Genomic DNA, 46,066 nt, shown 5'->3' on the forward strand with positions numbered 1-46,066 from the left:
TACACCTACGGCCCGGGCACCCGGCTCGTCGCGCACGGGCAGGCGGCGCGCGAGGTCGCCCGCACCCTCGCCGACGATCTGCGCGCGGCGAGCGAGGGCCGGGTGCCGGTCACCGGCGGCGCCCCGCGCGACGGCGACATCGTGATCGACGTCGCTCCCGCACGCGAACCCCTCGGCGCCGAAGGGTACGAACTCCGCGCGGGCGAACGCCTGGAGATCACCGGCGCGACGGGGACCGGTGCCTTCTACGGCACCCGCACCCTGCTCCAGCTCCTGGCCCAGAGCGACCGCGTACCTGCCGGACGCACGGTCGACGTGCCCCGGTACAAGGAGCGCGGGGTGGGCGTCTGCGCCTGCTACATCCACATCTCGACGCCCTGGCTGGAGAACCTCGTACGCGAGATGGCGTACAACAAGCAGAACCAGCTGCTCCTCGAACTCAAGGTGAAGAGCGACAAGCACCCCGAGGCCAACAGCTGGGGCTACTACACCAAGAGCGAGATACGCCGCCTCGTCGCCCTCGGCGAGAAGTACCACGTCACGATCATCCCGGAGATCAACTCCCCGGGCCACATGGACCCTTGGCTCGAGAAGCGCACCGACCTCCAGCTCACCGACTCCGACGGCAAGCCGCAGCCGTCGCGCCTCGACATCACCAAGGACGAGGCCTTCGCGTACTACACGAGCCTCATCGACGAGTACGCCGAGGTGTTCCCCGCGAAGTCCTGGCACATGGGCGCCGACGAGTACATGCTCGGCTCCGACTTCGCCAAGTACCCCCACATCCTCGAATACGCGAAGAAGAAGTACGGCGAGAACGCGACCCCGCAGGACGCCTTCGTCGACTTCGTGAACCGGGTGCACGCGTACGCGAAAGGCAAGGGCAAGCAGCTGCGCATCTGGAACGACGGCTTGACCGGCGCGAACACGGTGCCCGTCGCGGCGGGGACGAGCGTGGAGCACTGGCTCGACGTGAAGACGAAGCCGAGCCAACTCATCGCCCAGGGCTACCCGTTGCAGAACGCCGCCTACGCCCTCTACCTCGTACGCGGCGGCTTCCACACCGACACCAAGGCGCTGTACGACAAGGCCTGGGACCCGCGCAGCTTCGAGGGCGAGAAGCTCGCTTCGCGGGACGGCATCACCGGGGCGAAGATCAGCCTGTGGCCGGACAACGGCCGGGGCGAGACCGAGAACGAGGTCGCGGCCTCCATGGCGATGCCGCTCAGTCATGTCGCCCAGGTCACGTGGGGCTCCGCACACCCGGACCCGACGTACGCCGACTTCACCGCGCGCGCCAAGTCCGCCGGACACGCGCCCGGTTGGCGGGACCTGACGAAGGTGCCGGTGGCGGACGGTACGTACACCCTGCGGGACACCAAGGGGCATGCGGAGCCCGCCGCCCACGAGATCAAGCGCACCGCCGACGGCTACGTCACTCTGAAGTCCGCGGCGGACGGCACCTGCCTGGAGACGCGCAGCGGGAAGCTCACGCTCAACGTGCCGCTGGAGCCGGGCAGTTCGGTCACGCGGGAGACATGCGACGCGGCGAACACCCTGCAGCGGTGGCAGCTGGTGAAGGCGGCGGACGGCTACCGGCTGACGAACGCGATCACGCAGATGTCCGTGCACGTGGCCGAGGACGGGCGGCTTCAGCAGTACCCGTCGGATCAGAAGACCCCGGCGGCCTGGACCTTGACCACCCGCTGATCCCATCGCCCCGACATCCGACAGGGAGACCCGCCCACCCATGACTGTCAGCAGACGTCTCTTCGTGACCGCCGCCGTCACCACGGCGGTCGCCGCGTCGAGCAGTTCCCTCGCCCTGGCGGCACCCGGCCCCGCGGGCACGGCCACTGCCCGCCGCTCCGGAACCGCCCTTCCGCATCCCGATCAGCTCCGACGACTCCCCGGACGATGTCGTCGCCAAGGCATCCCAAGTCCGGCCCACGGAACGGCAGATCGCCTGGCAGCGCCTTGAGCAGACCGCGTTCCTGCACTTCGGGGTCAACACCTTCACCGGCCTCGAATGGGGCACGGGCGACGAGGACCCCGACGTCTTCCAGCCCTCGGGCCTCGACACCGACCAGTGGGCACGGGCCCTTCGCGACGGCGGCTTCAAGCTCGCCATCCTCACGGTCAAGCACCACGACGGCTTCGTCCTCTACCCCTCGCGCTACACCAAGCACAGTGTGGTGAGCAGCAGTTGGCAGGGCGGACAGGGCGACGTGCTGCGTTCGTTCGCCGACTCGCTGCGCCGCCACGAGATCAAGGTGGGCGTCTACATCTCGCCCGCCGACGAGAACCAGTACCTGCACGGCGTCTACGCCAACGGCAGCGCACGCTCACGGCGCGCCATCCCCACGCCGGTCGAAGGAGACGACAGGGCGGGCGACGCCGCCGTGCGCTCGTTCACCCTCGACGCGACCGACTACGGCGCGCACATGCTCAACCAGCTCTACGAGGTGCTCACCGAGTACGGGCCCATCGACGAGGTGTGGTTCGACGGGGCGCAGGGGCGCATCCCGCCGGAGAAGGTCGAGACGTACGACTGGGACAGCTGGTACGCCGTCATCCGCGCCCTGGCCCCGAACGCGACGGTCGCGGTGCGCGGCCCCGACGTCCGGTGGGTCGGCAACGAGGGCGGGCTCGCGCGCGAGAACGAGTGGAGCGTCGTCCCCGTCAAGGACTCGGGGAACGGGAGCATCGACTATGCGTTGAAGTACGACGCGCCCGACCAGGGGAGCCGGGAGGCGCTGGCCGAGGCGAGGGCGGTCGCCCAGTACGTGCAGTGGTGGCCTGCGGAGTGCGACGTCTCGATCAGGCCGGGCTGGTTCTACCACGAGGACGAACAGCCCAAGTCCGTCGAGCAGTTGACGGACATCTGGTTCCGCTCGGTGGGCCGGAACTCCGTTCTGCTCCTGAACATCCCGCCGGACAAGCGGGGTCTGCTCCCGGAGGCGGACGTGGCGCGGCTGCGGGAGTTCCGCGAGCGCATCGGGCTCGAGCTGCCGGAGGACTTCGCGCGGGGTGTGCGGGTCCGCGCTGACGGCCGCCGACCGGCGTACGCGGTCGACGGCGACCCGGACACGGCATGGGCGTGCCCGGCGCCCTCCCGGGGGACGCTCACGGTCGACCTGGGCAAGGCGCGCGAGGCCGACCGGATCCGGCTCGGCGAGGACATCCGGCGGGGTCAGCAGCTGGAGCACGCGGTGATCGAGGCGCGGGTGCCCGGCAGCTCCGGATGGTCCCTCGTGGCCGAGGTGGACACGGTCGGGGCGAGCCGGGTCCTGACGCTGCCCGCGCCGGTGCGGGCGCGTGAGTGGCGGCTTCGGGTGACGGGGTCGCGCGGGGCGGTACGCCTCGCGGAGTTCGGCCTGTATCGGTCGCGGATGTAGGAGGCTCAGCACGAGCGGACGGACGGATTGCGGCCTCGTCCGTCCGCCCGCCCCCGCCCCCACGTCCGCGACAGCCGAAGTCCCGTCCCACATCCCGGTGTTACCGTCACGGCCATGTCCAAGAGCGAGATCGACACCCTGACCGCCGAGTTCTTCGGCGCCTTCGACAACGTGGGCGGCAAGGCCGCCGACGTGTCCCGTCTTCGCCGGCTGATGCTCCCGGGCGGCGTGATCGTCACGACAGGACCGGAGTTCAAGGCGTACACGGTGGACGAGTTCATCGAACCGCGTCAACGGCTCCTGGCAGAGGGGCGGTTGGTGGAGTTCTCCGAGTGGGAGACATCCGAACGGACCGAGATCGAGGGCGGCATCGCCTCGCGGTTCGGCACATACAGCAAGTCCGGGATCTTGGACGGCGCCCCCTTCGAGGGAGGCGGAACAAAGACCATCCAGTTCGTCCGCACCCCGGAGGGCTGGCGTATCGCGGCGTTCTCCTGGCACGACAAGGACTGACCACCGCTCACGAGGGCCACTCGACCCCGCCGTCCCGCACCGCCAAGGGGTGGAGCTGCTCCTCCTCGTAGAACCTGAACCATCCGACGCGGACGGAGCCGTCGAACCGCTCATGGTGACCACAGGCCTTGGCCGCCAGCCAGGTGAGCAGTTCGCCGACGCGGTCGAAGTCGTCCGGGTGGATCTCCTGCCGGGCGGTCAGCGCCCAGCCCACCTTCCTCCGGAGCAGCACGGAGGTGAGTGCTCCACCCACCTTCAAGGCAGTGTCATGGCACCCCAGGAGCGGCACGGGGACGTCTTCCGTGACGAGCTCGCCCTGGTCGTCCTCCATCACGACCGGGAACTCGCGCACCACGGTCAGTCTCACCGGCTGGGGGCCCAGGCCGAGATGCCACCGGAGTTCGGCGATCTCCTCCTCGGAGATGTCGTCACGCAGGTCCATCGCCATCGAGAATTCGTACATGTCGGCCATACCGGCACCGTACTTGTGGGGTACGACAGCCCCGCGCCGCCAGGTCAGGGGGCGGCTCAGCCCTCGGCCACCCGCCCCGTGCTCTCCCGTTCGATGAGCGTTGGCAGTGGCACCTGGACCGTGGCCGCGGGGCCGTCGTCCAGGAGTGACAGGAGTTCGCGCGCCGCCGTCCGGCCGAAGGACACCGTGTCGCGCGACAGTGCCGTCAGCCATGGGTGCACCATCCGGCACAGGGCCGAGTCCTCCCACGCGATCACCGATACGTCCCCCGGCACGGCGAAGCCGAGCGAGGCCGCCGCGGCGACGCCGGCCACGGCCATCACGTCGTTGTCGTACACGAGAGCCGTCGGTGGGGACGCGGCACGAAGCACACGGCGTGTCACTGCGGCTCCCTGCGCGTCCGAGTAGTCCGTGGTCACCGAGCGGACCTCGGACAGGTCGCGCCGCTGCGCCTCGGCCCGCAGCGTACGGATCCGCCGCTCCGTGTGGGCGAGGCCGGGCAGCCCCGCGATGTGCACGATGCGGCGGTGGCCGAGGGCGTACAGGTGGTCCACGATCGATGCCATCGCGCCCGCGTCGTCCGCCCAGACGGTGGAGAGCCCGGTGTGGTGCGCGTCCGGGTCCGGCACGCCGCCCGTCACCACCGCGGGCAGCCCGAGATCGTCGAGGAGCGCGGGTCGGGGGTCGGCCGTGCGCGGGTCCACGACCAGGACTCCGTCCACCCGGTGCTCGGCCCACCACCGCTGGTAGACCGCGCACTCGGCGGCCACGTCCTCCACCACCTGGAAGAGCAGGCCCAGTTGACGCTCCGCCAGGACCTCCTGGATGCCCGAGATCAACTGCAGGAAGAACGAGTCCACGCCCAGCGTCCCCGCGGGCCTGGCCACCACGAGGCCCACCGTCGCCGAGCCCTCGCCGGACAGTGCGCGCGCCGCCGTGCTCGGGTGCCAGCCCAGCTGCTCGGCGACCCTGCGGACCCGGTCGCGGGTGACGTCGGAGACCCCGGGCCGGTCGTTGAGCGCGAAGGACACGGCGCTCTCGGAGACTCCGGCGCGGCGCGCGATGTCCTTCATGGTCGGCCGGCGTGCCGGGGACCGCTTGCCTTGCACCGGTGTTGCCCCTTTCCTGTGGAGCGCATACTAATGCGCTTGAGCCAGCCCACTCTAAAGCGCATTAGTCGATCCCCGCAAGAAGTTCAACGCACCGAGCTGACCTGCACAGTTGGCGCGCTGGACAGGATTATTCAACGAATCCATTGACTTTTTACCGGAGTTCCATGCAAGGTCTGCCTCACGCTGGGCCGAGCAAAGGAGCCGTTTCACCGTGCGCATCTCCCACCACCCCCGCATCCCCAGAAGGGCAGCCGCCGCTGCCGCCGTCCTCGCAGTGCTCCTGCCGCTGAGCGCCTGCGGCGACGGGGGTGACAGCGGCGGCTCGACCGACGCGTCCGGCAAGATCGAGGGCGAGATCACCTTCCAGACCTGGAACCTGAAGGCCAACTTCAAGTCGTACTTCGAGGGCGTCGTCGACGGCTTCGAGGAGAAGTACCCGGGCACGAAGGTGAACTGGGTCGACCAGCCCGGCGAGGGCTACGCCGACAAGATCAGCGCCGACGCCGCGGCCGGCACCCTCCCCGACGTCGTCAACGTCTCGCCCGACCTGGTGGCGCCGCTGGCCAAGGCCGGGCTCGCGCTCGACCTCGACAAGGCCGCCGGGAAGTACGAGAAGGAGTACCTGCCCGGGGCGTGGAAGAGCCACCAGATACCGGGGACGGAGGGGACGTACGCCTTCCCCTGGTACTTGAACACCGGGCCGCTCTTCTACAACAAGCGGATCTTCAAGGACGCGGGGCTCGACGCCGACAAGCCCCCGAAGACGTACGGCCAACTCTTCGACAGCGCGCTGCAGTTGTCGAAGAAGAGCAAGGGCAAGACCGCCACGCTCGCCAACATCCCCACCATCGAGGACTTCGGGCGCTACGGCGTCCCGCTGATGGACAAGGACGGGACCAAGTTCACCTTCAACGGCGCCAAGGGCGTCGAACTCCTCACCGAGTACAAGAAGTTGTACGACGCGAAGGCCCTGGACGGGCAGGCGCTCAACGCCACGCCCGAATCGACGGGGAAGAAGTTCCTCACCGAGGCCGTCGCCATGAACCCCGGAAGCGCCCTGGACCTCGGCAAGTTCAAGAAGGAGGCGCCCGGCCTCTACAAGAACATCGGGATCACCCCGCAGATCACCAACACCGGCAAGGACAACATGTACGTGATGGGGGTGATGGTGAACACCCGCACCAAGCAGACGCCCGCCGCAGTGGCCTTCGCCCACTACGTGACGGACGCGCAGCGGCAGATGTCCTTCGCCAAGAAGGTGGCGATCTTCCCCAGCACGGAGGGTTCGCTCGACGAGCCGTACTTCACCAAGCAGGACGGCACCGATGACACCCGCGTGCGGGTCGCCGCCGCCAAGTCCATCAAGACCGCGGTGAATTACACGCCGGTGCTGTTCAGCGAGCAGATGAAGATCGAGCTGCGCAACGCGGTCGCCCGGGCGCTGCAAGGCAAGGAGAGCCCAGAGGAAGCGCTTGACAACGCTGTCAAGCGCTGCGACCGGCTGCTGAAGCAGAGCTGAGACGACGACACGGGACCACCACCATGAAAAGCTCCAGCGCCGCCACCGTTCCCCGTGCCGCCGCCGACCGCGGCCCCCGTCGCCGCATCAGGCGTCAACTGCCCTCCAGCCCTTGGCTGTTCGCCGCCCCCGGGCTGCTGATCGTCGGCGTCTTCATCCTCTATCCGTTCGTCAGCACGCTCATCAACTCCTTCACCGACAAGCGGACCCTGATCCCGGGGGAGTACGTCGGCCTGGACAACTTCCGGGAGCTGCTGCACGACGACATGTTCTGGATCGGGCTTCGCAACTCGACGCTGTACATCGTGGGGGTCGTCCCCGCGCTCGTCCTGCTGCCGCTGCTGCTCGCGATGCTCGTCCAGAAGCACATACCCGGCATCACCTTCTTCCGGTCCGCCTTCTACACGCCGGTGGTCGCGTCCATCGTCGTGGTGGGCCTGATCTGGGTGTGGATGCTGGATGAACGGGGCCTGGTCAACGCGGTGCTCGAAGCGGTGGGCGTCGGCTCGGTCGGCTTCCTCAGCGACCAGTGGCTGCTCCTGCTGAGCGCCATGGCCGTCACGGTCTGGAAGGGTCTCGGCTACTACATGATCATTTATCTGGCGGCGCTCGCCAACGTGCCGCGCGAGCTGCACGAGGCCGCATCGGTGGACGGCGCAGGCGCGGTGCGCCGCTTCTTCACGGTCACCGTGCCCGCCGTGCGCTCCACGATGGTCCTGGTCGCCGCGCTGTCCTCGGTCGCCGCCTTCAAGGTGTTCTCCGAGGTCTATCTGATGGCCGGACCCAACGGCGGTCCGGCGGGCGAGGACACCACGCTCGTGATGCTGGTGCAACGCGTCGGCACCGGCCTGACCGGCCGTGTCGGGTACGCGTCGGCCATCTCGGTCGTCGTCTTCGTCGTCACCGTCGCGCTGATGCTGCTCGTGCTGCGCGCGGACCGGAAGGAGGACGCGTGAGCATCGCGACGGACACGCGGAAGACCGAGCAGGCGCAGCGGAAGGCGCAGCGGAAGGCGGAGGGGAAGGTCCGCAAGGCCGGTGCCCGCAAGCGCGGGCGGATCACCGACGAGAACGGCCGCCGGATGCCGGTGTGGGAGATCGTCCTGCGCTACGGGCTCCTGCTCGCCGTACTGGCGTTGATGATCGGGCCCTTCCTGTGGCAGCTGTCCACCTCCCTGAAGGGCCCGCACGAGAACATCTTCAGCTCCCCGCCCAAGTTCCTGCCGAGCAGCCCGACCCTGCACAACTACGAGCGGGTCGCCGACACCATCCCCGTCTGGGACTACGCGCTCAACTCCCTGAAGGTGGCCGCCGCCAACGTGGTGACCAACTGCGTGGGCGCCACGCTCGCCGGCTACGCCCTCGCGCGCCTGCGCTACCGGGGCCGCAAGGCGGCCACGGTCGTCTTCATCCTGGCCATGCTGGTGCCCGTGGAGGGCATCATCATCGCCCAGTTCACGACCATGCGGGAGCTGGGCCTGAACAACACCCTCATCGGAGTGCTGCTGCCCGGCTGCGTCTCCGCGCTCAACGTCCTGCTGATGCGCAACGCCTTCCTGAACCTGCCCTACGAGATCGAGGAAGCCGCGTACGTCGACGGCGCCAACGTCTGGCAGCGATTCCTGCGGATCGCCCTGCCCGCGGTCAAGGGAACCCTCGCCGTGGTCGCGATCTTCGCCTTCATGGGCGCCTGGGACGACTTCCTCTGGCCGCTGATCGTGCTGAGCGACCCGGACAGGTTCACCCTGACCATCGGCCTGAACTATCTGCACGGCACCTTCGCCAACGACGAACGGCTCGTCGCCGCGGGCACGGTCATCGCCGTCCTTCCGCTGATCGTGCTCTTCGCCTGTCTCCAGCGGTACTTCTTCCGCGGGGTGGGCGAGGGAGCGGTCAAGGGCTGAGGCGCAGCCGCGCCCCGCATCCCCCTCGCACCCTGTGTATCCCCCGCACTCCCTGCATCCCGGGCCCCGCACCGGCCCCACCCCCCGCACCCCCGAGAACCAGGACTCGCATGCCTCGTATGACTCGTGTGCCTTCCGACGCGCCGCGCTTCGGCGCGAACTACACCCCCAGCCAAGGGTGGTTCCACCACTGGCTCGACTTCGACATCGACGCCGTGCGCACCGATCTCGACTCGATCGCCTCGCTCGGCCTCGACCACATCCGGGTCTTCCCGATCTGGCCGTACTTCCAGCCCAACCGCACCCTGATCCGGCCGCGCGCCGTCGAGCAGCTCGTCGCCCTCGCGGACGCGGCGGCCGAGCGCGGGCTCGACGTCAACGTCGACGGACTGCAGGGGCACCTGTCGAGCTTCGACTTCCTGCCCGCGTGGACGCAGACGTGGCACCGGCGGAACATCTTCACCGACCCCGACGTGGTGGAGGGCGAGGTCGCCTACCTGCGTACGCTCGCCGCCGCTCTCGCCGACCGGCCGAACTTCATCGGCATGACCATCGGCAACGAGGTCAACCAGTTCTCCGCGGGCCCGCATCCCGACCCCGACCGGATCACCGAGGACCAGGCGGGGGAGTGGCTGCGCCGGGTGCTCGCCGCCTGTGAGGAGGGTGCCCCCGGCAAGCTGCATCTGCATGCCGAGTACGACGCCGCCTGGTACCAGGACGACCAGCCCTTCACCCCGGCCCAGGCCGCGCGGCTCGGCGGCGCGACCGCCGTGCACTCCTGGGTGTTCAACGGCACGGCCCAGCGGCACGGGCGGGAGGGGGTCGCCACCGCGCACCACGCCGCGTACATGATCGAGCTGTCCAAGGCCTGGGCCGACGATCCGCACCGCCCTGTCTGGCTCCAGGAGGTGGGCGCGCCCGCTCCCCTCATCCCCGCCGAGCATGCCGCTTCGTTCACCGAGGCGACGGTGGCGGCGGCGCTGGACTGTGCGGATGTGTGGGGGGTGACGTGGTGGTGCTCGCACGATGTGTCGCGTTCGCTGGCGGATTTCCCTGAACTTGAGTACAGCCTGGGGCTGTTGACCAACGAGGGACGGGTCAAGCCGGGGGGTGAGGTGCTGGCTCGGCTCGCGAAGGAGTGGCGGGGGCGGGAGTACGCGCCCGCGGTGCGGGGCACTGCCGTGGTGGTCGACGACTCCACCTCGGCGCGGTCCGCGTGTGCCCCTGGGGGAGCGGTGTTCGAGGCGTTCATGGGCCTCGTCGCGGACGGGGCCCGGCCCACCACTGTTCTGGCCAGCAGGGTTGGTGACTCGGCGCATTTGGCTGCGCGGGGCATCACGGAGGTCGTGCGGCCAGGGGAGGTCGGCTAGGCCCCAAGATCGCTCCCCAACCCCGCCCCTTCCCGAAAACCCGCTCTGGCGCGGGGGCCTTGCGCGCCGTTGATCACCGGCTTCGCCGAGTTCGTCCTCAAACGCCGGACGGGCTGATAGTTCAGCCCGTCCGGCGATTGAGGACATCTTGTACGGGGTCTGGGGCGGAGCCCCAGGTAGGCCCTCGCGCCCAGCGAGTTTTCGGGAAGGGGCGGGGTTGGGGAAATTGAATCCGTCCACCCCACCCGCACTCAACACCCAAACGGAGAGCACCATGCACGACGACCGCACCCTCATCGAAGCCCGCCTCAAGCGCGTCCTCGACGAGCGCGTCCGCCCTGCGATATACCCCGAGTCCGTCCCTCTCGACGTCGCGGTGTGGACCGCCCCGGGTGAGCCGGTTCCTGTTGAGGAAGGCCTCGCAGCGATCCCCGAGCCCACCGAGGTCGGCGCAGCCTGGGGCGCCCCCTGGGCCACCAGCTGGTTCCAGGTGACCGGCACCGTGCCCACGGAATGGGCGGGGAAGACCGTCGAGGCCGTCCTCGACCTCGGCTTCGACGAGAACATGCCCGGCTTCCAGTGCGAGGGCCTGGTCTACCGCCCCGACGGGACGCCGGTGAAGGGCCTCAACCCCCGTAACCAGTGGGTACGGATCGCCGCCCCCGCGACCGGCGGCGAAGACGTCCACCTGCACATCGAGGCCGCCTCCAACCCCGTCATCCTCGATTACCACCCCTTCCTGCCCACCCAGCTCGGCGACAGGGAGACGGCCGGCAGCGAGCCCCAGTACAAGCTCGCCCGCATGGACCTCGCCGTCTTCGACGAGACCGTGTGGCAGCTCGTCATCGATCTGGAGGTGCTCGGCGAGCTCATGCAGGAGTTGCCGGAGGACTCCGGGCGCCGCTATGCCGTCGTGCGGGCCATCGGCCGCGCCCTGGACGCCGTCGACCTCCAGGACGTGAACGGCTCGGCGCCCGCGGCCCGCGCCGAGCTCGAAGGTGTCCTCAGCACCCCCGCCGAGCCCTCGGCCCACCGCATCAGCGCCGTCGGCCACGCGCACATCGACTCGGCGTGGCTGTGGCCGCTGCGCGAGACGGTGCGCAAGGTCGCGCGTACGACGTCGAACATGACCGCGCTCATCGAGGACGAGCCGGACTTCGTCTTCGCCATGTCCCAGGCGCAGCAGTGGGCGTGGGTCAAGGAGCACAGGCCCGAGGTGTGGGCGAAGGTCAAGAAGGCTGTCGCGGATGGGCGGTTCGTGCCCGCCGGCGGTATGTGGGTCGAGTCGGACACGAACATGCCGGGCTCGGAGGCGATGGCCCGTCAGTTCGTGCACGGAAAGCGGTTCTTCCTCGACGAGTTCGGCGTCGAGAACGACGAGGCGTGGCTGCCCGACACCTTCGGCTTCGCCGCAGGACTGCCGCAGATCATCAAGGCGGCGGGGTCGAAGTGGCTGCTTACCCAGAAGATCTCGTGGTCGCAGACCAACCGTTTCCCGCACCACACCTTCAACTGGGAAGGCATCGACGGCACCCGCATTTTCACGCACTTCCCGCCCGTCGACACCTACAACTGCTCGATGAAGGGCAGCGAGATCGCCCACGCGGCGAAGAACTTCAAGGACAAGGGGGTCGCCCGGCACTCTCTCGCGCCGACCGGCTGGGGTGACGGAGGCGGCGGCACCACCCGCGAGATGATCGCGAAGGCGGGACGCCTGCGGAACCTGGAGGGCTCGGCCACCGTCGAGTGGGAGACCCCCGCCGCCTTCTTCGAGAAGGCCGAGGCGGAGTACCCGAACGCCCCTGTCTGGGTGGGCGAGTTGTACCTGGAGCTCCACCGCGCCACCCTCACCAGCCAGGCGGGCACCAAGCAGGGCAACCGCCGCAGCGAGCACCTGCTCCGTGAGGCGGAGCTGTGGGCGGCCACGGCTGCCGTGCGGGCGCCCGAATTCGCGTACCCCTACGAGGAGTTGGACCGTATCTGGAAGACGGTCCTGCTCCACCAGTTCCACGACATCCTGCCCGGCTCGTCCATCGCCTGGGTGCACCGGGAGGCGCGCGCGACGTACGCGGCGGTCGCCGATGAGCTGAACGGCATCATCGCCGCGGCCCAGCGTGCGCTGGCGGGCGATGGCGGCACGGGCACCCTCGTCTTCAACTCCACCCCGCACACCCGCGACGGCGTCCCCGCGGGCGGCGCGAGCCCCGCCGCCATCGACGGCGAGTCGGCGATCGCCTCGCGCGCCGACGGCGGCTACGTCCTCGACAACGGCCTCCTGCGGGTCGAGATCGACGCGCGCGGTCTTGTCGTCTCGGCGTACGACATCGCGGCCGACCGGGAGACCGTCGCACCCGGTCAGGCGGCGAACCTGCCGCAGATCCACGCCGACTTCCCGAACATGTGGGACGCGTGGGACGTCGACGAGTTCTACCGGAACACGGTCACCGATCTCACGGAGGCGGACACGGTCGAGCCCGGAGATGACGCTGTCTCGGTCCGTGTCGTGCGGACCTTCGGCGGTTCGCGGCTCACGCAGGTGCTGTCCCTGGCCCCCGGCTCCATGCGCCTGGACATCGACACGGAGGTCGACTGGCACGAGACGGAGAAGTTCCTGAAGCTGGCGTTCCCGCTGGACATCCACGCGGAGCGGTACGCGTCGGAGACGCAGTTCGGCCATTTCTACCGGGCCACGCACACCAACACGAGCTGGGAGGCCGCCAAGTTCGAGGCGTGCAACCACCGCTTCGTGCACATGGAGGAGCCGGGCTGGGGTGTCGCCCTGGTCAACGACTCGACGTACGGCCATGACGTGACGCGCACGGTGCGCGCGTCGGACTCGGGCACGACCACGACGGTACGCGCCTCGCTCCTGCGCGCCCCGCGCTTCCCCGACCCCGAGACGGACCAGGGCGTCCACCGCTTCCGGCACGCGCTGGTGCCGGGGGCGGGGATCGGCGACGCGGTGCGGGAGGGGTACCGGATCAACCTTCCCGAGCGCCGTGTGACCGGCGGGGCCGAGGTGCCCCCGCTGGTGACGGTCGACAACGACGCCATCGTCGTCACGGCGGTCAAGCTCGCCGACGACGGCAGCGGTGACGTGGTCGTCCGCTTCCACGAGTCGCGCGGCGGTCGCGCGAAGGCGACGCTGGCCGCGGGCTTCCCGGTCGGCTCCGTCGAGGTGACGGACCTGCTGGAGCGCCCCCTCGCCGACGCCGCGGCGCCGGAACGCTCGGGCGACGGTGTCACGCTGACGCTGCGACCGTTCGAGCTGGTGACGTTGCGGCTGACGCGGGCGTGACGGCTCGCTGAGCAGACTTCGAGCGGGGGCATCGAGCAGATGCTCGGACGCCGGACGGGCTGGTCCATCAGCCTGTCCGGCCGCTTCGCCCGCGCCGGGAAACACGCCCCGTCCTACGATGCCCGAATGACCGACCCGAGACCGGCGACCGAAGAACTGCGGACCGTCCGGCTGTCGTTGAGGCGCCCGGTCGAAGCCGACATCGACGCGATCTTCGCGATCCACAGTGATCCCGGAACCTGTCTGCACAATCCCTCGGACGCGCTGGTCCGTCCCGAAGAGGCAGCGGCGCTCTATCAACGCTGGAACGACCAGTGGCAGAGCTGCGGATACGGCTACTGGGTCGTCCGGCGCCACGACTCTGCCCGGCAGCTTGGCTTCTGCGGGATCAAGCCCGTGGACCTGCACGGCATGCGGACCCTCAACCTCTTCTACCGCTTCGCCACGTCCGCGTGGGGCCGGGGCTACGCCGCCGAGTCCGCCACCGCGGTGACCACTTGGGCCTCTCGCCATGTTCCTGATCTCCCGCTCATCGCCCGCGTCCGCCCGGCCAATGCCGCCTCCCGACGCGTGGCGGTCGCGGCAGGCCTGACCCGGGCGGAGCACCTCGACGCACCTGGCTACGACGGGTTGGACTGGATCTACGCGGCGACGCCGACTGCCGGGCACACTGACCGGCATGCCTATCTCCCTGCATCACATCATCATCGACGCCCATGATCTGCCCGCCTTGGCCCGGTTCTGGGCCGAGGCGCTGCGCTGGCGGATCCTGTCCGAGCGGGAGCGCCACCCTGTGGTGGAACGCCCGCCGGACGGCAGGGAAACGCTTGCCGTCGCGGCGCGGATGGACCCGGTTGGCGAGCAGGACGTGGACGCGTCCGGCGTGGCCCGCGATGCCGCCGAGGGCGACGGCGTTCTCGTCGTGCACCTCGCCCGTCACCACGTGATCACGCCAGTGGCAGTGCTCCGTCGACACGGCGTGTGCACGGGCCTCGCCGCGCGGTGTGAACGTCAGGCCGGTCAACCCCAGGGGTTCGGCGATGAGTTGGGCGACGAGTACGCCACGGCCGTGCCCGGCCGGGTCGTGAGGGGAAGCGCGCGCAGGCCGTCCAGGAGCGCACGACGTGTGGGGGTACTGCGGTAGAACGGCACGCCGCCTGGTAGGCCCGTGGTGTGCGCGAGGAGCTGGCCGACCGTGATCCTGGCCTTGTTCGTGCCGCGGTGAGCGGGCAGCAGTTCCTCGATCGATCGGGTCCGTGAGGGCCGGCGCGCCCCGCTCGGCCAGGGCTGCCCTATCCGTCCAGCTGCGCCCGCATCCACTCCTCCACCTCTCCCACGTGCGCCGCCGCCGCGGCCCTCGCCGCCTCCGGGTCACGGGCCACCAGGGCGCAGTGGATCCGCGCGTGCTCCCGGCGCGTGCGCTCGAAGGCGCCTTCCTCCTGGTAGCCGCGCCATACGCGCGCACGGAACGTGCGCGAGGAGAGGCCCTCCAGGATCGCCGCCATCGTGTCGTTGCCCGCCGCCAAGGCGATCGTGCGGTGGAACGCCAGGTCGTGGGAGAGGATCTCCTCCGGGTCCTCCGTGGCGTTCATCGCCTCCAAGTGCTTCTCCACATCGGCCAGTTGGTCCGCGGAGATGCGGGCCGCCGCCAGCGCCGTGGCCGTCGACTCGAGAACCCTCCGCACCTCGAGCAGCTCCACGAGCCGCCGCCCGCGTGACAGATCGGCCACGACTCCGAAGGTTTCCAGGAGATCCCCGGCCTCCAGCTGGGTGACGTAGATGCCCGAGCCGTGTCGGGCCTCCAGGACCCCCATCACCGTGAGCGCGCGAATCGCCTCCCGCATCGAACTGCGCGAGATGCCCAGCTGTGTGGCCAAGTCCCGTTCCGTCGGCAGGCGTTCGCCCGGTTCGAGCCTGCCCTCGCCGATCATCGCCTTGAGCTGCTCTATGGCCCGCCCGGTCACGGTGCCCTTCTGCGGGGCGGTCTGGTCCACGTGGCGCTCCTCCACTAGCCGAGTGCGCCGCAGTCTAACCAGAGATGTGGTCCGACCACTACGGCTCAAAACCAGGAAAACTTGGCGTCGAGGGGTGTTGTGAGCGCCAAGTGGTCTGATAAATATTCGCCCAGCAGTCGCTGGGACTCGCCAGGACTTCGTCCGATCCCGATCGATCCACACCTGATCCACACCCCGATCCACACTCGATTCACGCTCGATGAGGAGCCGTCAGATGGCCGGCAGAAATGTGCGCAACAGGTCCAGCAGGGCGGGGATTTCGCGGGCGGCGCGGATCGCCGCCGCGGCGGCCTGCGCGTCCCTCGTGCTCACGGCATGTGGCAGTACGAAGGACAGCGCGGCGCCCGCGGGCGGCGAAGGCGGCGGAGAGGGCAAGGTCGGGGTGATCCTGCCCCTGCTGACCTCGCCGTTCTGGCAGTCGTACAACGACTACGTGCCGAAGATGGCGAAGTCCGAGGACGTCGACGCCATGAAGACGGTCAACTCCAACAGTGACCCCTCGCAGCAGATCACCGACATCAACAACCAGCTCAACCAGGGTGTGAAGGGGCTTGTGGTCGCGCCGCTCGACAGTGCGGCGATCTCCGCCGGGCTCGACCAGGCCGAGCGCAAGGGCGTGCCCGTGGTCGCCGTCGACGTCGCCCCCGAGAAGGGCAAGGTCGCGATGGTGGTGCGGGCCAACAACAAGGCGTATGGCGAGAAGGCCTGTGAGTACCTCGGGGGGCAGGTCAAGACCGGCAAGGTCGTCCAGATCATGGGAGACCTCGCATCCGTCAACGGCCGCGAGCGCTCCGAGGCCTTCCGCACCTGCGTGAAGAAGAAGTACCCCAAGCTCAAGGTCCTGGAGATCCCCGCCAAGTGGGAGTCCGACACGGCCGCGTCCAAGCTGGACACGCTGCTCAACTCCAACCCCGACATCAAGGGCATCTACATGCAGGCGGGCGGCGTCTATCTCGCGCCCACCCTGCAGACGCTGAAGTCCAAGGGAATGCTGAAGAAGACGGGCGAGAAGGGGCACATCACCGTCATCTCGAACGACGGCATCCCGCAGGAGTTCGACGCCATCCGCAAGGGCCAGATCGACGCCACGGTGTCGCAGCCCGCCGACGCGTACGCCAAGTACGGGATGTACTACATCAAGGCCGCGATGAACGGGAAGAAGTTCAAGCCGGGCCCGACCGATCACGACTCCACCATCGTGAAGCTGCCCAGCGGCATTCTCGAGGACCAGCTGCCCGCTCCGCTGGTCACCAAGGAGAACGTGGACGACTCCAAGCTGTGGGGCAACACGGTCAAATGAGTACGCCGATGACCAAGACCCCGGCTCCGGGGCCGAAGGAGCCGACAGCGCTCGTCGAAGCGACCGGCATAGTCAAGCGGTACGGACCCACCGTCGCGCTGCAGGACGGTCAGCTGACCGTCCTGCCCGGTGAGTCCCACGCCCTCGTCGGCCGCAACGGCGCGGGCAAGTCCACCCTCGTCACCATCCTCACCGGACTCCAGGCCCCGGACGCGGGCACCGTCCTCTTCGACGGCGAGCCCGCGCCGCCGCTCAGCGACCGCGACGCCTGGCGCCGCAAGGTGGCCTGCGTCTATCAGAAGCCAACGGTCGTACCCGATCTGACCGTTGCCGAGAACCTCTTCATCAACCGGCAGCCCGAAGGGCGCGGCGGCTTCATCAGCTGGCGCAAGCTGCGTGCCCAGGCCGCGGAGGTGCTCGACACCTGGGACGTGCGGGTCGACCCGGACGCGCGTACCGCCGATCTCAAGGTCGAGGACCGCCAAATGGTGGAGATCGCACGGGCGTTGAGCTTCGGAGCGCGGTTCATCGTCCTGGACGAGCCCACCGCGCAGCTCGACAACCGTGAGATCGAGCGGCTCTTCACGCGCATGCGGGCGCTCCAGGAGTCAGGCGTCACCTTCCTCTTCATCTCGCACCATCTCCAAGAGGTGTACGAGGTGTGCCAGACCGTCACCGTCCTGCGCGACGCCCGCTGGATCACCACCGCGCCCGTGGCCGACCTGCCGCGCGCCGCCCTGGTCGAGGCGATGGCGGGCGAGGCCCTGCGGGAGAAGGAGGCCGCCGAGGAGTCCGTCGCCCGGACCGAGGTCCCCGCCGACGCCACGGTGATGCTCGACGTCACGGGCCTCACCAGCGAGTCGTACGCGGACATCGACCTGACCGTCCGCAAGGGCGAGGTCGTCGGGCTCGCCGGATCCAGCGGCAGCGGCAAGATCAACCTCGCCGAGACCATCGCTGGGCTGCACACGCCTACCGGCGGCAGCGCCCGGCTCGACGGCGAGCGGCTGCCGTTCGGTGATGTGACCGCCGCGCTGCGGGCCGGCGTCGGCTGTGTCCCGCGCGACCGGCACGACCAGGGCCTGGTCTTCGGGATGACGATCGGCGACAACGCCACGATGACCGTGCTCGACCGGCTCGGGAAGTACGGCTTCGTCGGAACCGAGCGCAAGCGCGGCTTCGCCGATGAGCTGATCGAGCGCCTCGACATCCATGCCGAGGGGCCCGACCAGCTCGTGTCCGACCTCTCCGGCGGCAATGCCCAGAAGGTCGTCATGGCACGCGCCCTCGCCTCCGACCCGCGGCTCCTCGTCCTCATCAACCCCACCGCGGGCGTGGACGTGAAGTCCAAGGAGTCACTGCTCGCCCGGATGGACAACGCCCGCGATGACGGCACCGCCGTCCTCGTCGTCTCCGACGAACTGGACGACCTGCGGCGCTGCGACCGCGTGCTCGTCCTCTTCCACGGCCGGATCGTCGCGGAACACGAGGCCGGTTTCGCCGACCACGACCTGATCGCGTCGATCGAAGGGGTGGGCGGCCCCGCGGGCGCGACCAGCCCCCACCGGCCCGCAGCCAAAGAACAAGGAGACAGCCGTGGCTGACACGAAGGCCCCGTCGGCCTCGACCGCGCCGAACCTGACGGCGAAGACGGACACCGCCCGCAAGCAGGCACGCTCGGTGCTGCTGCGAAGGGCCAGGGAACTAGCCCTGGTCCCGGCCCTGTTGCTGCTCATGCTGCTCGGCGCACTGGTCAACGACTCGTTCCTCACCGAGCGGAACCTCATCTCCATCCTCGGCGCATCCGCGGCCCTCGCGATGGTCGTGCTCGCCGAGTCGCTCGTCCTCATCACCGGCAAGTTCGACCTGTCCCTCGAATCGGTCGTCGGCATCGCGCCCGCCGTCGGCGCGCTCCTCGTGCTGCCCGCCGCTCAGGCCGGATTCGGCACCGAGATGCCCGCCGTGGTGGCGCTGCTCGCGATCGTCGTCGTCGGCGCGGTCATCGGCGCCTTCAACGGCATCCTCGTGGTGAAGCTCAAGCTCAACGCATTCATCGTCACGCTCGCCATGCTGATCGTGCTGCGCGGACTGCTCGTCGGCGCGACCGAGGGCAAGACGCTCTTCGGTATGCCCGACGCCTTCTACACCCTCGCCACCTCGACGTTCCTGACCATCCCGCTCTCGGTGTGGCTGGCCGCCGTCTCCTTCGGCGTCGCGGGCTTCGTCCTCAAGTACCACCGCGTGGGGCGCGCGCTGTACGCGATCGGCGGCAACGCCGACGCGGCACGCGCCGCCGGCATCCGCGTCGAGCGCGTGATGCTCGGCGTGTTCATCGTCGCAGGATGCCTCGCCGCCGTCGGCGGACTCATGCAGACCGGCTACGTCGGCGCGATCAACGCCAACCAGGGCCAGAACATGATCTTCACCGTGTTCGCGGCCGCGGTCATCGGCGGCATCAGCCTCGACGGCGGCAAGGGCACCATGTTCGGCGCCCTCACCGGCGTCCTGCTCCTCGGCGTCGTACAGAACCTGCTCACTCTCGCCCAGGTGCCGTCCTTCTGGATCCAGGCCATCTACGGCGGAATCATCCTGGTCGCCCTGATGATCGCGCGCGTCACCACCGGCCGCGCACAGGACTGACCCCGCTCCGGGTTCCCCGTCTCCTTGTCCCTTTCCGGAAAGGCCTCCTGTGTCCCCGACCTCAGCCCGCATCACCGCGGTCGACACCTTCGACGTACGGTTCCCGACCTCAAGGGAGCTGGACGGATCCGACGCGATGAACCCGGACCCCGACTACTCCGCCGCCTATGTGGTGCTTCGCACCGACGCGGACGACGGCCTGGAGGGGCACGGCTTCACCTTCACCATCGGGCGCGGCAACGACGTGCAGGTCGCCGCGATCGAGGCGCTGCGCCACCACGTGCTCGGCCGGTCCGTCGATGAACTCTGCGCCGATCCGGGGACGTTGAACCGCGACCTCATCGGGGACAGTCAGCTGCGCTGGCTCGGGCCCGAGAAGGGCGTGATGCACATGGCCATCGGCGCCGTCGTCAACGCGCTGTGGGACCTAGCGGCCAAGCGTGCGCGCAAGCCGCTCTGGCGGTTCCTGGCGGACGCCGAACCCCAGTGGCTGGTCTCCCAGATCGACTTCCGCTACATCGCGGACGCCCTCACCCCACAAGAAGCCCTGGAACTCCTCCAGTTGGGCCGTCACGGAGCCACCGAGCGCGAAGCCTTGCTGCGAACCAACGGCTACCCCGGCTACACGACGTCACCGGGCTGGCTCGGATACAGCGACGAGAAGCTGACCCGCCTGGCGCGCCAGGCCGTGGCGGACGGCTTCACCCAGATCAAGCTGAAGGTCGGCGCGGACCTGGCGGACGACGTACGCCGCTGCCGTACCGCCCGTGAGGCCATCGGGCCCGGCATCCGGATGGCGATCGACGCCAACCAGCGCTGGAACGTCGGCGAAGCCGTCGAGTGGACGCGCGCCCTTGCGGAGTTCGACCCTTACTGGGTCGAGGAGCCCACAAGCCCCGACGACGTCCTCGGCCACGCCGCCATCCGCAAGGCGGTCGCACCGGTCAAGGTCGCCACCGGCGAGCACGTGCAGAACCGCATCGTCTTCAAACAGCTCCTCCAGGCGGGCGCCATCGACGTGCTGCAGATCGACGCGGCCCGCGTCGGCGGCGTCAACGAGAACCTCGCGATCCTGCTGCTCGCCGCCAAGTTCGGCGTCCCCGTCTGCCCGCACGCCGGTGGCGTGGGCCTGTGCGAACTCGTCCAGCATCTATCGATGTTCGACTACGTGGCACTCTCCGGCACCACCGAGAACCGCGTCATCGAGTACGTCGACCATCTCCACGACCACTTCATCGACCCGGTCGTGCTGCGCGAGGGCCACTACATGGCGCCCACCGCACCGGGGTTCTCGGCCATGATGCGGGCCGAGTCCCTCGCCGAATTCACCTATCCGGACGGCGCCTTCTGGGCCGCCGACCTCGCTCAGGGCAAAGGAGCAGCCGCATGACTGACTTCGAGGGGCTCAAGGCCCTGGTCACGGGGGGAGCCTCCGGCATCGGGCGCGCCACCGCCGAGCTGCTCGCCGCGCGCGGCGCCCAGGTCGCGGTGCTCGACCTGAACCCGGACAGCGTGGAGAAGCCGCTCACCGGATACCGCGCCGACGTCTCGGACGACGCCTCGGTGCGCGAGGCCGTCGCCGCCGCCGTGGCCGGGCTCGGCGGACTCGACGTACTGATCAACAACGCGGGGATCGGCGCGCAGGGCACAGTCGAGGACAACGACGACGCCCAGTGGCATACGGTGCTCGACGTGAACGTCCTCGGGATCGTGCGCACCACCCGCGCCGCCCTTCCGCACCTGCGCGCATCCGGCCATGGGGCGATCGTCAACACCTGCTCGATCGCCGCGACCGCGGGCCTCCCGCAGCGCGCCCTGTACTCGGCGTCGAAGGGCGCGGTGCTCTCGCTGACGCTCGCCATGGCCGCCGACCATGTACGCGAAGGGGTGCGCGTCAACTGCGTCAACCCCGGCACCGTGGACACCCCGTGGGTCGGCCGCCTCCTGGATGCCGCGCCCGACCCGGCGGATGATGGAGCCGCGCTCGCGGCCCGGCGGCCGACAGGGCGCCTCGTATCGGCGGACGAAGTCGCGGGCGCCATCGCGTACTTGGCGAGCCCGCTCTCCGGCGCCACCACCGGCACCGCGCTCGCCGTCGACGGCGGCATGCAGGGCCTGCGGCTCCGCCCGGCGGGCCAGTGAGCGGCATGGCCCGGCGCATCCTAGGACCCGGCGGCGTCGAGGTGACCGAGCTGTCCTTCGGCGCCGCCGGACTCGGCAACCTCTACACCCCGATCACCGACGAGGAGGCGGCCGGGGCGATCGACGCCGCATGGGACGCGGGCATCCGCTGCTTCGACACCGCGCCGCACTACGGCCTCGGCCTGTCCGAGCGCAGGCTTGGCGAGGCGCTGCGGGCACGCCCACGCGACGCGTACACGCTCTCGACCAAGGCGGGCCGCGTCCTCGAAGCGGTGGAGCGGCCCGTGGGCGACGACCTCGCCCACGGCTTCGCCGTGCCCGCCACGCACCGCCGTGTCTGGGACTTCAGCGCGGACGGTGTCCGGCGCTCCCTGGAGGCGAGCCTCACCCGCCTCGGCCTCGACCGCGTCGACATCGTGTACCTGCACGACCCGGACGACCACGCGGAACAGGCCTTCCGCGAGGGGTATCCGGCCCTGGAGCGGCTGCGTTCCGAGGGCGTCGTCGGCGCGATCGGAGCGGGCATGAACCAGACGGCGATGCTCACCCGATTCGTCCGTGACACGGACGTCGACGCCGTCCTGTGCGCGGGCCGCTACACACTCCTCGATCAGAGCGCCCTGGCCGAGCTGCTCCCGGCGGCGCACGAGCGCGGCAAGGCTGTGGTCATCGGCGGCGTCTTCAACTCGGGCCTGCTCGCCGACCCCAGGCCGGGTGCGACCTACGACTACACGACGGCGCCCCGCTCCCTCCTGGACCGCGCCCGGCGTCTGAAGGCGATGGCGGAGCGGCACGGCACCACGCTGCGGGCGGCGGCCCTGGCCTTCCCCCTGGCCCACCCGGCGGTGGCCACCGTCCTCGTCGGCGCCCGCTCGGCGTACGAAGTCCAGGACGCGGCAGCGCAGTTCGCGTCCACCGTCCCGGCCGGCTTCTGGAAGGAAGCCCGAGCCGAAGGGCTGCTGCCCGTCGGCGTTCCCGTGCCCGGAGAAGAGCGAGAGGACCCCGCGTGAGAATCGCCCTGCACACCAAGGTCCGCGCCGACCGCGTCGCGGAGTACGACGCCGCGCACCGCGAGGTGCCCGCCGAGCTCGCCGCCGCCATCCGCGCCGCGGGCGCCACCTCCTGGACGATCTGGCGCAGCGGAACCGATCTCTTCCACGTCCTGGAGTGCGAGGACTACGCCCGTATGCTCGCCGAGCTGGACAAGCTGCCGGTCAACATCGCCTGGCAGGCGCGCATGGCCGAGCTCCTGGACGTCGTCCACGACTACTCGGCCGAGGGCGCGGACGCGGGGCTGCCCGCTGTGTGGGAGCTGCCGTGACACCGCACATCGTCGACGCCCATCACCACGTGTGGGACCTCTCCGTACGCGACCAGGAATGGATCACCGGCGACGCGCTCGCCCCGATCCGCAGGGACTTCTCCCTCGGCGACCTCCTGCCCGAGGCGCGCGCCGCGGGCGTTGCGGCGACCGTGCTCGTCCAGACGGTCACCGTCGCCGAGGAAACCCCCGAGTTCCTCGCCCTGGCGGCGGACAGCGACCTCGTGGCGGGTGTGGTCGGGTGGATCGATCTCACCCGCCCGGATGCCTGTGACACGCTCGCGCACCTGCGTCAACTCCGGGGCGGGCAGCGCCTCGTGGGCATCCGGCACCAGGTCCAGGGCGAGTCGGACCCGCAGTGGCTGCTGCGGCCCGACGTGCGCCGTGGCCTGGCCGCGGTCGGCGCGGCGGGTCTCGCCTACGACCTCGTGGTCCTGCCCCACCAGCTCCCCGCCTGCGTCAAGGCCGCCCAGGAGCACCCCGAACTCACCTTCGTGCTGGACCACTTGGGCAAGCCGCCCATCGCGTCCGGCGCCATCGAACCCTGGGCCGCGGCCGTCCGCTCGCTCGCCGCGCTGCCCAACACCGTCTGCAAACTCTCAGGTCTGGTGACCGAGGCCGACCCGAAGACCTGGACGGTCGACGACCTGCGTCCGTACGCGGACACCGTCCTGGACGCCTTCGGCCCTGACCGGCTGATGTTCGGATCGGACTGGCCCGTCTGCATCCTGGCCGCCATGTACGGCGAAGTCGTCGACACCGCACGGCAGTTGACCCACACGCTGAGCGACAGCGAACGCGCCGCCCTCTTCGCCGGGACCGCGACCCGCGTCTACAGCCTCTGACCCGGACGCCCGCGACTCAGCGCGGCGAGTCGACCCGCGTAGGGGGCAGGAACTCCCGTACGTACGTCCGCTCCCAGCAGGCACCCGTCTCGCGCAGCTCACGCCAGGTCGTGTAGCGGTAGCGGTACAGGCGGGCGCGGATGTACGCGGGAGGCGCGTCCGGCGGGAACGGGACATGGCGCAGCAGCCGCAGCGTGTCCCGGTCGCCGTCCAGGAGCCGCTCCACCAGCGGGCCGAACCACGTCCGCGCGTACGCGGGGGAGAGCGCGGCGAACCACATCATCCAGTCGAGCCGCAGGTGGTACGGCGCGAACTGCCGCGGCCAGCGGCGCACATCGCCCGGCTTGCCCTTGAACTCGTACTCCCGCCACTCCGATTCCTTGCGGGGTGTCGCGTCCGCCGTGCCCTCGATGACCACCTCCTGGCGGACGCGGCTGACGCTGCCGAACGCGCCGTAGGCGTTGACGAGGTGGAGCGGGTCGAAGGAGTAGTTCATGATCTGCCGCCGCGAGAACAGATTGCGCGCGGGCCGGTAACTCAGCCCCAGGAGCAGGGCCGTCACCGCGATGACCACCACCTCGTACCAGAGCGGGGGAGCGGGCGACCGCGACGGCGCTCCCGCGCTCCCGAAGTCCACGACGGACACGGCGACCACGATCGTCATCCAGTTCAGCCAGGAGAAGTTCCCCGAAAGGACCAGCCACAGCTGGGTGGCGATCATCAGGCAGGCCGCGGCCGTCGCGATCGGCTGCGGCGTGAACAGCAGGACAGGGACGACGAGTTGGGTGAAGTGGTTCGCCGCCACCTCCATCCGGTGGACCCGCTTGGGCAGATGGTGGAAGAACCAGCTCAGCGGGCCCGGCATCGGCTGCGTCTCGTGGTGGAAGTACAGGCAGGTGAGCTCCCGCCAGCACGCGTCGCCGCGCATTTTGATCAGCCCCGCCCCGAACTCGACACGGAACAGCACCCAGCGCAGCAGGAAGAGCACGAGCACCGGCGGCGCCGTCTCGTCATTGCCGAGGAAGACGGCGAGGAAGCCCACCTCCAGGAGCAGCGACTCCCAGCCGAAGCCGTACCAGGTCTGCCCCACGTTCACGATCGAGAGATACAGGCCCCACGGCACGGCCCACAGCAGCATGCCGCCCCACAGGGGGAGGAGTCCGTCGGCGCCCGCGAGCAGCGCGAGGGCGCAGGCGCAGCCCGTCCACGCGACGAGGGCGAAGAAGCGGTCCGAGTAGTGGAGCTGGAAGAGGCTCGGCGCCCGGCGGAAGGGCACGCCCTCGACGTAGCGCGGCACGGGCAGCATGCCGCGCTCCCCGATCAGGGCACGGAACTGCAGCGCCGCTCCCAGGAACGCGACGAGATAGACCGCGGCGAGCGCCCGCTGGAAGACGAGGCGGCCGAGCCAGTACTGATCTGCGGTGAACCACTCCACAAGGCCATCTTGCGCCCAAACCGGCCCCGGCCCCCTCCCGGCTTGCGCCGACGCTCCGGCTGCCTCAGAGAATGGGGGCAAAGTGCCCGATAACAGGCGGGAGAGCACGGTGCGTGTGCCCACCAGGCCCACCAAAACCTTTGCGACGGCCTTCGCGATATCCGCGGCCATCGCCGTCGCAGGCTGCTCCGGCGGAGGCGACAAGAACTCCGCCGACGGCGGGCCGGAACTGTTCATGCAGCCGGTCGCCGCCCAGGGCCCAGATCCGTTCACCGACTCCACCGCGACGTCCACGGCGCCCCCCTCGCCCGTCACCCGTTCGCCGCAGCCGTCGCCGACCGGAACCTCCTCGCCCACCGCCCAGGGCGTGCGCTCCCTGTCGGGCGGTACGCCGGGTCTGTACGGCGGCACGGAGAACGTGGGCAGCTGCGACGTCGACGCCCAGGTCCGCTTCCTCACCGCCGACCAGGGCAAGGGCCGCGCCTTCGCCCAGGCGTCGGGCATCTCCCAGGCCGACATCCCGGGCTTCCTGCGCGGTCTCACACCGGTCGTGCTGCGGGCCGACACCCGCGTCACCAACCACGGCTACCGCGACGGCGGTGCCACCAGCTACCAGTCCGTGCTGCAGACGGGCACCGCGGTCCTGGTCGACAACCGGGGACTGCCGCGCGTGCGGTGCGCCTGCGGGAACCCGCTGAAGCCGCCGGTCGCGTTCAAGGGCACCCCGAGCCACCAGGGCAAGCCGTGGTCCGGCTACCGCCCGGCGCAGGTGATCGTCGTGACACCGGCGCCGAAGATCATCGTGAACATCACCATCGTGAACATCGTGAACAACACGTGGATCGAGCGGAAGACGGGCGACCACGACGGCGACAAGGACCGCGTGGTGCCCACGCCGCGCCCCACACCCACACCTACGCCCACACCCACCACACCTACGCCCACGCCGACAACCCCCAGTCCGAGCGAATCTGAATCGGACGAGGACAGCGGCACCCCCACCGAACCGGGCACCACCTCACCGGACTGCCCGACGGAGCCCCCCGACGCGGGCGCGGAGCCGCCCATCGGCACCCCCTCCGAGATCCCTCCGGGCTGCCCCACGCCCACGCCCACGTCGAGCGAGCCCAGCACGCCGGACGAGCCAAGCACGCCGGAGGACGACACGGTGGAGCCGCCGTCCCAGGAGGACCCCGGCGACGAGACCGTCCCTGAGGTCCCGGAAGACCCCTCCCTGTCCGACAACCCTCTGACCAGCGATCCCGGCACTTTCCAGAGCTGAGCGTGCGCGCTCGGGCCCGACAGCGAAGAATCATGAAGTGTCATGACGCCCACGTCACTGCCGGACGACTGGCCAGCGGAACCACGGTCGGTCCTGGCGCTCAACCGCACAGGCTGCTTCGACTGGGACCTCGACAGCGGCCTGATGCATCTGGACGCCGCAGGCCACGAGGTCTTCGACGTGCGGGCAGACGAGTACGACGGCCACCCGACGAGCCTGGCCGTACGGGTTCCGCCGGTCGAGGCACACCGCCTGGACGCCTACGTCTCGCACGCGCTCAAGGACGGCAGCCGGACCTATGGCATCTACTTCCGCATCCGGCTGCGCGAAGGCGGGCTGCGCTGGACCCACACCCAGGGGTACATCCACCGTGACGGGACGGGCCGCCCGCACCGCATCGTGGGCATCGTCCGCGACGCCACGCAGGAACTGGGCGACAGCACGGCCCGGCACCAGCGCGCCGACGAGGAGGAGGACCGGCGCCGGCGCACGAGCATCGTGCAGGGCACCACGGCGGCCCTCGCGCACGCCCGTACCGTCCGGGACGTCATCGACGTACTCAAGGACACCCACGGCCTCGCCCACCTGGGCGCGTCGAATCTGGTCATGGCCCTGGTCGAGGCCGGGCGGATCCGCCTGGTCGCGGAGGGGCCCGAGGGCAGCTTCGTGCCGGGCACCAAGTTCACGCGGATCGACGAGCGGTATCCGATGAGCGACGCCGTGCGCACGCTCTCGCCGCGCTTCATCGAGACGGAGGCGGAGTTCGCCGCCTCGTACCCGGAGCTGTGGCCGCACATCGACAAGCTCGGCATCTCGTCGGCCGCGTATCTGCCGCTGATCGCGCAGGCCAAGCCGATCGGCGTGCTCGGCCTGCTCTACCAGGACAAGACCGGCTTCACCGAGGAGGAGCGCAACGTCCTGGTCGCGCTGAGCAGCGGCATCGCGCAGAGCCTGCAGCGCGCCATGTTCTACGAGCAGGAGAAGGACCTCGCCCAGGGCCTCCAGCAGGCGATGCTGCCGCGCACCATCCCGGGTGTGCCCGGCGCCGACATCGCGGTCCGCTACCGCTCGGCCGCGCTCGGCCGGGACATCGGCGGCGACTGGTACGACGTGATCCCGCTGCCCGGCGGCCGGGTCGGGGCGGTCATCGGCGACGTACAGGGCCACGACACGCACGCGGCGGCCGTCATGGGCCAACTGCGCATCGTGCTGCGCGCCTACGCCGCCGAGGGCCACCCGCCCGCCACCGTCATGGCCCGCGCCTCGGGGTTCCTGCACGAGCTGGACACCGACCGCTTCGCCACCTGCCTCTACGCGGAGGCCGATCTGTCGACGGGTGTGGTCCAGCTGGTGCGGGCGGGCCACATCGACCCGCTCGTCCAGCAGGCCGACGGCAGCTGCCGCAGGGTGCCGGTCGACGGCGGTCTCCCGCTGGGCCTCTCGGCCGAGTTCGGCCGTCTCGAATACCCGGTCACCACCTTCGAACTCGACGCGGGCCAGACCCTGTTGCTCTTCACCGACGGCCTCATCGAGGAGCCGGGCGCCGACCTCGACGACGGGTTGCGGGCCCTGGGCGAGCTCGCCTGCTCGGGCCCGCGCGACCTCCAGCAGCTGGCCGACCGGCTCTGCGAGATCGTGGACGAGCGGGGCGGCGAGGACGACGCGGCGCTGCTGCTCCTGCGCCGCCGCCTGATCGACGCGCCGCGGGCCGGCGGCCGTCTCCAGCAGCATGTCGGCCCCGGCGATCCCGAGGCGTTGGCCGAGGCCCGGCACATGATCCGGGCCGCGGTGCGCGCCTGGGGAGCCGGGGAGGGCGCTGACGAGATCGAGCTGGTGGCGGACGAGGTGATCACCAACGCCCTGATGCACACCGACGGCGCGGCGATCGTGACCCTGCGGGTCGTCAGCGGCGGCGACCGGCGGCTGCGCATCGAGGTCGAGGACTCCTCGAGCGCACTGCCGCGCCGCAGAGAGGCGGGGGAATCGGGGGTGTCGGGACGGGGGTTGCTGTTGGTGGACATGCTCACGGATGTGTGGGGCGTCGAGTCGAGAGGCACCGGCAAGTGCGTGTGGTGCGAGTTCATCGTGCCCGCGCGGGAAGGCCAGGATCAGGGCGAGCGGACGGCGCCGCCGGAACAGGATCAGGAGTGAGCGGATGCCGGAACTCCCCGAGGTCGAGGCGCTGCGCGCCTTCCTCACCGACCACTTGGTCGGCCACGAGATCGTCCGGGTGCTGCCCGTGGCGGTCAGCGTCCTCAAGACGTACGAACCGCCGCTCACCGCCCTCGACGGCCGCACCGTCACGGCCGTGGCGCGGCACGGCAAGTTCCTCGACCTCGACGTGGACGGCCTGCATCTGGTCACCCACCTCGCCCGCGCGGGCTGGCTGCAGTGGAAGGACCGCCTTCCCGACGGCCCGCCCCGCCCCGGCAAGGGCCCCCTGGCGCTGCGTGTCGCCCTGGAGACGGGGGAGGGCTTCGACCTGACGGAGGCGGGGACGCAAAAACGCCTCGCGGTGTACGTGACCGACGCCCCGTCACAGATCCCGGGCATCGCCCGTCTCGGCCCCGACCCGCTGGCCCCGGACTTCGACGAGGAGCGCTTCGCGGCTCTCCTGTCGGGCGAACGCCGCCAGATCAAGGGCGCGTTGCGGGACCAGACACTGATCGCGGGCGTCGGGAACGCGTACAGCGACGAGATCCTGCACGCGGCCCGCATGTCACCGTTCAAGCTCACGTCGAGCCTCACGAAGGAGGAAGTCCATGGGCTGCATGTGGCGTTGCGGACCACGCTGACCGAGGCGGTGGAGCGCTCGCGCGGAGTCGCGGCGGGCCGCCTCAAGGCGGAGAAGAAGAGCGGCCTGCGCGTCCACGGCCGCACCGGCGAGCCGTGCCCCGTGTGCGGCGACACCATCCGCGAGGTCTCCTTCAGCGACTCCTCGCTGCAGTACTGCCCCACGTGCCAGACGGGCGGGAAGCCGTTGGCGGACCGGAGGATGTCGAAGTTCCTGAAGTAGCCGCGTGCGAGGGCGAGTTCAGGGACGCCGCAAGGTCAGCAGGTGCTGCCCGTCCGTGGTGCGCACCTCGTAGCGGGCGATGTCCTCGCGGGCCAGGGCCGCGCCGCCACGTGTCGAGAGATCGCCCGACGACCCGCCCGCGGACTCGCCGACGGGCACCTTCCATGTCGTCACCGTCTGCTCGGAGCCGTCGGCGGCGACGGCGATCAGCTCGCAGACACGGGCGCCGCCGTGCGGATCGCGGACACGGAGCCCGATGTCCGTGCCCCAGTCGCGGCCCCGCGCGGTCAGGGTCGCCGAGACGCCGGTGCGGCCGTCGCGGGCCGTGATCTGTTCCGGGCCGGGCCCGTCGGCCCGCAGCCCCGCCGTCGCGGGGGCCGCGACGGCCAGTACGACGCTCGCCGCGACCGCGCACAGCCACCGCCTGCGCCGGGCCCTGTGCAGCCGTCCGGACTCGGTGAGCAGCCGGTCGATGAGGCCGGGTCCTGGCACGGCCAGTGGTTCGACGTGCGGCGGGGTGAGCCGGTCGTAGGCCGCCAACTGCCGGGCGGCCGGGCCGAGTTCCTCCAGCAGGGCCCGGCACGTGGGGCAGTCCATGAGGTGGTCGTCGAAGCGGAAGGTGTCCGCCGCGTCGAGCACACCGAGCGCGTAGGCGCCGGCGTCGCGATGCCGCTCCAGGGGCCTCATGGCGTTCCTTGCGTGACGAGTCGGACAGGGGGTGTTTTCTGCCCTCCCGTACGCAGCGGACCGCCGAATCACTCAAGACGTGGGACGGGAACACTCGCACGTGGCGTCAGAACAGATGGATCGCCAGGTGTCCGAGCGGCAGCCCCAGGCGCCACGCCGCCGTCCACACCTTGGGTCCGTCGTCCTCGCCGCCCGGCGAACCACCTCCCGGCACCGCGTCCAGATCGGGCGCGAGCAGCTCCGTCTCCTCGAGCCAGCGCCACGCCAGATCGGCGAGCTCCAGGTCCGGCGCGGGCTCACCGGAGGCGACCGCGTCCGCCGAGAGCACGGCCATCCGTTCGCCGACCCAGTCCTGCCACGGCTGGTCGTGGGCCGTCAGGGCCAGCCAGGTCTCCAGCTGGGAGACCACCCGGATGCCCGACAGTTCGCCATTCGTGTCGGAGAGGAAAATAGTCAGGGCCAGAGCATCACGCCCCGCGCGGTATTCGAAAGATGTCGGCGGCATCAAATCGCCGGTACGCAGTAATTCGTCCGCGATGTACTCGGCGTACAACCACGCCATCGGCACGGCCAGTTCGCCGCCACTCGGGCCCTCCGTGTTTCCTCGGCTCTCGTGCAGCATCCCGTCTCGCCTTCCTCCGATCCGTGCGCGTCGCCGGCCTCTGGCCCCCAATCCGGAACACGGATGAGGACAGCCGATTACCCAAAGGGGGCTCTGAGCAAGGCGCTTTACGGAGGTTTGACTTGGCGCTCGGTTTCGTCGCAGGTCGGAGGCTGTGTGTTCTTCGTGTCACATGGCTGAATGATTTAAGTCTTTTTCGGGGACTATGACGGCATTGCTGCTTGACTCGACCTTGTGTCCGAATGTGGATTCGTTTCGCCGATATCCCCCATTCACGGAGCCTGGTCGATGACACAGCGCACACCGCAGGGAACAGTCGTTCTAGCGGCGGTAATGATCGGAGCCACTCTCACCGCGACCGCCGGCTGCGCGGCGAATGCGGGGCCCGCGCAGGAGCGGAATCCGAAGCAGCAGAGCGAAAAGCACCCGGAGGGCGATCGGGGCGGTGATCGGGGCGGCGATCGGGACGTTCCGCCTCCCGCGCCGTCGGCGGCCGGGGGAGGGCAGGAGGCACAGCGCGCCTTCACGCTCGTCGCCTCCGGAGACGTGCTCCCGCACTCCTCGATCATCAGCAAGGCCAACGCCGACGCGGGCGGCGACGGCTACGACTTCGTGCCGATGCTCAAGGGGGTCGAACCCGTCGTGTCCAAGGCCGATCTGGCGATCTGTCACATGGAGACGGTCTACGGCGAGAACGGCGACTACACCGGCTACCCCAGCTTCAAGTCCCCGCCCCAGATCGCCCGCGCCCTGCGGGCCACCGGCTACGACGCCTGCTCCACCGCCTCCAACCACACGCTCGACGACGGCGCCGCGGGGGTGCGCCGGACGCTCGGCGCGCTCGACAAGGCAGGCGTCAAGCACGCGGGCTCCGGCCGCACGGCCGCCGAGGGCAAGTCCCCCGCCTGGCTGCGGGCGGGCGGCGCGAAGGTGGCGCAGCTCGCGTACACGTACGGCACGAACGGATATCCGCTGCCCAAGGGCAAGCCCTGGACGGTCAACCTCATGGAGCGCGAGCGGATCATCGCGGACGCGCGCGCCGCGCGGAAGGCGGGCGCGGACGTGGTCGTGGTCTCGGTCCACTGGGGCACGGAGTGGCAGGACGCCCCGGACCGCCGCCAGCTGAGCCTGGGCAAGCAGCTCACCGAGTCCCGCACGCGGGGCCGCCCCGACATCGACCTGATCCTGGGCACGCACGCGCACGTCCCCCAGGCGTACGAGAAGGTCAACAAGACCTGGGTCGTCTACGGCATGGGAGACCAGATCGCCGGCGAGATGATCAACCACGACGGCGAGAGCGACCCGCGGGGCAACCAGGGCACGCTCGGCCGCTTCACGTTCGCCCCGCCCGCGGCCTCCGGCGGACGCTGGGAGGTCAAGAAGGCCGAGTTCATCCCCCAGTGGTTCAACACGGACACGGGGCGCGTGACCAACCTGAACGCGGCGCTCGACCGCGGCGCCGACGTCGCCGACGTCCGCGACCGGATCCGCCGGGTCGTCCTGAGCCGGGGCGCGGGGAAGGACGGCCTGGTGATGGGCAAGTAGCGGGACGCCGCCCGCGAGACCCATACGTAGTTCACCGCCCCGGGGCCCGGGCCAGGCTGCATCTTCGGCAGCCTGGCCCGAACCCCGGGGCGGCCGTCCTACCCGAGCCGCACCAACCACCCTCGCCCCGGCTCGACCCGCAGCGCCTCACCCTCCGCGAACCTCCGCTCCGGCTGGAACCCCTCGATCGCGGGAGCGTACGCGGCGACGGGCCCCGAGGCCGTGCCGAGGACGACGTCCACCGGCTCCCGCGCCCAGGACGCGAGCGCCGTCACGGTCCCTCCGGGCCCCTCCCACGTGGTGGCGAGGACATCGTCGCGCCCGGTCCGCACCGGAGGCGCGTCGGTGGCCCACCACCCCGTCATCTCCGCCTCCGGAAGACGGAGTTGGTCGAAGGCCCGCCACAAGGGCCGTACGTCCGTCATGGGCGCCCGCGCCGTCATGCCGAAGACAAGACCGCGCCAGGGATTCCCGCCGCCCTCCAGCATCTCGCCCATCAGCCCGAAGGGAATGCCCGAGATCTCGACCAGCCAGTACGCGGGATCGCCCCCATCGGCCCCGGCGGAGCCTTCGTAGTCGAAGAGTTCGCCCAGCCAGAGCCGGTCGACGTACGGCAGCAGCTCCGCGTACAGATTGGCGCTGGAGGCGAACCCGTCCGGCTCGCGGAACTGGTTGCACGAGTGCAGGTCGACCAGCGGCGGCGCATCGCCGGAAGCGGACAGTACCTTCCGTACCCGCTTCATGGTCGTCCGGTCGTACGCCACGTCGTCGAGGTAGAGCCCGTCGACCCCGACGACCCGCCGCAGCCGCTCGATCCCGCTCACGTAGGAGTTGTGCCACCGCGAGTCGCCCGACGTGACGACCGCGACGTCCCCCACGTCGGGCGCCACCCACCCGGGCACGTAGTCCCCGCCCAGATGCTCCCGCAGCCACGCGTGCCCGCCCCCGGGCCCCGGCGCGAAGATCTCGTCGCCCAGCGACGCGAGCACCGGCAACTCCGGTGTGTGCCGCGTCAGTTCGCGCACCGTGTCGTACACCTTGACCTGGATCCCGAGCCGGTGCGCCTCCTCGGTGTAGGAGCGCAGGGCGTCCGCGCCGAGGAGCGGGTCGTTGATGTACGGGTTGGGCGGCGTCGCATGGTGCAGATTGGCGACGTTCGCGCCGTACTCGGCGATCTCCGTGGGTGACGCGTACGCGTGGAAGTAGCGCTCGGAGAGCTGCCGCGCCGGATCGAGCGGCTTGAACGGCGTCAGGAGCAGCCGGAACTCGAAGCACCGGCTCTCGCCCGCGCGCAGCGCGAGCGACCCGCTGAAGGCGGAGAGGCGGCGCGCCCCCTCGCTCGTGCGCAGCCGCACCCCGCCCGCTCCGTCGCCCGCCCAGGAGCGCGGTGTGCGCAGGGGCTTCTCGCGGTAGTAGTTGGTGTTCAGCGGTCGCGCGTAGTGCTCGTCGCGCAGGCTGAGCTGGAGCCCCGCCGCCGGGTCGCCGAGCCAGAACGCGTCCTGGTTGCGGGTCGGCGTGTCCCAGCTCCAGTCGTACGCCTCCGGGCACGCACGGCCCGTCAGGCCGAGCCCCATGGCGTACCGCGCGACCTCCTCGCGGACCGGTACGTCCAGCGTCACGTCGAGCCGGGTGTCGGCGGTCGCCTCGACGGTGGCGCGCACCACGAGGAAGCCGTCGGCCTCCAACTCGCCCTCGGTGCGCAGGAGTACGTCCTGTCCTGCGGACCGCGCCGACCAGCGCACCCGCGCCGGACCCGGCCGGTCCAGGCTGAGCGGACCATGCTCCAGGGGGCGGCCGAGATCCAGGGTGACGGGTGCGGCGAGCAGGTCACGAGGCGGCCCGTCGGCGCGTGTGACGCTCGGTGTGAAGGTGGATATCAGCCGCCGGGGGAGTCCTTCCGGGCCGAGCTCGACCGTGCGGCCGAGCAGCGTCAGCCGCTGTCCTGCGGCCGTGGCGGTGACCTTGACCGGGGTGAACGGCGCCACCGGCTCGTCGTCCTGCGCGAGCGCCGAGTCCAGCCACCCCAGCCGGGCCAGCCGCCACGGCTCACCCGTACCGCCGTCGGCGACGACATCCTGTCCGACGGTGAGGCGCAGTGGCAGCACGCGCTCCGGGACACCGGGCGCGCCGACGGCTATCTCCCCCTCGTAGAGGCCGGGGCGAGCTTCTTCAGGAACCTCCACGCCGAACCACAGGGCCCCGGCCCGGCCCGCGCCGACCGTGACGCGCCGCCGGAAGGCCTGGCCGCGCGCGTCGACGCCGCCCGTGCTGACGCACCGTACGGAGAAGGGAAGCCCACGGATCTCGGCGCGCACGTCCGTCAGCTCCTGGAGCGCGTACACACCGACCTGCACCGCGTAGAACTCCCCGCGGTCCGCCGTGACGTCGAGCGGCGCGAAGGGCGTGGCGAGCGCCCAGCGTGCGGGCAGCCGTTCGTAGCGGCCGAGCGGATGGGCGCGGTCCTCGCCGTAGAGGAGGAACCGCGCGTCCGGGTAGGCCTGTTGGAGTCGCGTGCGCTCGTCCCTCGTGGCCGCGAAGCCCAGCGGCGCGAAGGAGTCGACCGCGCTCGCCGCCTCGTAGCCGAAGGCCTCGGCGCGCGGCAGCTTCTCCCAGCCGGTGGCGCCGTGCAGGCCGCAGCGGTGCACCCAGCCGGGGTCCGCCGTCTGTGTCGGGGGCCGGTAGGCGGCCTGCGGATAGTAGGGCTTGCCCGTGTGCGCGTACGGCAGGTAGTGCACCGCGTAGGTGCCCGGGCCGTCCGTCGGCTCGAAGGCGATGCGCCCCGCCTCGTCCGTGACCTCCACGGTGACGGTGTTGCGCACGCGTTCCCCGGACGGTCCGACCACGATCACGTCCACCGCCCCGGGGTCCGGGTCCTGGCGCCGCCACGGCAGTTCGGCGGCGACGGCCGGGGCTGTGCTGTCGGTGGCGGCGGCGCGTACGAGCAGCCGGTGGTTACCGTAGACGTCGTTGTCCCAGGAGCCGATCCCGCATGCCAGCTCCGGATGACCAGTCTCACCCATCTGTGCTCCCCCAAGGGCGCTATTTATTAGGTAAGTTTCTCAATCGCTCCGGGTCACCCTGGAGATCAACCGATCGCGCTGTCAAGGGGGACGCCTTGAAGAGTGGGGACCCGTCGTTGCTGCGCCGCCTCAACGCGGCCGCCGCCCTGCGCGTGCTGCGCGAGCGGGACGACATCACCGTGCCCGAACTCGCCTCGCTCATCGGCGTGTCGCGGCCCACGGCGCAGGACCTCACGGCCCAGCTGCTTCGCGAGGGCCGCCTGGTGGAGCTGACGCCGGGCAGCGGAAGCGTGGGCAGGCCCGCCCGCAGATTCCGCTTCAGGGCGGAGGCGGCCCACGTCCTCGGCGTGGACATCGGCGCCCACAAGATCCTGGTGCACGCCGCCGACCTGCTCGGCCGCACCGTGGCCACCCAGCGCGTCGCCGTCACGCCCGAACTCCCGGCGGACCGGCGCCTGGACGCCGTCCGCGAGGCCATCGCGGGCTGTCTCGCCCAGCCCGCCGCGGCGCATGTGCGCCCGCTTGCGACCGGCGTCGGCACCAGCGGCATGGTGGACGCGGCGGGCCGCGTGGTGGAGAGCGACTCGCTGCCCCAGTGGACGGGCCTCGACCTCACCCGGGAACTCGCCGACCCGGGCCACGGTCCCGTCGTCGTGGGCAACGACATCCAGCTCGCGACCCTCGCCGAGTGCACCGGGGGAGTGTCGGTGGGCACCGGCGACTGCGTGTACCTGTACGTCGGAAACCGGCTCGGCATCGGCCTGTGGCTCCGCGGCGAGCTGCACCGCGGACACCGCGGCGCGGCGGGGGAGATGGTGGCGGGCGACGGCTGGGAGCGGTGCTACCAGCGGCTCCTGGACTGGTTCGCGGGGCACGAGGGCGCCGACAGGCCCACCCGCGAGAACGCCGCCCGCGCCGTGGTGACCGCTGCCGCCGCGGGTGATGGCGGGGCCAAGTACACCCTGCGCGCCTTCGCCGAGGCTCTCGCCGACAGCCTGGCCCGCCACGTCGCCGTGCTCGACCCGCAGTCCGTGGTGCTCGGCGGCGGCATCTCCCGTGCGGGCGCCCTGCTCAGCGAGCCTTTCGCGGCTCGGCTCGGCGCGCTCTGCCCCTACCGGCCGACGGTCCAAACCTCCGTACTCGGCGAGGAATCCACCGCAATCGGGGCAGCTCGCCTCGCACTGGAACACATCGATCACGCCGCGCAGAAAAGTCCAACTCTCTAGGACCGGAAGGTGGTTGACGGGCGGGAGTCACGCTTCGATGATGTGGCTCTCTTTCGGCAAGTTGGCTTCTTAATTGGCCGACTCTCGACGGCCGCCCCGGCTGTCGGCTGCCACTTTTCTGTTCCGTCGTGCCGCCAGGCCAGGGAGTACGTGTGACATCCCCAGCAACGCAACGCAGGCCGCGAGCCGCGTCGCCGCCACCGTCCGGGTCAGATCCGACGTCGGATCCGAAGTCCCCGGGACCGCCGCGCCACCGCCGCGTCCCGCTCCGCGTCCGACTGCGGAACAACTGGGTGATGCTCGCCCTCATGGCCCCGGGCCTGCTCTTCTTCCTGTTCTTCTTCTACGTGCCGATGCTCGGCAACGTCATCGCCTTCCAGGACTACCAGCCCTTCATCGGCTTCAAGGAAAGCCCCCTGGTGGGCCTCGCCAACTTCCAGGAGCTCTTCGCCGACCCGGCGTTCTGGGAGGCGGTCCGCAACACCCTGGCGTTCGCCGCGCTCCAGCTGATCTTCTTCTTCCCGGCGCCCCTTGCCCTGGCCTTGCTCATCAACAGCCTGGTCAGCCCGCGCATCAAGAAGTTCGTGCAGAGCGTCGTCTATCTGCCGCACTTCATCTCGTGGGTCCTGGTCGTCGCGCTCTTCCAGCAAGTCCTCGGCGGCGCGGGCCTCTTCAGCAACTACCTGCGCGACCACGGCATGTCCGCCCTGGACGTGATGACCGACCCCAGCACCTTCTCGCTCCTCATCACCGGCCAGGTGATCTGGAAGGACATCGGCTGGGGCATGATCATTTACCTGGCGGCGCTCGCGAGCGTCGACCAGAGTCTGTACGAGTCGGCGGCCGTCGACGGCGCCGGACGCTGGCGCCGCATGTGGCACGTCACCCTGCCCGCGGTACGCGGCGTCACGATCATGCTGCTCGTGCTGCGCCTCGGTGACGTACTCTCCGTCGGCTTCGAGCAGTTCCTGCTCCAGCGCGACGCGGTCGGCGCCCGCGCCTCTGAAGTCCTCGACACGTACATCTACTACCACGGCGTCGTCTACGGCGACTGGGGCGTCGGCGCCGCCGCGGGCCTGGTCAAGGGCGTCGTCGGGGCCTTGATGATCTACGGCGCCAACAAGGTCGCCCACGCCTTCGGAGAGCACGGGGTGTACAGCAAATGAGCAGCTTCGGATTCCCCCTGCGCACGCCGCGGACCCGCGAGGAGCGCCCTGCCTGGGAAGAGCCGCCGACGAAGATCGGCTCCGCCGCCAAGGCCGTAGTCATCACCGTCATCTGCGCCGTGATGATCCTGCCCTTCCTCACGGTCCTCTCCACCAGCCTGGCCTCCCGCGAGGAGATCACCGAAGCGGGCGGCTTCGTCCTCTTCCCCACGGACCCGACCCTGGAGGCGTACCGCACGATCCTCTCCGGAGGCATCGTCTCCCGGGCCGTCGTCGTCAGCGTCCTGATCACCCTCGTCGGCACGGCACTCTCGCTCCTGACGACGATCGCGCTCGCGTACGGCCTCAGCAAGCGCGGCGTCCCCGGCAGCAAGCCGATCCTCCTGATGGTGCTCTTCACGCTGCTCTTCGTGCCCGGCATGGTCCCGATGTACGTGGTGGTCAAGGAGCTCGGACTCCTCGACTCCTACTGGTCGTTGATCCTCCCCGTCATGATCAACGCCTTCAACCTCGTCGTCCTGCGTGCGTTCTTCATGAACATCCCCGAGGAGCTCTACCAGGCGGCGCGGATCGACGGCGCCGGCGACTGGCGGATCCTGACCCGCATCGTCCTTCCGCTCTCCAAGGGCGTCGTCGCCGTCGTCGGCCTCTTCTACGCGGTGACGTACTGGAACGCCTTCTTCAACGCGATGCTCTATCTGAACGACTCGGGCAAGTGGCCCATCCAGCTGGTCCTGCGCACCTACGTGGTCCAGGGCAAGTCCATCTCGGGCGACCAGCTCGGTGTCAGCCACATGCCGCCCCAGCAGTCGATCTCCATGGCCGTCGTCATGATCGCGCTCATCCCGATCCTGCTGCTCTTCCCGTTCCTGCAGAAGTACTTCACCAAGGGCGTGCTCACCGGCGCCATCAAGGGCTGAACCTCCTTCCCCCTGACACCCTTTGCGGAGATTCCCATGACAGGCATGTCCCGACGCACCTTCCTCAGCCTCTCCACCGCCGTCGCGGCGGGCGCGGCCGCCACCTCGCTGACGGGCTGCGGCTCGGGCGCGAAGAAGACGGGCGAGGCCGCATCGGCGAAGGTGAAGCTGCCTTCGTACGTTCCCTTCGGCAAGGTCAAGCCCGATCTGCCGCCGAACGCGAAGGGCCTCTCGGCAGGGTTCCTTTCGTACCCCAAGGACCTGGTGCGCAGCGTCCCGAAGGCCCCCGGCGACGGGTCGAAGATCACGCTGCTGACCGAGATCTGGACGCAGCCGCCGACTCCCGCGGGCTCCAACGCCCACTGGAAGAAGGTGAGCAAGGAACTCGGCGTCGACCTCGGGGCCATCCTGGGCACCGACCCCGGCTACGAGGAGAAGTTCTCCGCCGTCATCGCGGGCGGCGACCTGCCCGACCTCATGTGGATACCGCCGAACCAGGGCATCCAGCACATCGCCGAACTCCTCGAGGCCAAGTGCGCGGACATCACTGAGTACGTGTCGGGTGACGCGGTGAAGGACTATCCGAACCTCGCCGCGATGACGCCTGCCCACTGGAAGACGGCCGTGGTCAACGGCAAGATCTGGGGCGCGCCCAGCCCGTACCCGGCCTTCGGCCAGGTCTATGGCGGCAACCCGAAGGTCTGGGAGAAGGCGGACGGGCTCTCGGCGTCAAGCCCTGACGAGTTCCTCGCCAAGTGCAAGGAGGTGACGGGCGACAAGGTCTGGGCCCTCGAGCCGATCTACGTCAACGCGGCGAGCGTGATGAGCCAGTGTTTCGGCGCGCCCAACAAGTGGCGGCAGAACAAGGACGGTTCGCTCACCTGGTTCCAGGACACCGACGAGTACATGGAAGCCCTGAACTTCGTCCTCAAGCTGAAGAAGGCCGGGGTCTTCTACCCGGGGAACCCCAAGATGGCCGATGCGTACACCAAGATGGCGCAGGGGGCGATCGGGGCTTGTGTGTTCGCCAATCCGTTCAACGCGCGGAAGGACTCCCGCGTCCAGGACCCCGAGCAGGCCGCCGAGATCCTGATCCCCTTCGGCGCCGGCGGCAACAAGCCGAACCACCACTACCACCTCGGCACGATCGGCTACACCGCCATCAAGAAGGGCGACGAGAAGCGGGTCCGCATGCTGCTCGGCGTACTGAACTACCTGGCCGCGCCGTTCGGCACCACGGAGCGTGAGTTCCTCGAGTTCGGCACCGAGGGCGAGGACTTCACCTACGACAAGAACGGCTTCCCGGAGCGTTCGAAGAAGGGGAAGCAGCAGGTCGAGGGTCTCTTCAGCGGACTGACCACGGCGACCACGTCACCCTTCGCGCTCGTGGCGTCGACGTTCCCGGGCACGGCACGTGCCCAGGACGTCAAAGACGTGTACGCCGCGGAGCAGAAGCTCATCGAGACCGCCATCCAGAACCCGACGGTCGGCCACTACTCGGACGCGTACACCCAGCACTACGGTCGCATGTCGACGGAGGCGACCGACCTGGTCAACGACATCGTCAGCGGCCGCAAGAAGCTGAGCGAATGGAAGCCCTTCTGGGCGGAGTGGAAGAACAAGGGCCTGGAGCAGATGGCACGGGAATTCCAGAAGTCCATCGAGAGCGCCGCCTGAGCGGCCCCGCTAGGGAACGCGGTCGGTCTTGGCCAGCTCCGACTTCCGGTACGAGTACGCGAAGTAGATGACGAGACCGACCGCGAACCACACCGCGAACCGCGCCCACGTCTGCCACTGCAGGAACGTGATCAGCCAGATGGAGAAGACGACCCCGATGGCGGGGACCACCGGCATCCCGGGGCAGCGGAACGTGCGCGGCAGATCGGGCTGCTTGTAGCGGAGCACGATCACCGCGACGCAGACCACGACGAACGCCAACAGGATGCCGATGTTGGTCAGTTCGGCCGCCTCGCCGATCGGCAGGAACCCGGCGATGGCGGCCGATGCGAACCCGACGATCCACGTCACGCGCGTCGGCACGTGCCGGGTCTTGTGGGTCTTGGCGAACCACTTCGGCAGCAGCCCGTCGCGCGACATGCTGAACCACACACGGGTGACGCCGAGCATGAAGGTGAACATCACGGTGAGGATGCCGATGATCGCGCCGACCGCGATGACATCGGCGAGACCGCCCAGGCCCACCGACTTGAAGGCGGTGGAGAATCCGCTCTCCGGGTCGATGTCCTTGTAGCTCTGCATGCCCGTGAGGACGAGGCAGGCCAGGACGTACAGGACCATCGAGATCGCGAGCGAGTAGAGGATCGCCTTCGGCATGTGGCGCTGCGCGTCCTTGGACTCCTCGGCGGCGGTGCTCATGGCGTCGTAGCCGAAGACGGCGAAGAAGACGGTGGCCGCACCCGTGAACGCCCCGCTGACGCCGAAGGGGAAGAACGGCTCGTAGTTCCCGGTGTTGATGTGGAAGAACCCGACCGCGATCACCACGAGCACGACGATGACCTTCAGCACGACCACGACCATCTCGAAGCGCGCCGCGTTCTTGATGCCGAGGGTCAGCAGATAGGCGATGAGCAGGCACAGCACCGCGGCGAACAGGTCGACCTTGTGGCCGTCGCCGGTGCCGGGCGCGCCCAGCATCCAGTTGGGCAACTGCGCGCCCATGTCGTTGAGGAGGAAGTTGAAGTAGCCCGAGATGCCGATCGCGACCACCGCCACGATCGCCGTGTACTCGAGCAGCAGGTCCCAGCCGATGAACCAGCCGGTGAGTTCACCGAGGACCACGTAGCCGTACGTGTACGCCGATCCCGCCTTCGGGATCAGGCCCGCGAACTCGGCGTACGAGAAGGCGGCCGCCGCGCTCGCGATACCGGCGATGAGGAAGGAGATGAGGACGGCGGGTCCGGCCGTGCCGTTGGCCACCGTCCCGGCGAGGGTGAAGATGCCGGCGCCGATGATTCCGCCGACGCCGATCGCGGTGAGCTGCCAGAGGCCGAGCGTGCGGGTGAGCCCGCCACCCGCTTCCGCTTCGGTCTCTTCGATGTGTTCGATGGGCTTGCGGCGCAGAACGCCGTGCCCCATCCGGAGTCCCGCCATGAGCTCCACCTTTTCGCAGACGGCAGTCGGCTGATGGCGGATCATGATGGCCCAGGCGTGAGCATGACGGAAGACGCCACACCTCTTGCGGTTGTGAGGGTTCAGCAGTCTGGCGGCGACGGCTTACGGCACCACGGTGACGGGCCAGCGACCCGCCTTGACCAGGCGCACCGCGACCGAGCCGACGATCCGGTGGCCCGCCTGCTCGGATGCGCCGACGACCACGGCGTCGGCCTTGAGATCGTCCGCCGCCGTGACCAGACCGCTGTACGGGTCGCCGCGGAAGGTGTGGAACTCCCAGCGCACGTCGAATATGTCCTTCACCCGCTCGGCCGCGTCTCTGATCTCGGTGATCAGGCTCTCGGCGATCTCATCGGTCGCCTCGGCCACCGGGGCACCGAGGGCGGCGCCCGCGGCCATCACCGGCTGGACATAGACGACGGCGAGCAGAGCGCGCTGCCGCCGCGCCAGGCCTCCGGCATATGCCGCGGCCCGGAGCGAGGAGTCCGACCCGTCGACACCGACGACGATCACCTTCGGGCCGTCGGTGCCGCGTTCGAACTGGTGGGAGTGGTCTTCAGTCACAGCCGAGAGGCTATCGGAGCCCGCCGGGCCGCTTCGGTCGTGGGCAGGCGTTCCGCCGACCGTTGCGGGGCTGCCTCGTCTCGACGAGCGACACAGGCCGACCCTTCCTAGGGTCGGTCCATGAGCACCAGTGTGGAGAGGACCGGCACCGAGCCACCGCGGCGGAGCGCGCGAGCCCGCTTCCTGAGACACGTGCCAGAAGGATTCGCCACCTTCTTCGGCGTCCTGGGCCTCTTCTGCGCGATCCTCGCGATCATCGGCCCGCTGCGCCACCTCCTGCGCCCGGTGGTCCGCGTACTGGACCTCCTCACGGTCCCGGTGAGCCCCAACCTCGCCTACGCCGTCTTCCTCTTCCTCCTCGCCGCCGCGACAGCAGCCCGCAAGAAGGTCGCGTGGTGGCTGGTCATCATCTATCTGGGGCTCCTGCTCGCCTTCGACGTACTCGGCATCGCCCTGGGCTTCTGGGCGGACTCGCTCCCTTCGCTGATCGTCTGCGGCGTCGCGTTCGTGCTCCTGGTCCTGGCCCGCAAGGAGTTCTCAGCGGACTCCCGCCGCGGCGCGGTCCGGCGGGCCGTCCTCGTGCTCGTCGCGGGCCTCGCCGTGGCGATCCTGGTCGGCTGGGGCCTCGTCGCGCTCTTCCCGGGTACGTTGCCTCGCGGCGAGGCCCTGCCATGGGCCGCGAACCGCGTCTGCGGCGGGCTCTTCACCGGCCACGACTACTTCGACGGCAGACCCCCGCGTGCCCTGCACTTCTGGCTCGGCCTCTTCGGCGCCCTCGCCCTCCTGAACGCCGCCGCGACCCTCTTCCGCTCCCAGCGCATGGAAGCCGCCCTGCACGGCGACGAGGAGCCCCGCATCCGCGCGCTTCTCGGCACGTACGGCGCCCAGGACTCGCTCGGCTACTTCGCCACCCGGCGCGACAAGGCCGTCGTCTTCTCGCCCAGCGGCAAGGCCGCCGTCACCTACCGCGTCGAGGCGGGCGTCTGTCTGGCAAGCGGCGACCCCGTCGGCGACCGCGAGGCCTGGCCGCACGCCATCGGCGCCTGGCTGGACGTGGCCCGGCAGTACGCCTGGGCCCCGGCCGTGATGGGCGCGTCCGAGGAGGGCGCCACCGCGTACGCACGCTCCGGGCTCGGCGCGCTCCAGCTCGGCGACGAGGCGATCCTGCAGGTCGCGGCGTTCGACCTGGACGGGCGTGACATGCGTGTCACCCGGCAGGCGGTGAACCGCGTCCGCCGCACCGGCGCCACCACCCGCATCCGCCGCCACTCCACCCTCACCGACGAGGAGATGGAGGAGATCATCGACAAGGCGGACGCCTGGCGGGACACCGAGACCGAGCGCGGCTTCTCCATGGCGCTCGACCGCCTCGGCGACCCCGAGGACGGTGACTGCCTGCTCGTGGAGGCACTGGACGCCGACGGGCGTCTCATCGCCCTGCTCTCCCTCGTCCCCTGGGGCAGGGACGGCATCTCGCTGGATCTGATGCGCCGCGACCGGGCTACCGCGCCCAACGGCGTCATGGAGTTCATGGTCGCCGAACTCTGCGCGGGCGCGGGCAAGTTCGGGGTGCGCCGCATCTCCCTGAACTTCGCCGTCTTCCGCTCGGTCTTCGAGGAGGGCGCCCGCATCGGAGCAGGACCCGTCCTGCGGCTGTGGCGCAGGCTGCTCCTCTTCTTCTCCAAGTGGTGGCAGCTCGAAGCGCTCTACCGCTCCAACGCGAAGTACCACCCCGAGTGGTATCCCCGCTTCATCTGTTACGGCGACGCCGGAGCCCTCGCCCGGATCAGCCTCGCGTCGGGCATCGCCGAGGGCTTCGTCTCCGTGCCCTCGCTGCGCAAGCTCTGGGGCAAGGGCCGGGGGACCAAGGGAGTCACCAAGCCCACCAGCACGGAGGGCCTCCCGCCGATCTCCGCCCTCGGCCTTGCGGGGCACGGGGACGCCGCGGACGCCGATCCGCTGGCCGCGCTCCCCGACCAGGTCCGCATCCGCCACCGCAAGCTCGACCGGCTGCGCGCGGACGGCGTCGACCCCTACCCCGTGGGCCTCCCGCCGCGCACCCACACCCTCGCCGAAGTGACGCCCGCCCTGGCGGGGGAGCAGGTCACGGTCGCGGGCCGCGTCATGCTCGTACGCGACTTCGGCGGCGTCGTCTTCGCGGTCCTGCGCGACTGGTCCGGCGACCGCCAACTCGCCCTGACCCGCGACCGGTCAGGCCCGGACGTCCTGGACCGCTTCACCTCCGGCACGGACATCGGCGACCACATCACGGCCACCGGCACGGTCGGTGCCAGCGACAACAGCGAGCTCACCGTCTTCGTCACCGCCTGGCAGCTCACCGGCAAGTGCCTGCGCCCGCTGCCCGACAAGCGCCGCGGACTCGCCGACCCCGAGGCGAAGGTCCGCCGCCGCTACCTCGACCTGGTCGCGAGCCCCGGCGCCCGCGACGTCGTCCGGGCCCGCTCCACCGCCGTACAGGCCCTGCGGCAGGGCCTGTTGGACCGCGGCTACCTCGAGGTCGAGACCCCGATGCTCCAGCAGATCCACGGCGGCGCCAACGCCCGCCCGTTCACCACCCACATCAACGCCTACGACCTCGACCTCTATCTGCGCATCGCACCCGAGCTGTATCTGAAGCGGCTCTGCGTCGGCGGCATGGAGAAGGTCTTCGAGATGGGCCGCACCTTCCGCAACGAAGGCGTCTCCTACAAGCACAACCCCGAGTTCACGATGCTGGAGGCCTACCAGGCCTTCGCCGACTACGACGTGATGCTCGACCTCACCCGCGAACTCATCCAGGGCGCCGCCACCGCCGCCTTCGGCGCGCCCGTCGCCCGCAAGGCCGACGCGGACGGGCGGCTCACCGAGCACGACATCTCCGGCCGCTGGCCGGTCAAGACGGTCTACGGCGCGATCTCCGAAGCGCTCGGCGACGAGGTCGACGCGGACACCCCGCTGCCGCGGCTGCACCAGCTCTGCGACCGCGCGGACGTCCCGTACAAGCCCGATGACGGCCGCGGTGACGTCGTGCTCGAGATGTACGAGCGCCTGGTCGAGGAGAAGACGACGCTGCCCACCTTCTACAAGGACTTCCCGACCGACGTCTCCCCGCTGACCCGGCAGCACCGCACCGACCCGCGCCTCGCCGAGCGCTGGGACCTGGTCGCCTTCGGCACCGAACTGGGCACCGCCTACTCGGAGTTGACCGACCCCGTCGAGCAGCGCCGTCGCCTCACCGCGCAGTCGCTGCTCGCCGCCGGGGGAGACCCGGAGGCCATGGAACTGGACGAGGACTTCCTCGACGCCCTGGAGTACGCGATGCCGCCCACCGGCGGGCTCGGGATCGGCGTCGACCGGCTCGTCATGTTCCTCACCGGCCTGACGATCCGGGAGACGCTGCCCTTCCCGCTCGTACGCCGCCGCTGACCCCCGGCTCTCGTTCCCGCCTCGCTTCTGCTGGTCCCATCGGGTGCTTTAGCGGCCCGCCGTGGTGTTGATGTTCCGCGCCGGCCTTCCGCCATGCGACGGATTAGTCATGAAAAAGGATCAGATGACTCCAGGGCGCCGCGCACTTCTGCGCGGCGCCGCTGTCTTCGGTCTGGC

At 70.0% G+C, this 46,066-nt stretch carries 36 protein-coding genes and 1 pseudogene; 27 read left to right on the forward strand and 10 right to left on the reverse strand.

Features of this window, described 5'->3' with window-relative positions; all coding sequences use genetic code 11:
* The 3 genes from ABD378_RS40225 to ABD378_RS40235 all read left to right on the forward strand — a co-directional run.
* Nucleotides 1–1,710: family 20 glycosylhydrolase (locus tag ABD378_RS40225; RefSeq protein WP_344529736.1), on the forward strand; the 1,710-nt coding region annotated here is incomplete at its 5' end.
* Nucleotides 1,711–1,994: 284 nt separating this feature from the next.
* Nucleotides 1,995–3,398 (forward strand): alpha-L-fucosidase, encoded by a 1,404-nt coding sequence (locus ABD378_RS40230; RefSeq protein ID WP_344529802.1) that lies wholly within the window; start codon nt 1,995–1,997, stop codon nt 3,396–3,398.
* 114 nt (nt 3,399–3,512) lie between these two features.
* The gene (locus tag ABD378_RS40235; protein ID WP_344529738.1) at nt 3,513–3,911 is read left to right on the forward strand and encodes a nuclear transport factor 2 family protein; all 399 of its coding nucleotides are present in this window, start codon (nt 3,513–3,515) and stop codon (nt 3,909–3,911) included.
* Nucleotides 3,912–3,918: 7 nt separating this feature from the next.
* On the opposite strand, the gene ABD378_RS40240 is transcribed toward ABD378_RS40235, so the two are convergent.
* Nucleotides 3,919–4,383, reverse strand: a complete 465-nt coding sequence (locus ABD378_RS40240; protein WP_344529740.1) for a hypothetical protein — start codon at nt 4,381–4,383, stop codon at nt 3,919–3,921.
* Between the two features lie 56 nt (nt 4,384–4,439).
* A complete protein-coding gene (locus tag ABD378_RS40245) occupies nt 4,440–5,456 on the reverse strand; it encodes a LacI family DNA-binding transcriptional regulator (RefSeq protein WP_344529742.1) in 1,017 nt (338 codons plus the stop codon).
* A gap of 250 nt (nt 5,457–5,706) precedes the next feature.
* On the opposite strand from ABD378_RS40245, the gene ABD378_RS40250 reads away from it, so the two are divergent.
* The 7 genes from ABD378_RS40250 to ABD378_RS40280 all read left to right on the forward strand — a co-directional run bounded on the left by ABD378_RS40250 (nt 5,707) and on the right by ABD378_RS40280 (nt 14,729).
* Nucleotides 5,707–7,014, forward strand: coding sequence for an extracellular solute-binding protein (locus ABD378_RS40250; protein WP_344529744.1), 1,308 nt, complete (start codon nt 5,707–5,709; stop codon nt 7,012–7,014).
* A gap of 23 nt (nt 7,015–7,037) precedes the next feature.
* Nucleotides 7,038–7,970: a carbohydrate ABC transporter permease gene (locus ABD378_RS40255; protein WP_344529746.1), complete on the forward strand. Its 933-nt coding sequence runs from the start codon at nt 7,038–7,040 to the stop codon at nt 7,968–7,970.
* Entirely contained in the window at nt 7,967–8,917 is a 951-nt protein-coding gene (locus ABD378_RS40260; RefSeq protein WP_386543041.1) for a carbohydrate ABC transporter permease, read from the forward strand. The genes ABD378_RS40255 and ABD378_RS40260 overlap by 4 nt, the downstream gene beginning before the upstream one ends.
* Before the next feature lie 119 nt (nt 8,918–9,036).
* Nucleotides 9,037–10,287, forward strand: coding sequence for a glycoside hydrolase 5 family protein (locus ABD378_RS40265; RefSeq protein ID WP_344529748.1), 1,251 nt, complete (start codon nt 9,037–9,039; stop codon nt 10,285–10,287).
* A 274-nt stretch (nt 10,288–10,561) separates the two neighbouring features.
* A complete protein-coding gene (locus ABD378_RS40270) occupies nt 10,562–13,585 on the forward strand; it encodes an alpha-mannosidase (protein ID WP_344529750.1) in 3,024 nt (1,007 codons plus the stop codon).
* Nucleotides 13,586–13,711: 126 nt separating this feature from the next.
* Entirely contained in the window at nt 13,712–14,305 is a 594-nt protein-coding gene (locus ABD378_RS40275) for a GNAT family N-acetyltransferase (protein ID WP_344529752.1), read from the forward strand.
* Nucleotides 14,265–14,729, forward strand: coding sequence for a VOC family protein (locus ABD378_RS40280; protein ID WP_344529754.1), 465 nt, complete (start codon nt 14,265–14,267; stop codon nt 14,727–14,729). The genes ABD378_RS40275 and ABD378_RS40280 overlap by 41 nt, the downstream gene beginning before the upstream one ends.
* Here the strand turns inward: ABD378_RS40280 and ABD378_RS40285 are convergent.
* Together ABD378_RS40285 and ABD378_RS40290 are read right to left on the reverse strand one after the other, a co-directional pair.
* Nucleotides 14,690–14,905, reverse strand: a pseudogene (locus ABD378_RS40285) (hypothetical protein); the annotation flags it as partial. The gene ABD378_RS40280 and the pseudogene ABD378_RS40285 overlap by 40 nt on opposite strands.
* Nucleotides 14,878–15,579, reverse strand: coding sequence for a FadR/GntR family transcriptional regulator (locus ABD378_RS40290; RefSeq protein WP_344529756.1), 702 nt, complete (start codon nt 15,577–15,579; stop codon nt 14,878–14,880). The pseudogene ABD378_RS40285 and the gene ABD378_RS40290, both read right to left, overlap by 28 nt.
* 235 nt (nt 15,580–15,814) lie before the next feature.
* Here ABD378_RS40290 and ABD378_RS40295 point away from each other — a divergent pair, with 235 nt between their 5' ends.
* From ABD378_RS40295 to ABD378_RS40330, 8 genes are read left to right on the forward strand one after another with little or no spacing between them, the layout of a single operon-like run.
* The gene (locus tag ABD378_RS40295; RefSeq protein ID WP_344529758.1) at nt 15,815–16,900 is read left to right on the forward strand and encodes a sugar ABC transporter substrate-binding protein; all 1,086 of its coding nucleotides are present in this window, start codon (nt 15,815–15,817) and stop codon (nt 16,898–16,900) included.
* Nucleotides 16,901–16,908: 8 nt separating this feature from the next.
* The gene (locus ABD378_RS40300) at nt 16,909–18,504 is read left to right on the forward strand and encodes a sugar ABC transporter ATP-binding protein (protein WP_344529760.1); all 1,596 of its coding nucleotides are present in this window, start codon (nt 16,909–16,911) and stop codon (nt 18,502–18,504) included.
* Nucleotides 18,497–19,540: an ABC transporter permease gene (locus ABD378_RS40305; protein WP_386543037.1), complete on the forward strand. Its 1,044-nt coding sequence runs from the start codon at nt 18,497–18,499 to the stop codon at nt 19,538–19,540. The genes ABD378_RS40300 and ABD378_RS40305 overlap by 8 nt, the downstream gene beginning before the upstream one ends.
* Before the next feature lie 49 nt (nt 19,541–19,589).
* A complete protein-coding gene (locus ABD378_RS40310; protein ID WP_344529762.1) occupies nt 19,590–20,930 on the forward strand; it encodes an L-fuconate dehydratase in 1,341 nt (446 codons plus the stop codon).
* Nucleotides 20,927–21,682: an SDR family NAD(P)-dependent oxidoreductase gene (locus ABD378_RS40315; protein ID WP_344529764.1), complete on the forward strand. Its 756-nt coding sequence runs from the start codon at nt 20,927–20,929 to the stop codon at nt 21,680–21,682. The genes ABD378_RS40310 and ABD378_RS40315 overlap by 4 nt, the downstream gene beginning before the upstream one ends.
* A 5-nt stretch (nt 21,683–21,687) precedes the next feature.
* Nucleotides 21,688–22,692 (forward strand): aldo/keto reductase, encoded by a 1,005-nt coding sequence (locus ABD378_RS40320; protein ID WP_344529766.1) that lies wholly within the window; start codon nt 21,688–21,690, stop codon nt 22,690–22,692.
* Nucleotides 22,689–23,003, forward strand: a complete 315-nt coding sequence (locus ABD378_RS40325) for an L-rhamnose mutarotase (protein ID WP_344529768.1) — start codon at nt 22,689–22,691, stop codon at nt 23,001–23,003. The genes ABD378_RS40320 and ABD378_RS40325 overlap by 4 nt, the downstream gene beginning before the upstream one ends.
* Complete coding sequence (locus ABD378_RS40330; RefSeq protein ID WP_344529770.1) at nt 23,000–23,848, forward strand: amidohydrolase family protein; 849 nt, start codon at nt 23,000–23,002, stop codon at nt 23,846–23,848. The genes ABD378_RS40325 and ABD378_RS40330 overlap by 4 nt, the downstream gene beginning before the upstream one ends.
* Before the next feature lie 16 nt (nt 23,849–23,864).
* Here ABD378_RS40330 and ABD378_RS40335 read toward each other — a convergent pair whose 3' ends face one another.
* A complete protein-coding gene (locus tag ABD378_RS40335; RefSeq protein ID WP_344529772.1) occupies nt 23,865–25,283 on the reverse strand; it encodes a lipase maturation factor family protein in 1,419 nt (472 codons plus the stop codon).
* A 109-nt stretch (nt 25,284–25,392) separates the two neighbouring features.
* Between ABD378_RS40335 and ABD378_RS40340 the strand changes: the two genes are divergently transcribed.
* Genes ABD378_RS40340 through ABD378_RS40350 form a run of 3 tightly spaced genes read left to right on the forward strand, consistent with a single transcriptional unit; the run spans nt 25,393 to nt 29,581 of the window.
* Nucleotides 25,393–26,565: a DUF6777 domain-containing protein gene (locus ABD378_RS40340; protein ID WP_344529774.1), complete on the forward strand. Its 1,173-nt coding sequence runs from the start codon at nt 25,393–25,395 to the stop codon at nt 26,563–26,565.
* A 42-nt stretch (nt 26,566–26,607) separates the two neighbouring features.
* Nucleotides 26,608–28,716, forward strand: a complete 2,109-nt coding sequence (locus ABD378_RS40345) for a SpoIIE family protein phosphatase (RefSeq protein WP_344529776.1) — start codon at nt 26,608–26,610, stop codon at nt 28,714–28,716.
* A 4-nt stretch (nt 28,717–28,720) separates the two neighbouring features.
* Complete coding sequence (locus ABD378_RS40350; protein ID WP_344529778.1) at nt 28,721–29,581, forward strand: Fpg/Nei family DNA glycosylase; 861 nt, start codon at nt 28,721–28,723, stop codon at nt 29,579–29,581.
* Nucleotides 29,582–29,599: 18 nt separating this feature from the next.
* On the opposite strand, the gene ABD378_RS40355 is transcribed toward ABD378_RS40350, so the two are convergent.
* Both ABD378_RS40355 and ABD378_RS40360 read right to left on the reverse strand, forming a co-directional pair.
* On the reverse strand, nt 29,600–30,268 hold the full coding sequence (locus tag ABD378_RS40355) for a zf-HC2 domain-containing protein (RefSeq protein ID WP_344529780.1): 669 nt from the start codon (nt 30,266–30,268) through the stop codon (nt 29,600–29,602).
* A gap of 106 nt (nt 30,269–30,374) precedes the next feature.
* Complete coding sequence (locus tag ABD378_RS40360) at nt 30,375–30,890, reverse strand: hypothetical protein (protein WP_344529782.1); 516 nt, start codon at nt 30,888–30,890, stop codon at nt 30,375–30,377.
* 288 nt (nt 30,891–31,178) lie between these two features.
* Between ABD378_RS40360 and ABD378_RS40365 the strand changes: the two genes are divergently transcribed.
* Nucleotides 31,179–32,435: a CapA family protein gene (locus ABD378_RS40365; protein ID WP_386543032.1), complete on the forward strand. Its 1,257-nt coding sequence runs from the start codon at nt 31,179–31,181 to the stop codon at nt 32,433–32,435.
* Nucleotides 32,436–32,533: 98 nt separating this feature from the next.
* On the opposite strand, the gene ABD378_RS40370 is transcribed toward ABD378_RS40365, so the two are convergent.
* Complete coding sequence (locus ABD378_RS40370; RefSeq protein WP_344529786.1) at nt 32,534–35,455, reverse strand: glycoside hydrolase domain-containing protein; 2,922 nt, start codon at nt 35,453–35,455, stop codon at nt 32,534–32,536.
* Nucleotides 35,456–35,550: 95 nt separating this feature from the next.
* Here ABD378_RS40370 and ABD378_RS40375 point away from each other — a divergent pair, with 95 nt between their 5' ends.
* The 4 genes from ABD378_RS40375 (at nt 35,551) to ABD378_RS40390 (ending at nt 40,444) form a co-directional block, all read left to right on the forward strand.
* Complete coding sequence (locus tag ABD378_RS40375; RefSeq protein ID WP_344529788.1) at nt 35,551–36,681, forward strand: ROK family protein; 1,131 nt, start codon at nt 35,551–35,553, stop codon at nt 36,679–36,681.
* 308 nt (nt 36,682–36,989) lie between these two features.
* Nucleotides 36,990–37,847, forward strand: a complete 858-nt coding sequence (locus ABD378_RS40380) for an ABC transporter permease (RefSeq protein WP_344529790.1) — start codon at nt 36,990–36,992, stop codon at nt 37,845–37,847.
* Nucleotides 37,844–38,767 (forward strand): carbohydrate ABC transporter permease, encoded by a 924-nt coding sequence (locus ABD378_RS40385; protein WP_344529792.1) that lies wholly within the window; start codon nt 37,844–37,846, stop codon nt 38,765–38,767. The genes ABD378_RS40380 and ABD378_RS40385 overlap by 4 nt, the downstream gene beginning before the upstream one ends.
* Before the next feature lie 45 nt (nt 38,768–38,812).
* Nucleotides 38,813–40,444 (forward strand): type 2 periplasmic-binding domain-containing protein, encoded by a 1,632-nt coding sequence (locus ABD378_RS40390; protein WP_344529794.1) that lies wholly within the window; start codon nt 38,813–38,815, stop codon nt 40,442–40,444.
* A 9-nt stretch (nt 40,445–40,453) separates the two neighbouring features.
* Here ABD378_RS40390 and ABD378_RS40395 read toward each other — a convergent pair whose 3' ends face one another.
* Nucleotides 40,454–41,878 carry an amino acid permease gene (locus ABD378_RS40395; protein ID WP_344529796.1) on the reverse strand — a complete coding sequence of 475 codons (1,425 nt, stop codon included), beginning with the start codon at nt 41,876–41,878 and terminating at the stop codon, nt 40,454–40,456.
* A gap of 123 nt (nt 41,879–42,001) precedes the next feature.
* Nucleotides 42,002–42,463, reverse strand: coding sequence for a universal stress protein (locus ABD378_RS40400; protein WP_344529798.1), 462 nt, complete (start codon nt 42,461–42,463; stop codon nt 42,002–42,004).
* Between the two features lie 120 nt (nt 42,464–42,583).
* Between ABD378_RS40400 and lysX the strand changes: the two genes are divergently transcribed.
* Nucleotides 42,584–45,889: a bifunctional lysylphosphatidylglycerol synthetase/lysine--tRNA ligase LysX gene (gene lysX, locus ABD378_RS40405; RefSeq protein ID WP_344529800.1), complete on the forward strand. Its 3,306-nt coding sequence runs from the start codon at nt 42,584–42,586 to the stop codon at nt 45,887–45,889.
* Nucleotides 45,890–46,066 lie beyond the last annotated feature (177 nt).

It is taken from the genome of Streptomyces rectiviolaceus (genome assembly GCF_039533825.1).
Lineage (GTDB): Bacteria > Actinomycetota > Actinomycetes > Streptomycetales > Streptomycetaceae > Streptomyces > Streptomyces rectiviolaceus.

Bases quoted from the DNA above. Each gene is read 5' to 3' on its own strand.
- ABD378_RS40300 (WP_344529760.1), top strand. From the start codon at position 16,909: ATGACCAAGACCCCGGCTCCGGGGCCGAAGGAGCCGACAGCGCTCGTC.
- ABD378_RS40245 (WP_344529742.1), bottom strand. From the start codon at position 5,456: ATGAAGGACATCGCGCGCCGCGCCGGAGTCTCCGAGAGCGCCGTGTCC.
- ABD378_RS40345 (WP_344529776.1), top strand. From the start codon at position 26,608: ATGACGCCCACGTCACTGCCGGACGACTGGCCAGCGGAACCACGGTCG.
- ABD378_RS40240 (WP_344529740.1), bottom strand. From the start codon at position 4,383: ATGGCCGACATGTACGAATTCTCGATGGCGATGGACCTGCGTGACGAC.
- ABD378_RS40360 (WP_344529782.1), bottom strand. From the start codon at position 30,890: ATGCTGCACGAGAGCCGAGGAAACACGGAGGGCCCGAGTGGCGGCGAA.
- ABD378_RS40365 (WP_386543032.1), top strand. From the start codon at position 31,179: ATGACACAGCGCACACCGCAGGGAACAGTCGTTCTAGCGGCGGTAATG.
- ABD378_RS40235 (WP_344529738.1), top strand. From the start codon at position 3,513: ATGTCCAAGAGCGAGATCGACACCCTGACCGCCGAGTTCTTCGGCGCC.
- ABD378_RS40390 (WP_344529794.1), top strand. From the start codon at position 38,813: ATGTCCCGACGCACCTTCCTCAGCCTCTCCACCGCCGTCGCGGCGGGC.
- ABD378_RS40395 (WP_344529796.1), bottom strand. From the start codon at position 41,878: ATGGCGGGACTCCGGATGGGGCACGGCGTTCTGCGCCGCAAGCCCATC.
- ABD378_RS40350 (WP_344529778.1), top strand. From the start codon at position 28,721: ATGCCGGAACTCCCCGAGGTCGAGGCGCTGCGCGCCTTCCTCACCGAC.
- ABD378_RS40270 (WP_344529750.1), top strand. From the start codon at position 10,562: ATGCACGACGACCGCACCCTCATCGAAGCCCGCCTCAAGCGCGTCCTC.
- ABD378_RS40320 (WP_344529766.1), top strand. From the start codon at position 21,688: ATGGCCCGGCGCATCCTAGGACCCGGCGGCGTCGAGGTGACCGAGCTG.
- ABD378_RS40380 (WP_344529790.1), top strand. From the start codon at position 36,990: ATGGCCCCGGGCCTGCTCTTCTTCCTGTTCTTCTTCTACGTGCCGATG.
- ABD378_RS40280 (WP_344529754.1), top strand. From the start codon at position 14,265: ATGCCTATCTCCCTGCATCACATCATCATCGACGCCCATGATCTGCCC.
- ABD378_RS40370 (WP_344529786.1), bottom strand. From the start codon at position 35,455: ATGGGTGAGACTGGTCATCCGGAGCTGGCATGCGGGATCGGCTCCTGG.
- ABD378_RS40295 (WP_344529758.1), top strand. From the start codon at position 15,815: ATGGCCGGCAGAAATGTGCGCAACAGGTCCAGCAGGGCGGGGATTTCG.
- ABD378_RS40385 (WP_344529792.1), top strand. From the start codon at position 37,844: ATGAGCAGCTTCGGATTCCCCCTGCGCACGCCGCGGACCCGCGAGGAG.
- ABD378_RS40265 (WP_344529748.1), top strand. From the start codon at position 9,037: ATGACTCGTGTGCCTTCCGACGCGCCGCGCTTCGGCGCGAACTACACC.
- ABD378_RS40315 (WP_344529764.1), top strand. From the start codon at position 20,927: ATGACTGACTTCGAGGGGCTCAAGGCCCTGGTCACGGGGGGAGCCTCC.
- lysX (WP_344529800.1), top strand. From the start codon at position 42,584: ATGAGCACCAGTGTGGAGAGGACCGGCACCGAGCCACCGCGGCGGAGC.
- ABD378_RS40275 (WP_344529752.1), top strand. From the start codon at position 13,712: ATGACCGACCCGAGACCGGCGACCGAAGAACTGCGGACCGTCCGGCTG.
- ABD378_RS40255 (WP_344529746.1), top strand. From the start codon at position 7,038: ATGAAAAGCTCCAGCGCCGCCACCGTTCCCCGTGCCGCCGCCGACCGC.
- ABD378_RS40355 (WP_344529780.1), bottom strand. From the start codon at position 30,268: ATGAGGCCCCTGGAGCGGCATCGCGACGCCGGCGCCTACGCGCTCGGT.